Here is a 57,298-nt window from a genome sequence, read left to right on the forward strand (position 1 = left end):
TCAGTTTTCAAAGATTTTCGCGGATAAACCCGCTCCCGCAAAAGCGCGGCTTCTCCTGCAACACGTCACTGGGACAGCGCAAAAAAAACCGGCCCGACACCCTCAGGGTGTGGACCGGCGAAGCACTATCGGTCGCACGCACTACACCTGTTGCGGGCATCGCCCGCGCGAGGCTGGTGCGGCAGCTGGACGACCAGCCAACTGCCGCAGGATGGTTTAACGGCTAGGCGCATCCTGATAGGGAATGTGGGCGTCCTGGTATTCCTTCTCGGCCTCTTCGAAACGCTTCAGCATGGAGGCCGAAGGGGCTTTGTCCAGCAGGCTGAACACCACGATACCGGCGGTGGCGAAGATGAAGCCCGGGATGATTTCGTACAGGCCCAGATGGCCGAGGAAGTTCTTCCACAGGATCACGGTGAAGGCACCGATCAGCATGCCGGCCAGGGCACCGTTGCGGGTCATGCGACGCCACACCAGCGAGAGGATCACCACCGGACCGAAGGCAGCACCGAAGCCAGCCCAGGCGTAGGACACCAGGCCCAGCACGCGGTTTTCCGGGTTGGCAGCCAGGGCGATGGCGATCACCGCGACCAGCAGCACCATGGCACGACCGACCCAGACCAGTTCGGTCTGCGAAGCACCTTTACGTACGAACGCTTTGTAGAAGTCTTCGGTCAGGGCGCTGGAGCACACCAGCAACTGGCAGCTCAGGGTGCTCATCACCGCGGCGAGAATGGCCGACAGCAGAATGCCGGCGATCCACGGGTTGAACAGCAGCTTGGCCAGTTCGATAAACACGCGCTCCGGGTTCTCGGTAACCGGGCCGGCCACCTCCGGGTGCGCCGCGAAGTAGGCGATACCGAAGAAGCCAACTGCCACCGCACCGCCCAGGCAGAGAATCATCCAGGCCATGGAAATGCGACGTGCAGCCGGAATCGATCTCACCGAATCGGCGGCCATGAAGCGCGCGAGAATGTGCGGCTGGCCGAAGTAGCCCAGGCCCCAGGCCATCAGCGAGATCACACCGACAAAGGTGGCGCCTTTGAGCATGTCGAAGTTGGTCGCGTCATTCAGCTCGATGGCGGCGAAGCTCATATCTGCACCACCGGTGGCGATCATCACGATCACCGGGGTGAGAATCAGAGCGAAGATCATCAGCGTCGCTTGCACGGTGTCGGTCCAGCTCACCGCCAGGAAACCACCGATGAAGGTGTAAGCGATGGTTGCCGCCGCACCGGCCCACAACGCCGTGCTGTAGGACATGCCGAAGGTGCTTTCGAACAGCCGCGCACCGGCCACCACGCCCGAGGCGCAGTAGATGGTGAAGAACACCAGGATCACCAGGGCGGAGAAAATACGCAGCACGCGGCTGGTGTCTTCGAAGCGGTTGGTGAAGTAGTCCGGCAGGGTCAGGGCGTTGCCGTTGTGCTCGGTCTGTACACGCAGGCGACCGGCGACGAACAACCAGTTCAGGTACGCACCGACGATCAGGCCGATGGCAATCCAGCCTTCGGACAGGCCGGACATGTACACCGCACCCGGCAAGCCCATCAGCAGCCAGCCGCTCATGTCGGAGGCACCCGCGGACAATGCGGTGACGAAACTGCCGAGACTGCGACCGCCGAGGATGTAATCGGAAAGGTTCTTGGTGCGCATGTAGGCAAATAGCCCAATCAGCACCATGGCTGCGATGTACACCACGAAGGTGACAAGCATTGGAGTGTTAGCTGTCATTGGGGAGCTCCCCTCTCGTTTGTTGTTATTCAGGCAACGGGGATAGACCCGCGCCCTGCTTGGCAAACCACGTCCGCTTATGGCGAACGCTTGATCTCGGCAGCACTGCTCACTGAATACAAGCCGAGCTGCTGGAATACCCAATGCAGCGCCCAACTCAAGTGACCAGCCTTACCGCTGTCGGGGGTTTAACGGCCCCAATACAACAACGGGCGGGTGCCGAGAGGCGCCCGCCCGTTACAACTTATGCCTCGTCCGCCAGCGACAGCAGCGACGCGTTACCGCCCACCGCGGTGGTGTTCACCGAGGTGGTGCGCTCGTTGGCGAAGCGCAGCAAGTAGCTCGGGCCACCGGCTTTCGGCCCGGTGCCGGACAGGCCGCAGCCGCCGAAGGGTTGCACACCGACCACGGCGCCGATCTGGTTGCGGTTGATGTAGAGGTTGCCGACCCGCGCCAGCGCTTCGATGCGCCGTGCGGTTTCCTCGTTGCGGCTGTGCACGCCGAGGGTCAGGCCAAAACCGGTGCCGTTGATTGCCGCCACCACCTGCTCCAGCTCACTGGCCTGGAAGCGCACGATGTGCAGGATCGGCCCGAAGTTTTCCTTCTGCAGCTCGTGGATGCCGCCGATTTCGAACGCCACCGGGGCGACGAAGTGGCCATCCAGGCCGGCTGGCAATACGGCTTCGGCAATCAGCTTGCCCTCGCCTTTGAGCTGAGCGATATGTGCATCGAGACCGGCTTTGGCTTCGGCATCGATCACCGGGCCCACGTCGCTGACGCGCAGGTGAGTCGGGCCGACTTTCAATTCGGCCATGGCGCCCTTGAGCAGGTCCAACACGCGCTCGGCGATATCCGTCTGCACATAGAGCACGCGCAGCGCCGAGCAACGCTGGCCGGCACTGGTGAACGCCGATTGCACGGCATCTTTGACAACTTGCTCAGGCAGCGCGGTGGAGTCGACGATCATCGCGTTCTGCCCGCCGGTTTCGGCGATCAGCGCGGCGATCGGGCCGGCTTTCTCGGCCAGCTGGCGGTTGATGATCCGCGCGGTGTCGGTCGAGCCTGTGAAGCACACACCCGCCACACGGGCGTCGCGGCAGAACACGCCGCCGAGGGTGGCGCCGTCGCCCGGCAGGAAGGCGATCACGTCCGCCGGCAGGCCGGCTTCGAACATCAGCTCCAGGGCACGCGCGGCGATCAGGCTGGTTTGCTCGGCCGGCTTGGCCAGCACGCAGTTACCGGCGACCAGGGCGGCAGCAATCTGACCCAGGTAGATGGCCAGCGGGAAGTTCCACGGGCTGACGCAGACGAAAATGCCGCGGCCTTCATGGAACAGCTCGTTGCGCTCGCCGGTCGGGCCCTGCAGCTCTTCACGGCCCAGGCGCAGACGCGCCTGCTGGGCGTAGTAACGGCAGAAATCCACCGCTTCGCGGACTTCGTCGATACCGTCCTGCATCGACTTGCCGGCTTCCACGGTGCACAGCGCCATCAGCTCGGCACGGTTGCTTTCGAGCAGGTCGGCCAGGCGTTCGAGGATGCTCGCGCGGCTGTCGATCTCGGTGGCATTCCAGCGCGGCCAGGCCGCGTGCAGCACATCCAGGGCTTGTGCGGCCTGGGCGGCGCTGGCGAATTGCACGCTGCCGACCACTTGGCTCAGCGCATAGGGGCAACGCACTTCCTGCGCGGTGCCTGGCAGCGTCTGGCCGTTGATTACCGGCGCGGCTTGCCATTGACGATTGAGGTGCGGCTGGTAGGCGAGCTCAAGCTCAGCCAGGGAGTGCTGGATGTTCATGTTGATGCCTTGGGAGTTTTTCCGCGCGGCACCGAACAGCGCAGGCGGAAGAGGGATTTTGTCATTGCTGAGCGATTTGAACTTACGCAGTTGCGTCACCGGGTGATCGAGAAGGGACTCGACCGGGGTGCTCGGGTCGACCAACTGGTGCACGAACGAGGAGTTCGCGCCGTTTTCCAGCAGGCGGCGCACCAAGTACGGCAGCAAATCCTTGTGCGCGCCGACTGGGGCGTAGATGCGCACATTTTTGCGGTGCGTCTCCAGCACGGTGTCGTACAACGCATCGCCCATGCCATGCAGGCGCTGGAATTCGAAGTCGCGCGGTTGCTGCTGCTCGGCGGCAATCGCCAGGATGCAGCTGACGGTGTGGGCGTTATGGCTGGCGAACTGCGGGTAGATCACCCCACGGGTGAACTCCGACAGCAGGTAGCGCGCACAGGCCAGGTACGAGGTATCGGTGCCTTCCTTGCGGGTGAATACCGGGTAGCCGTCCAGGCCCTGGACCTGGCACTGCTTGATTTCGGTGTCCCAGTAGGCGCCCTTGACCAGGCGCAGCGGCATCTTCTCGCCGAGTTCCTTGCCCAGCAGGGTCAGCCATACCAGTACCGGCAGGCAGCGCTTGGAATAGGCCTGTACCACCAGGCCGAACTCGCCCCAGCCCTTGAGGGCCGGATCGCGCATCAGCTTTTCGTAGAGTTCCAGGGACAGCTCGAGGCGGTCGGCCTCCTCGGCGTCCACCGAGATGCCGACATTCAGCTTGCGTGCGCGCACCGCCAGTTCCAGCACGTTGGCGAACAACTCGCTGAGCACGCGCTCGCGCTGCGCCACTTCATAACGCGGGTGCAGGGCGGACAGCTTGATCGAGATCGACGGCTTCGGACCGGGGCCGACTTGCGGCTCGGCACCGACCGTGTCGATGGCCTTGCGGTAGTCGGCCATGTACTTCTCGGCGTCCTCCTGGGTCAGTGCTGCTTCACCGAGCATGTCGAAGGAATAGGTGTAGCCCTTCTCGCGCTCCGGGCGACCATTCTTCAGCGCTTCGCCGATATTGCGGCCAAGCACGAACTGCTTGCCCATCAGCTTCATGGCCTGGTTCATCGCCGCGCGAATCACCGGCTCACCGGAGCGCTTGATCAGTTTGCCGAGGACATTTTTCGGCCGGCCGTCGGTGGTTTGCGGATCGACCACCTTGCCGGTCATCACCAAGCCCCAGGCGGCGAAGTTGACCAGCACGCTGTCGCTCTTGCCCAGGTGGCGTTCCCACTCGGCGGCGGAGAGCTTGTCGCGGATCAGCGCGTCGGCGGTGGCGGCGTCCGGCACCCGCAGCAACGCCTCGGCCAGGCACATGAGCATCAGCCCTTCCTGGGTGTCGAGGCTGTACTGTCGAAGCAGTGCGTCGAGGGTATCGACGGCATTGTCCCGGCTACGTACGTCTTCAATCAGCGTACGGGCACCGCGGCGGATAGCCTCGATGCCGGTTTCACCCGGGTCGGCGAGCTGCAACAGCTCAGTGAGATAGGCTGCCTCGTCAACGCTGTAGTTGGCGCTGATGACAGGGAAAAATTCGGCGGCCTTGGCGGCAGAGATCCGGTTAAGGAACTCGTCCTGCAAGACGTGACTGGCTTTGAACATCACGCCCATCCTCTTGTGGAGACTGTTTGTTATGAATGCCACTGCTATCGGTCTAGCTCAGATACGCTGGTCTGACCAATGCCTTATGGCTTCGCCGTGAGACGGCAAGAGTTGATGGCGGAATTTAGTGGCAGAGCGATGACAGCTTCTTGCGAAAAGCTCTGGAGTTTTTGCAGAAAGCTATGAGCCGGGGAACTAATAGCGAAAAACCGTTTGAGTTGCCGCCACGTGCATTACTTGACGCCCAGGCGTTTGGCCAGGCGATTGAGGTTGGCGCGGTCCAGGCCCAGCTCACGCGCCACATCCGCCCACTTGCCCTGGTGGCTGGCCAGGGACTGCGCGATCAGCCGGCGCTGGAAGGCCTCTAGCGCCGTGCGCAGATCCTGCCCGAGCGGCAGCTGCGCCGGCACCTCGGCCGGCGCCGGGGCAACCGCCGCCACGGCACCGGGCAGATCCAGTACCGTTTCGTCGATGCTCAGGATGCGCGGGCGCTCGGCGTGTTGCGCCAGGGCCTTGAGCGCGGCGCGGCCAATCAAGTGTTCGAGCTCGCGCACATTGCCCGGCCAGTCATAGCCCAGCAGCACTTTCTGCGCCTCCGCGCTCAGGCGCAGGCTGCGCAAGCCCATGCGCGCGCGATTTTCTTCGAGAAAGTAGCCGGCCAGCAGCAACACATCGCGCCCCCGCTCGCGCAGCGGCGGCACGCACAAGGGATAAACACTCAAGCGATGGTAGAGGTCGGCACGGAAGCGCCCGGCCTTGACCTCTGCCGCCAGGTCACGGTTGGTCGCGGCGATAACCCGCACATCGACCCGGTGCTCGCGGTCCGAACCAACCCGCTGCAACTGGCCGCTTTGCAGCACACGCAGCAGCTTGGCCTGCACCGCCAGCGGTAACTCGCCGACCTCGTCGAGAAACAAGCTGCCGCCGTCGGCCAACTCGAACTTGCCACTGCGCTCGCTGACCGCGCCGGAGAACGCGCCGCGCACATGGCCGAACAGCTCACTTTCCACCAGGGTGTCGGGCAGGGCCGCGCAGTTCAGGCTGATCAACGCCTTGCCCGCCCGTAGCGAGGCCGCATGGATGGCTTCGGCCACCAGCTCCTTGCCAACGCCCGTCTCGCCGGTGATCAGCACGGTCAGATCGCTGTCGGCGACCACGGCGATTTCGCCCTGCAACTTCTTGTGCGCGGCGCCCTGGCCGATCAGCTCACGCGCTCGGTGACGGGTCGCGGCCTCTCTGTACACCGCCGTCAGCTGGCGCTCGTCCTCGACCCGGCGCGCCAGCACATTGATCCGCTCGCTGGCCTTGACCGTCGCCGCAGCCAGGCTGGCGAAGGCATCCAAGGTGGCCAAGTCGACCTGACCGAAGCGCGCGGGATCGAGTGCATCGAGGGTCAGCAGGCCCCACAGCTGATCGTCCAGGTACAGCGGGCAACCGAAGCAGTCGTGTACTTCCAGGTGGCCACGATGGCCTTCCACCAGGCCGTCGTAAGGGTCGGGCAGGCCGCAATCGGTGGCGAAACGGGTCGGCCCACGGCGCTCCAGCAGCGCTTGCAGGCGCGGGTGTTCTGCGGCCTTGAAACGACGCCCGAGGGTGTCGGCGCTCAACCCCTCGACCGCCACCGGGATCAGCACCTCGTCGCTGAGCTTGAGCAACGCCACCGCATCGCACGGAAACAACGCACGGCAGGCCGCCAGCAGACGACGATAGCGCTCTTCGTCACTGAGATCCTTGGACAGATCGGCGACCAGCGGGATCAGGGTTTGCAGCAACGGATTAGTGGTCATTACGACTACCTATGAGTCTTTATGACCAAAAAACACTGTAGTCATAAAAACCAATAAATTAATAAGCAACTGATAAATAAAAGAAAAATAACTGGCACGTTTTCTGATTACTCAACCAGCAATAACGCTAGCACGCCCGTGTTGGCACCACGACGTTTTTCCATCACGACCTCGCAGGAGCCCAGCATGCTGTCGACCCCACACCGCGCCCTTATCAAAGCCACCGTCCCGCTACTGGAAAGCGGAGGCGAAACCCTCACCCGGCACTTCTACCAGCTGATGTTCAGCGAATACCCCGAGGTGCGACCGCTGTTCAACCAGGCCCACCAGGCCAGCGGCGACCAACAACGCGCCCTGGCCAACGGCGTGCTGATGTACGCCCGGCATATCGACCAACTCGAAGCGCTCGGACCGTTGGTGGCGAAAATCGTCAATAAACACGTGTCGTTGCAGATCCTGCCCGAACACTACCCGATCGTCGGCACCTGCCTGCTGCGGGCGATTCGTGAAGTGCTCGGCGCAGCAATCGCCACCGACGCGGTGATAGAAGCCTGGGCCGCGGCGTATGGCCAGTTGGCCGAGATTCTTATCGGCGCCGAGGAGCAGGCCTACGCCGACAATGCCGCCGCACCCGGCGGCTGGCGCGGCGCGCGCTGGTTCCGCGTGGCGGCGAAAGTCGCGGAAAGCCAGGAAATCACCTCGTTCCACCTGGCCCCGGAAGACGGCGGCGCGCTGCTCGACTTCGCCCCCGGCCAATACATCGGCCTGCGCCTGCACCTGGACGGCGAGGAAGTGCGCCGCAACTACTCGCTGTCGGCACTCGGCAATGGCCGCGAGTACCGCATCAGCGTCAAACGCGAGCTGGGCGGTCGCGTGTCCAACCACCTGCACGACCAGGTGCAGGTCGGCGACCGCGTGCAAGTGTTCCCGCCCGCGGGCGACTTCGTTCTCGGGGCATCGCACAAACCGCTGGTGCTGATCACTGCCGGGGTCGGCATTACCCCGGCCCTGACCATGCTCGACAGCGCGCGCCAGAGCGGCCGACCGATCCACTTCATCCACTGCGCGCGCAATGGCGCGGTGCACGCCTTCCGCGACTGGGTCGAGGCGCACACCCAGGCTCACCCACACATCCGCCGCTTCTTTTGCTACAGCGAGGCGCGTGCCGGGGACCGCTGCGATGCCGAGGGCTTGCTCAGCCGCGAGCTGCTGGCCAGCTGGCTGCCGAGCGAGCGTGACCTGGACGCCTACTTTCTCGGCCCGAAACCCTTCATGGCCCAGGTCAAGCAATACCTGCGCGAACTGGGCGTCCCGGAACAGCAGTCACACTACGAGTTCTTCGGCCCGGCCAGCGCCCTGGAGGCCTGAACCGAGCGGACAGGCAAGATGGCACAAGGGGGGCGATCAATCCCCCCTTTTTGCTCAACTAACGGTCGATCACCTGTTCGCGCATCGGTGCCAGGCGCGCCAGCAGGCGGTTTTGCGCCGGCACCGCGACGCCCTGCGCGTCCATCGCGTCTTGCAGGTTTTCCACCAGGGCGTTGAAATCGCTGGGCGTGAGGTGCTGGCCTTTGTGGCTTTCTTCCATGCTGTCGCCGGTATAGGTGCACGGGCCGCCCGCTTCGACGCAGATCTGCTCAACCAGCTTGTCGCGCAGGCGCACGATGTCGATATTCTCAAAGTGCCGGACGATGCGTGCGTCGCGGGCAATATTCAACAGCATGCCTTCGACGATGCGGGTGATGCCCGGCTGCTCGCCAAGGGCCAGGTACAGGCTGTCGTCTTTCGGCGGTTGCTGGGCGCAGGCGGCGAGGCTCAACGCCAGGGCAAGCACGAGCATACGCATGCTTAGAAACTCCCTTGCACGGACAGGTAGGCGCCGTTCTGCTGGTCCAGAGTGGCAATTTCGCCGAGGCGCGCATAGGCCAGTACCACGGCCAGGTGCTTGTTCGGGAAATAGCCAACGAACAGGTCGGCCCAGTCGCTTTCACCGGCGAAGCTGAGGTTGTCCGGTTTCTCGCGGTACTCCACGCCAACCGCCCACTGACGGTCGAGCAGCACCGCCACCGAGCCCTCCTTGAGCAGCGAATGCTTGTCGCGGCGGTCACCGCCAAACCCGAGCAGGCCCAGTTCGTTGGCCCGGCTGTAGCGCAGGCCAGCATTGAGCAGCAGGTTGTAGCCGAAGGCGCCACCGAGGATCAGCCGACTGGCCGTGACATAGCCCTCGGTGTCTTCGTTGCGCTCGGCACCGACCAGGCTGGGGATCAGAAAATCCTTCTGCCGCTTGTGCTGGATGCCCAGTGACACCTGCGGCAGGCGGTCATAGATCAGGTCGCCGAACATACGCACCTTGACCCCGAAAATGTCCTGACTGAGGCTGTTTTCCGGCAGGCTGAGGCCGCGCGCGAGGTTACCCAGGTCGAAACGCTGACGCGCGTAGGACAGCTCCACACGGTTATCGAAGGAGGCCGCAACCCCCGCCACATCCAGGCGGTAGTCGCCAGTTTCGACACGGGTGGCGAACACGTCGGCGCCCCACTCGCCGCGCTCGCCATAACCGGAGAGCACGGCCCAGGGGGTGATGCCGCCACCCGCGGCGCCCTCGATGCTGCTCGCGCCGCCGGTGGCCAGCAGACGGCCTTGATCACCCCAGCTCAGCCCTGAGCAGGCACAGAGCACGGCAAAACTGACGATTTGTGGATAGCGCATAGTTCCCCTACACCATCGAAACAAAGGCGGTTAACGGCAACGCGATCCAGGCCTCGAAGGCCTTGGCGGTCAGCGGCCGGCTGATCAGATAGCCCTGGGCCGTGTCGCACTGCCAGCGTTCGAGCAGGCGCAGGCTGCGCTCGAGTTCGACGCCTTCGGCAACCACCTTGAGTCCCAGGCTGTGGCTCATCTCGATGGTCGAACGCACGATCACCGAATCTTCGCTGGTATCGTCGAGGCAGCAGATAAACGACTGGTCGATCTTCAGTTCTTGCACCGGCATGCGTTTGAGCTGGGTCAACGACGAGTAGCCGGTGCCGAAATCGTCCACCGACAGGCTGATGCCGCAATCGCGCAAACCATGCAGCACGCGCAAGGCCACGTCGGGGTTGAGCATCACCCCGCTTTCGGTGATCTCGAAGATCAGTTGCTCGGCCGGCACCTGGTATTTGCTCAGCAACTGAGCGACCCGCGCCGGCAGTTCGAGGTCGAGCAAATCTTCCGTGGAGATATTCAGCGACAGCTGCACGCGCAAACTGCGGCTGTTCCACTCATGCAACTGGCGTATGGACTCTTCGATGACCCAGGCAGTAAGCACCTGAATGCTGCCGGTGCGCTCGGCCAGCGGAATGAACTCGCCTGGCGAAACCATGCCCAACTGCGGGTGCTGCCAACGCAACAGGGCTTCGGCCTGACGCACCATGCCGGCACGGATGTCCAGCTTCGGCTGGTAATGCAGGAGCAACTCGGCTTTTTCCGGCGCGCGGCGCAGGTCGCGAATCAAGCGGATCTGCCGCTGCTGGGCGGCATCGCGACCGCGTTGATAGACCTGCAAGCGGCCAGGCAATTGCGCGGCATCCTGCATGGCGATACCCGCGCGGCGCAACAGATCGTCCGGGGTTGAGCCATCGACGGGATAAGCGGCGATGCCGATACGGCAATCCAGGGCGATGTCTACGGTGCCGACACGAAACGGCTTGAGCAGCAACTGGTGAATCTTGTCGCCGATGGCCACCGCGCTGTCGCTGTCGGTGTTTTCCAGGAGCAGCAAAAACTCGTCCGCCATCAACCGCGCCAGGCTGTCGCCAGGGCGCAGGGTCGCCAGTAAGCGCCGGCTGAGCTGCTGCATGGCCAAGTCGCCGCCACCGGCCCCACAGCTCTCGCTGACCGCGCGCAAGTTGCCGACCCCCAGGTACAGCAGCGCCATCGGCCGCTCGGCGGTGATCGCACTGCCCAAGCGCTCCAGCGCCAAAGTGCGGTTGGGTAACCCGGTCAATCCATCGTGCAGGGCGTTATGCGCCAACTGCCGTTCGCGCTCGGCAATGCCCTGCTGCATGGCTTTGAAGGCCTTGGCCAGGCTGCCCAGTTCGTCGCTACGGTCGAGTTTCAGCGGCACCTGGTAATCGCCCTGACCGACCCGCTCGGCCACCGCAGCCAGTTGCCGCACTGGCTGCGAGACCGTACGCGCCAGCAGCAGCGCGCCCCCCAAGGAAGCCAACAAGGCCACCAGGGCAATCAGCAGAATATCTTGATCGAGTGGGGCAAACGCCTCCTGCGCTTCGTTCAACGAGCGGTGCAGCAGGGCCTTGACTTGAAAACCCGGTCCGCTGGCGAGCACCAGACGCTGGCCCAGGTAGCGTTCGGCGCCGATCTGCATGACGCGGTCCTGCTCACGCCCATCCTCGCTCATGTCCTGCTGCAACTGCGCCTGGGACACAGTCGGCAAGGTGCTGATCCAGATCGTCGGAGCATCATCCTGCTGGGCCACCAGAGTCAGCTCCAGGTGGGTCAACTCGCGCAACTCGCGGGCAAAACTTGCATCGACCTGAAAACCCATCATGACCCGCGCGATCGGCAAGGGCGCAGTGACGGTCGCCTGCACCAGCAGGTAGATTTTGTCGGCGATTGGCATGAGGAAGGTCTGCACGCCTTCGCGCTGATGCGCAATCACCTGCGAACTCAAGCGCGTGGCGGTCTGCCCGGTAATCTGCGCATCGGTGCTGACGTCGAGACGACCGTCGAGGCCAAACATCATCACCACGCTGGCATTGATCCGCGCACCGTGGTTACCCAGCGCCGAGCGGATGGTCTCGGCATCGCCGCTGGCCACCGCATCCTTGAAGCCAAAGTCGGCGGCAAGCACTTGCGCCGCGTCATGCAGCTGCCGGCTGCGCACCTCCAGCAGTTGCTCGAAGACCCGCGTACCGACTTCCAACTGCTCGTGGGCCTGGCTGCGCACGGCCACATTGGTGGCGGTTTGCACGGCGAAATACAAAGCCCCCACCACCACCGAGAGCAGCAGGATCAGTACCGTGGCGATGCGCGCCTGGAAGCTATTGCGCAGCATCGCGTGTCGCTTTCTTGAACGCATCGCCGAAGGCACTCGGCGCTGCTGCCGCAGGTGCGGCATTGGCGGTTGCCTGCATATCCAGGACAAACCGCTGCTGCGCACCCGATGCCGTCACCTGTAACTCGGCGCCTGGCTGCGGCAGCATCTGCGGCGTTTGCGGGTGCCACAGCGTGACCGCATAACGTCCTGCCGGCAGTTGCTCGACATTCAGCTTGCCCTGCGCGTCGCTCACGGCGAACCAGGGGTCGTCGGTGATGTAGACATAGCCGACCATCCAGTCGTGGATATTGCAGCCGAGCACGACCACGCCGGGCTTATCGAACTGCACCGGCTCGCTCGGCGTGCCTTGATACAGGCGCAGCTCGAAGCGTTTGGCTGGGGAAAAGGAGTACACATGGTGGCGAATGTTGTCGCTGTTGGGGAAAGCCACCGATGTACCGGTGCGCACCGCCAACACGTTCGGCACGAACTGTTGCGCCTGTTGATCCATGATGGCTTTGGCTGGCGCAGCTTCCGCGCCTAACGGCCCGCGTAGCGTCAATACCGCATTGGCCAGCGGCTGCCCTTGGGCGTCGACTAATTCGGCCTGCAAGCTGGCCGCCCAGAGCACCGGGCTGAGGGCACAGAAAACGCCCAGCACAGCGGTGCGCAATGGGTTGAGGAAATGCGTTGTCATGCTGATCACTCGTGCTCGGCCCTGGCCGCGCACTCCAAGAGGAATACATGCCGTCCTGGCAACCTTGTACGTCGGTGCTGAGCAGATTAGCTGGGAGTGCCGAGAAGATCACGTTTTAGCGCTGTATAGGCAAGCGAAACCCGCGGCCCACCCAGTGGGGCTGGCTCAATACAGTCGCAAGATGTTGCCGCGATGGGCTATTCGGCGCCGCGCAGGCGCTTGGGGGTCAACCCCAGGTAGCGGCGCATGGCCGTGGTCAAGGCACTTTGGCTGGAAAAACCGCATTCTTCGGCGATGCGAATCAGCGGTAGAGCGCTCTCGCGCAGCAACCGGGCGGCACGGTCGAGACGGGTTTTCAACAGGTACTGGTGTGGCGTCAGGCCGACGCTGTCCTTGAATTGCGCATGGAAATGGCTGGGGCTGAGGCAGGCGACCTGCGCCAGTTCGGCGACGCTGATACGCCGCGCCAGGTGCTCGCCAATATAGGCATCCAGCCGCTCCAGGTTCAGCGTACCGAGCAGCCGTGGCGCTTGTTCGCCGAACAGGCGCAGGTGCAATGCCCGCAACAACACGCCGCCAAGCGAGCGCGCCAACAGCGGGTCGCTGCCGTAGCGCTCGAGTTCGGCACCGGCGTAGCTGAGCAGGTTCTGGAAATCCGCGTCCAACTGGGGGTAACGCGGAGTCTCGAACAGGTGCGTGAGCAATTCCAGGTCTTCACTGGAGATGCCCTGCTCGTCCAGGTCGACGATCAACATGCGGTTGTCGCCCATGCCGGCGAACTGGTGATCGGCATCGCCCGGCACCAGGCAGGCGCGCATGCGGCACACCTCGCCGCCCCGACCATTGACCTCGAACTCGGCACGACCGGACAACGACAGCACCAATTGATGATGGTCGTGGGTATGTTCGTGGGCTTGGTCGGCCAGACGGATCAGGCGGGCTTTGAGCATGGCAACGGCAACCCTGGTGGGAATGGCGGCACTTTACCCTTTTGTCCGGAAAAACTGCAGCCTGCACGACAAATGGCCTGCAACAGCGCGCATCGTGCATGCAAACGCCTCGCCCAAGCGGCCCGCGCACACGCATGCTGCAACACTGATTAACGCCCTATGTCCCGGCTATTCGATTGAAAAACCCCGCGCATCGCCCCATGTAACACTCAACGAGCCATTACAGGTGCCGCATGAACGATCAACAGGACATTGAAACCGTCGCCGAGCAAACCAGCCAGGGCAGCCACAGCCTGGTGCTGCCCGGCCAACAATTGCCGGACAAGCTGTATGTGATCCCGATTCACAACCGGCCGTTCTTTCCTGCGCAAGTGCTGCCGGTCATCGTCAACGAGGAGCACTGGGCGGAAACCCTGGAATTGGTGAGCAACACCGAGCACCGCTGCCTGGCACTGTTTTACGTCGATCAGCCCGTCACCGATCCGCGCCACTTCGATACGGCCAGCCTGCCGGAGCACGGCACCCTGGTGCGCATACACCATGTCAGCCGCGGTGACGGCAAGCTGCAGTTCGTCGCCCAGGGCCTGGACCGCGTGCGCATCCGTGGCTGGCTCAAGCACCACCGCCCGCCCTATCTGGCTGAAGTGGAATACCCACGCAACGCCAGTGACGGCCGTGACGAGGTCAAGGCCTACGGCATGGCCCTGATCAACGTGATCAAGGAACTGCTGCCGCTCAACCCGCTGTACAGCGAAGAGCTGAAGAACTACCTCAATCGCTTCAGCCCCAACCAGCCGTCGCCGCTCACCGACTTCGCCGCGGCGCTGACTACCGCGCCGGCCAATGTGTTGCAGGAAGTGCTGGACACCGTACCGATCCTCAAGCGCATGGAGAAGGTGCTACCGCTGCTGCGCAAGGAGGTGGAAGTCGCTCGTCTGCAGAACGAGCTGTCCGCCGAGGTCAACCGCAAGGTCGGTGAGCATCAGCGCGATTTCTTCCTCAAGGAACAGCTGAAAATCATCCAGCACGAACTGGGCATCACCAAGGATGACCGTAGCGCCGATGCCGAGCAGTTCCAGCAGCGCCTGACGGGCAAGAACTTGCCCGAGCAGGCACGCAAGCGTATCGACGAAGAACTTAACAAGCTGTCGATCCTCGAAACCGGCTCGCCGGAATACGCGGTCACGCGCAATTACCTGGACTGGGCCACCGCCCTGCCGTGGGGCGTATACGGCAAGGACAAGCTCGACCTGAAACACGCCCGCCGGGTGCTCGACCACCACCACGCCGGTATGGACGACATCAAGGAGCGGATCACCGAATTCCTCGCGGTCGGCGCCTTCAAAGGCGAGATTGCCGGCTCCATCGTGCTGCTGGTCGGCCCCCCTGGCGTCGGCAAAACCAGCATCGGCAAATCCATCGCCGAATCCCTCGGCCGACCGTTCTACCGTTTCAGCGTGGGCGGCATGCGTGACGAAGCGGAGATCAAGGGCCACCGCCGCACCTATATCGGTGCCCTGCCGGGCAAGCTGGTGCAGGCGCTGAAAGAAGTCGAGGTGATGAACCCGGTGATCATGCTCGACGAGATCGACAAACTCGGTGCCAGCTACCAAGGCGACCCGGCCTCGGCATTGCTGGAAACCCTCGACCCGGAGCAGAACGTCGAATTCCTCGACCACTATCTGGACCTGCGCCTGGACCTGTCCAAGGTGCTGTTCATCTGCACCGCCAACACCCTGGACTCGATTCCCGGCCCGCTGCTCGACCGCATGGAAGTGATTCGCCTGTCCGGCTATATCACCGAAGAAAAACAGGCCATTGCCAAGCGCCACCTGTGGCCCAAGCAGCTGGAAAAGGCCGGCGTACCGAAAAATCGCCTGAGCATCAGCGATCCTGCACTGAAAGCGCTGATTGAAGGCTACGCCCGCGAGGCCGGAGTGCGACAACTGGAAAAGCAGCTCGGCAAGCTGGTGCGCAAGGCGGTGGTCAAACTGCTCGACGCCCCCGACAGCCGCATCAAGATCGGCCCGAAAGACCTGGAGGCATACCTCGGCATGCCGGTATTCCGCCGTGAACAGGTGCTCTCCGGCGTCGGGGTCATCACCGGGCTGGCGTGGACCAGCATGGGCGGTGCCACTCTGCCGATCGAGGCGACGCGCATTCATACGCTGAACCGTGGCTTCAAGCTGACCGGGCAGCTGGGCGAGGTGATGAAGGAATCCGCAGAGATCGCCCACAGCTACATCAGCTCGCACCTGAAGCAGTATGGCGGCGAGCCGAGCTTTTTCGACCAGGCGTTTATCCACCTGCACGTGCCGGAAGGCGCCACCCCCAAGGACGGCCCCAGCGCCGGCGTGACCATGGCCAGCGCCCTGCTCTCGGTGGCGCGCAACCAGGCGCCGAAAAAAGGCGTGGCCATGACCGGCGAACTGACCCTCACCGGCCAGGTGCTGCCGATTGGCGGGGTACGCGAGAAAGTCATCGCGGCGCGGCGGCAGAAAATCTTCGAGCTGATCCTGCCGGAGGCCAACCGCGGTTCCTATGAAGAACTGCCGGATTACCTCAAGGACGGCCTGACGGTGCACTTCGCCAAACGCTACAACGATGTGGCCAAGGTATTGTTCGACTGAACCTGCTCGACTCCGCCGGGCGGCTTTAGCCCACCCGGCTGCCGTGCCAATGGGTTACGCCCGGCGCTACACAAACGCTATGCTGGCAGGCCTTTGCCGATCACTGGAGCCATCGATGAGCCCTGCCCACCGCCTCTTACTGCCGCTCGCCCTCGCCCTGCTGAGCGCCTGTGCGCACCAGCCCGGCAGCCTTACGGTGCAGCAGCAAAGCCAGTGCCCGCTGAACCTGCACAGCGGCCAGCAACTGGTGCTGACCCTGCCAAGCAACCCCACCACCGGTTTTCGCTGGGTACTGCGCGACGGTGCCGAAAGCGTGCTCACCAGCCTCGGCCCAGAGGTCTACAGCAACCCGGAGGACGCCGGTCTGATTGGCAGTGCCGGACAATCCACCTGGCGCTTTGCGGTCAAGCAAGCCGGTAGCGGGCATCTGCTGCTGACCTATCAGCGCCCGTGGGAAACCGAGGTGGCGCCGGCAGAAACCTTCGATTGCCAAGTAAAGGCGAAGTAACCGCTCAGCTGTTTACTTAAGCCGCAACCTGCGCCGGCAGCAAACCTCGGCGCCCACCCGCCAACACGCATGCCGCCGCTCAGGTCAGCACCACCGGCTTGCTGGTCAGACCCGCCTGGTACACACACAACCGATTGCGGCCGCTACGCTTGGCTTCGTACAACGCACTGTCGGCGGCATGCAGCAAACCCTCGGCCTCCTCGCCGTCTTGCGGGAACATCGCCAAGCCCAGCGAGATGTTGATCGCACCCAACGCCTGCCCACCGTAATGCACCTGCAAACGCATCACCGCCTGGCGCAAGGCTTCGCAGCGCTCGACGGCATCGTCCAGGCCGATCTCCGGCATGATCAGGGCAAACTCCTCGCCCCCGTAGCGACAGGCCAGGTCGCTGGCGCGCACCTGGCGCTTCATTTCCAGGGCCAAGTGGCGCAGCACCAGGTCGCCGGCCTCATGGCCAAAACTGTCGTTAAAACGCTTGAAGTGATCAACATCCAGCAGCACCACGGCCAGGCTCGATTGGTTGCGCGAGGCACGCAGCAACTCGCGACGCAGGCTTTCATCGAGGAAGCGGCGATTGTGCAGCCCGGTCAACGCGTCGATCACCGATTGCTTGCGCAGACTCTCGCGCAACGACAGATTGGCCACCGCCAGCGACACCTGCTCGGCGAAAGTTTCCGCCAACTCCAGATCGACGCTCGGGGTGCCCCGCAAGGTCAGTACGCCCAGCGGCTCACCTTGCGCCATCAACGGCACACAGAGGTAGCCGGCATGCAGCAGTTCGTTGTGCTGCAAATGCGGACAGATCAACTCCTTGCGCGCGTCCACCACCTGATGGCTTTGCCCACGGCGCAATGCCCAGCATTGATTCGGCTCGAACAACTCCAAGCCCGCCGGCCAATCGCACCAATGCGCCACCTCTTCGAGCACATCATGGGACGGATGATAGAGAAACATGCAGCCCGCATTGCGGGGAAATAGCTGCTCGGCAAAACGCCCGATGATCATGAAGCACTCATCGAAGGCATTCACCGAATGCAACGCACCGGCCATGCGGCTGAGCAGGGATATCTCGCGGTTACGCAACTCCACACGCTGCATGCCATTGGCCAATTGCTCGCTGAGGCTCTGCAGCTGACGACGGCCCTCACGCCCCTCGTGCAACGCGCGGAAGGTGAAGTGAAAGAGCAGCGCAATCACCAACAAATCGAGCACCGCGACCAATATCAGGACGGCTCGGCTAAGCCCTTCGCGCCAGGCGATTTCCTGCTGCGACAGCAGCGAGTTCTGATTGGTCGCCTGTTGAATACTGTCCACCCGCGCGCGGATGCCGTCCATCAACTGCTTGCCCTTACCGCTGCTGATTCGCTCGCTAGCTGCCACCAGGCCCTGGTTGCGGCGAGTTTCGATGCTCGTGGTGAAGTAGTCGCGCTGCTCGTCGATCAGCGGCCGCAAGCTGTGCAGCACGAGCAACTGCTCGTCGTCCAGGCTCTGGCTGAGTGTCTGGTAGAGCCGATCAACATCGCCAAAACCCTGATACAGCGGGGTCAAATAATCCTCACGGCCAGTGATAACGAAGCCGCGCTGGCCGGTTTCGCCGTCCTTCAGCCCCGACAGCAGTTGCTGCAAGTGACGACCGAGTTGCTCTTGGCGGTCATGTTCGATCAAGGCCGCATTGACCCAACGAGCGCCGAAAAACGGCACCAACATGTTCAACACGAGCATCAGGATGGCTATGACAAAACCAACTTTCAGGCCGGTGGCAGTTCTTATCATTAATCGCGATTCCTTGTATGAAGCCCTTCTAGCTTAACAAGCAATTGTAATGTCGCTGCATTTCGCAATAGCGGGCGGCACTCACACGGCGGCGCGAAATGCTCCCGGCCCTGACGTTTAGCGCCTGGGCGTTAGCCACAAGCATGGCCATAGTGCCGCATCGATTCAGCCAAGGAGGCTGCACATGCGTTGGTTGAGCTTGGCATTGTTGGGCGCCGCAGTGTTTCTCTACGGCCGCGCCGCAGACTGGCCGCTGCTGAGCCTGGCCAGCAAGGGGCTGCCGATGTTGGCCTTGCTGTGCTGGCTACGCAGTGCGGCGCCTGGCGTGTACCGGCGCTGGATCGGCATCGGCCTGCTGTGTTCCTTGGCGGGCGACCTGCTGCTGGATTGGCCCGGCGACCTGTTCGTGTTCGGCCTTGGCGCGTTCCTGCTCGCTCATCTGGCGTATCTGCGCGCCTACCTCAGCGATTGCCGGCGGCCGGCCTACGCCTTGCTGTTACTCGCGACGGGCATTGGCGGCGGCATGTTTGCCGTGCTGGCCAGCGGCGGTCTCGGGCCACTGCTGATACCGGTGCTGCTGTACACCCTGGCCATCAGCGCGATGCTCTGGCGCGCGCTGGCCCGCGTTGCTAGCGCGGGGCTCGACGCGCACTCAAGCGGGCTGGCCGCCGGCGGTGCCGCGCTGTTCGTGCTGTCCGATAGCCTGATCGGCATCAACCGTTTTGTGGCGCCCTTCGCGGCGGCGCCTTACGCCATCATCCTCAGTTACTGGCTCGGCCAATGGGCAATTGCCGCGTCGGCGCGACAGCGCCAGAGCAATCACACAACTGTTTCATAAACGCAACAGCAGAGCGTCACTAAATCGGCTATAGCAAGTAGACAGAGTTCGACTTCGGGAGAAGAAGACATGGCTGTCCGCTGGCGTGAAGTTGCAACGATTGCAACGCTGGTTTGTTTGAGTGGCTGTGGCAGCCTGTTACCCAGTGAGCGCGCCGAGGTGCAGTCGCCCTTCAGCGACTACCTGGATGCGGAAATGCGCTATTCCCAGGCCATTCCCGGCGCGACCAGTCGTGCCGAGCTGTTCTCCCTGGGCTTCGACCCGCTGGCCGAAGGCAACGGCAAGATGCTTTCGTTTATCGACGTGCGCCTGATGTTCGTGCAACCGAACATCCCCATCAGCTACCTGCCGGACGGGCTGGTGCAATGCCTGGAAGCCAAGGATCGCTGCATTGGCTATGCCTTCGAGTTCACCAAGACCGACACCCAGCGAGTCGGCAGCTTCTGGGCCGACGTGTTCAATTTTCGCAAGCAGCGTGAATTGCAGGGCTGGGCCTTCCGCGCGGTGTTCGTGTTGGTCGACGACACGCTGGTGCACAAGGTCAGCAACGGCGAGCCGAATATTCGCCGCTTCGAGGTCAAACGCAATCCCTTGGGGCCGCTGCAAGGCGCTGGCGAGTACTTTTCCGACCAATTGAAGTAAGCCGCCGCACCTGGCTGCATGGGCAGGCCGCAAGCCCCCTGGCGCAGCAGGAGCGCTTGCGCGGCATCCGCGCCTTCTGCCCGGCGAGGGAGAAGGTCATAAGGCAGTCGTCGCTACGCGACTTTCACGCTAAAATTGCCGGCTTTTCTCGCCCCCTCTTGGTAACCGTCGTGAGCAAACAACCCGACCGTCTCTTCGCTAAGCCACTGGCCCAGGTGCCGGACTTCGCCTTCAACGAGGACGTGGTGCGGGTGTTCCCGGACATGATCAAGCGCTCGGTGCCCGGCTATCCGACCATTGTCGAGAATATCGGCGTGCTGGCCAGTCAGTTCGCCCAGCCGCACAGCGTGCTGTATGACCTCGGCAGCTCGCTGGGCGCCGTGACCCAGGCCCTGCGCCGGCATGTGCAGATCGAGGATTGCCGGGTGATCGCCGTGGACAACTCCAGTGCCATGGTCGAGCGCTGCCGCGAATACCTGCATGCGCAGGACTCGATGTTTCAGGAGTTGCTGCCGGTCGAGGTGCTTGAGGCCGACATCCTGGCCCTGGACTTCCAGCCGACCTCGCTGGTGGCACTGAACTTCACCCTGCAATTCATCCAGCCCGAGCAGCGCCTGGCCCTGCTCAGGCGTATCCGCCAAGCCCTGCTGCCCGGTGGCGCGCTGATTCTCTCGGAGAAGCTGCGCTTCGAGGACAGCCAGCAACATGAGCTGCTTGGCGAGCTGCATATCGCCTTCAAGCGAGCCAACGGCTACAGCGAGCTGGAAATCGCCCAGAAGCGCAGCGCCATCGAAAAGGTCATGCTGCCGGACAGCCTCGAACAGCACCGCGAGCGCCTGCTCGCCGCGGGGTTCAGCAAGGTGGTGCCGTGGTTCCAGTGCCTTAACTTCGCCTCCTTGATTGCCCTGCCATGATTAGCCGCCTCGACCTCGACGCCCTGCAACAGCAACTGGCGGGCACTGCGCTGCAAGACTGGTCGGCGGGGCTGCCCGGCCAAATCGACGCCAAGCTGGCGACCGGCCATGGCGACCTGCAACGCTGGTATGGCGCGGTACAAGCCCTGCCGACACTCGACGTCGAACGCCTGGAGCTGCGGAAAAACTTCAGCTTCGACGGCGCGTGCGACGATGCCAGCCGCGCCGCCCTGACGACCGCGCTGCAAGGCCTGATCCCGTGGCGCAAAGGGCCGTTCGAGTTGTTTGGCGTGCACGTGGATACCGAGTGGCGCTCCGACTGGAAATGGCAACGCGTCGCACCCTACCTCGACCTGGCGGGCAAACGCGTGCTGGATGTCGGCTGCGGCAACGGCTACTACATGTGGCGCATGCTCGGCGCCGGCGCCGACAGCGTGGTCGGCATCGACCCCAACTGGCTGTTCCTCTGCCAGTTCCTGGCGATGAAGAACTACTTGCCCGAGCTGCCGGCCTGGCACCTGCCTTTGGCCTTTGAGGAGTTACCGAGCAAGCTGCAAGGCTTCGACACGGTGTTCTCTATGGGCGTGCTGTATCACCGCCGCTCGCCCATCGATCATTTGATTGATCTCAAGGATTGCCTGGTCAAGGACGGTGAACTGGTACTGGAAACCCTGGTGGTGGAAGGCGATGCGCAACAGGTGCTGGTGCCCGAAGACCGCTACGCACAAATGCGCAACGTCTGGTTTCTGCCCTCGGTGCCGGCGTTGGAGTTGTGGCTACGCCGCGCCGGCTTCGTCGACGTGCGCTGCGTGGATGTCAGCACCACCTCGGTGGACGAACAACGCTCGACCGAGTGGATGCGCTTTCAGTCGCTGCCCGAGTTCCTCGACCCGGCCGACCACAGCCGCACGATCGAAGGCCTGCCGGCACCCAGCCGCGCCGTATTGATTGCACGCAAGCCATAAACCTTAATACATCACAGCTCCCGTAGGGTGGACATGCGCCAGCTTGTCCACCGGTTAAGGCGGAGAGGCCTGCGGCATGTCCGTCCTACGCACTAACCGCGATTGGCCGCCGCGACTATCAGCTGCTTCATTTCCACCACCGCCTGCTTGAAGCCAACGAACAGCGCGTGGGCGACCAATGCGTGGCCGATGTTCAGCTCGTTGATTCCGGCAATCGCCGCTACCGGCTCGACGTTGTGGTAATGCAGGCCATGGCCGGCATTGACGATCAGGCCATGGGCCAGACCGCAGGCTACGCCGTCGCGAATCCGCGCCAGCTCACGCGCCGCTTCTTCCGGGCTATGGGCGTCGGCATAACGGCCGGTGTGCAGCTCGATGGCGGGGGCGCCGACCCGCTTGGAGGCGGCGATCTGCTGCTCGTCCGGGTCGATAAACAACGACACTTCGCAGCCGATCTGGCTCAAGCGCTGCACGGCGGCACGAATCCGCGCCTCCTGCCCGGCCACATCCAGGCCACCTTCAGTCGTAAGTTCCTGGCGGGTTTCCGGTACCAGGCAGACGTGTTCGGGGCGGATGCTTTCGGCGAAGGCGAGCATCTCTTCGGTGACGCCCATCTCGAAGTTCATCCGCGTTTGCATGACCTCCTTGAGCAGGCGCACGTCACGCTCCTGAATGTGCCGGCGGTCTTCGCGCAGGTGCACGGTGATGCCGTCGGCGCCGGCTTCTTCGGCATCCAGCGCGGCCTTCACCGGGTCGGGATAGCGGGTGCCACGGGCCTGGCGCAGGGTCGCCACATGGTCGATGTTCACACCCAGCAGAATACGATTGGCATCAGTCACGGGTCGGCTCCTTGAGCGTCATAAACAGTTCGCGGCTGACCAGCGGTCGACCGCCTAAATGGGGCGCCAGGGCTTGGCGCATCAGACGTTTGGCAGCCGCCAGGGCGCCCGGCGCAGTCCAATCGGCTTCGGCCATGGCCAGCAACTCGGCACCTTGAAACACGCCAGGTTGTAGCTGACCAACAGGCTCCAGCCCGGCATCGGCACGCAGTCGGTACAAACCGCTCACCGCGATTGGCTGGCCGCGCACGTCCCTGTCGAGGGCAAAACCATAGCCCAGCTCATCCAACAAGCGCCATTCGAATGCGCGCAGCAAGGGCTCCAGCGCACGCCCTTGGGCCAGCGCCAGAACCGTCATGGCATAGTGTTCGAACATCGCCGGGTGCGGGTCTTCCGCCGGCAACAGACGGATCAGCAGTTCATTCAGGTAGAGGCCGCTAAACAGCGCTTCACCGCTGAGCAGGTTGGGGATACCGGCAGCTTCCAGGCGAGCGACGTTCTTCAGGTCGCTGCGCCCGCGAAACTCGACATCCAGCGGCACGAACGGCCGCGCCAAGGTACCCGCCCTGCCCCGTGCACCGCGTAGCACGGCACGCAGGCGCCCTTGGGGCGTGAGGAAATCCACCAATGCACTGCTCTCGCGGTATGCGCGACTGTGCAAAACATAGGCAGGCTGAGCGGTCATGGCGTTAGGCTACTGAATAGGGCGGGCCGGGCGGCGATCCGCCCTACGCATCGAACAGCGGTTAAATGTTGTCGTAGCCCAAGGAACGCAAGGCGCGCTCGTCGTCCGACCAACCGCCTTTGACCTTGACCCACAGGTTGAGCATGACCTTGGAGTCGAACATCACTTCCATGTCCTTGCGCGCCTCCTGGCCGATACGCTTGAGCCGCTCGCCCTTGTCGCCGATGATGATTTTCTTTTGCCCGTCACGCTCGACCAGAATCAGCGCGTGAATATGCAGGATGCGCCCGTCGCGCTTGAACTCCTCGATCTCCACGGCGATCTGGTACGGCAACTCGGCACCCAGCTGGCGCATGATCTTCTCGCGCACCAATTCGGCGGCGAAGAAGCGGCTGGAGCGATCAGTAACCTGGTCTTCCGGGAAGAAGTGCACGCCCTCGGGCAGACGTTCGCCGACCAGCTTTTCCAGGGTGTCGAGGTTATGCCCATGCTGAGCGGAAACCGGGACGATCTCGGCATTCGGCAACTGGGTTGCCAGCCACTCCAGGTGCGACATCAGCTCGGTTTTGTCTTCGATGCGATCGGTTTTGTTGATCGCCAGAATCACTGGGCCCTGCACGTACTGCACACGTTCGAGAACCATCTGGTCCTCGTCGGTCCAGCGGGTACGGTCGACCACAAAAATCACCACATCGACGTCTTTCAGGGCCGACGAGGCATTCTTGTTCATAAAACGATTGAGGGCTTTCTCGTTGTTCTTGTGCAGACCGGGCGTATCCACGTAGATCGCCTGCACCTCACCCTCGGTCTTGATCCCGAGCATGTTGTGCCGAGTGGTCTGCGGCTTGCGCGAGGTGATCGCCAGCTTTTGCCCGAGGATGTGGTTGAGCAGCGTCGACTTGCCCACGTTGGGCCGGCCGACGATGGCGACATAGCCACAGCGTGTTGCAGGTGAATCAGTCATGGCCGTTCTCCACACCCAGCGCAATCAAGGCAGCGGCCGCAGCAACCTGTTCGGCAATGCGGCGGCTGGCCCCTTGGCCCAAGGTTTTGTCATTCAATAAAGTAACCTGACACTCGACGATGAATGTCCGGCAATGCGGATCGCCCTGAATATCCACCACGTCGTAACGCGGCAGATCGCAGGCACGCGACTGCAGAAACTCCTGCAAGCGGGTTTTCGGGTCCTTGTTGGTATCGACCAGGGTCAAGCCATCCAGTTCATTGGTCAACCAGGCCAGCACCCGCTCACGCGCCGCATCCATACCGGCATCCAGGTAAATCGCCCCGATCAGGGCCTCCAAAGCGTCGGCAAGAATCGACTCGCGGCGAAAACCGCCACTCTTCAACTCACCCGAACCGAGACGCAGGTATTCACCCAGGTCGAAACCACGCGCCAGCACCGCCAGGGTCTCGCCCTTGACCAGGCGTGCGCGCAAACGCGACAGCTGACCTTCGCGCGCCTGCGGGAAGCGCTCGAACAGCGCCTCGCCGGCAACGAAGTTGAGGATGGCATCGCCAAGGAACTCCAGACGCTCGTTGTTGCGCCCGGCAAAGCTGCGGTGAGTGAGCGCCAGGACCATCAGGTCCTGGTCTTGGAAGGTATAACCGAGCTGACGCTCGAGACGGACTAACGAAGAACTCACGGCATGCGCACGCGGAATTCTTTATCGAAATGCACCACCAGATCGAGGTTCTCGATCAGCGGCTCACGTTTTTCGTACTTCAGGTGGGCGAGAAACTCATTGTTCTCGATCGTCACCTTGAGTGCATCTTCCAGCTTCAGATCGCGAATACTGTTGACCTGCATGCCCTTGCTGACATGGCTGTAGAAATCGCCAACGGTACGAATATCCGAGGCTTTATCGGTTTCCACCGAGGTAATGATTTTCTCCATCGACATATAGTCGAGGTAATGCGGCAACACTTTGAATGCCGTGCTGGCGAAGAACGCCACGACCGCCAGTACTACCAGCCAGCTCAGTATCGACAAGCCTTTTTGCGAGCGCGCAAATGTCATGTTTGTCCCCAAAGTTCGACGTTGTGTGAAAGCCTGAAAGGCTCAAGACAAGACTATATATAGCGTGCGGCGCCGTATTGAACAGCGCCGCAAAATACTCAGAACGTCAGTGAATCAGGCCGACGCGGGAGAAGTTCGGCAGATTGCGCAGCTTCGGATCTGGCCAGCTCATCCACACGGCAAAGGCTTTGCCGACGATGTTCTTGTCCGGCACCATGCCCAGCAAGGGTTTGGCGATGGCCGGATCGTTCCAGTAACGGCTGTCGTTGGAGTTGTCGCGGTTGTCGCCCATCATGAAGTAATGCCCTTGCGGCACCACCCATTCACGCCCCGGCTCAACCCGATAACGGTTCATTTCCTTGCGGATCTGGTGCTCGGCTTCACCCAGTTGCTCTTCATACAACACCGCACTGCCAAGGCTGCCCGGCTCTTCGCCGATCAACTGCTGGGCAACCGGGCGATCATTGATGAACAGCTGTTTGTCCGTGCTGTAGCGAATGCGGTCGCCGGCCAAGCCAACCACACGCTTGATGTAGTTGATATTCGGGTCGCTCGGGTAGCGGAACACCATGACATCGCCACGCTGCGGATCACCGACTTCGATGACTTTGCTGTCGAGCACCGGCAGGCGAATGCCATAGGCAAACTTGTTGACCAGAATAAAATCGCCCACTTCCAGGGTCGGCTTCATCGAACCCGATGGAATCTGGAACGGCTCGACCAGGAAAGACCGCAACACCAGCACGATCGCCAGCACCGGGAAGAACGATTTACCGTACTCCACCAGCAGCGGTTCCTTGTTCAGCCGATCGACCACCACCTCGTCAGGCTCGCTGACCTGGCCGTGGTAGGTGGCGATGGCCGCACGCCGACGCGGGGCGAGAAAAATCAGGTCGAACAACGCCAGCGCGCCACACACGGCGACGGCGATGACCAGCAACAGCGGGAAATTTAGTGACATAGGACCTAACTATCCAACCTGAGCACAGCAAGGAAGGCTTCTTGTGGAATTTCCACGTTGCCGACCTGCTTCATGCGTTTCTTACCGGCCTTCTGTTTTTCCAACAGTTTGCGCTTACGGCTAACGTCACCGCCGTAGCATTTGGCCAATACGTTCTTTCTGAGTGCCTTGACGGTCGTACGCGCCACAATCTGTCCGCCAATGGCAGCCTGGATCGCCACATCGAACATCTGTCGCGGAATCAGTTCTTTCATCTTTTCGGTCAACGCACGACCTTTGTAGTGCGCGTTGTCACGGTGCACGATCAACGCCAGGGCGTCGACTTTCTCACCGTTGATCAATACATCCAGCTTGACCAGATTAGCCGATTGATAACGATCGAAGTGGTAGTCCAGCGACGCATAACCGCGGCTGGTCGACTTCAGACGATCGAAGAAGTCCAAGACCACTTCGTTCATCGGCAGGTCGTAACTGACCTGCACCTGGGTACCGAGGAACAGCATGTCGTGCTGCACGCCACGCTTTTCGATACACAGGGTAATGACGTTGCCCAGGTGCTCCTGCGGAACCAGGATATTGGCACGCACGATCGGTTCGCGCATGTCTTCGATCGCCGACAAATCCGGCAACTTGGACGGGTTATCGACGTAGATCGTCTCGCCAGTCTTGAACAGCAGCTCGAAAATCACCGTCGGCGCGGTGGTGATCAGGTCGAGGTCGTACTCGCGTTCCAGGCGCTCCTGGATGATCTCCATGTGCAGCATGCCGAGGAACCCGCAACGGAAACCGAAGCCCAGCGCGTCCGAACTTTCCGGGGTGTACTGCAACGAGGAGTCGTTCAGCGTGAGCTTTTGTAGGGCTTCACGGAAGTCTTCGAAGTCGTCGGAGCTGACCGGGAACAGACCGGCGTAGACCTGCGGCTGGATGCGTTTGAAGCCCGGCAGCACGTCGACGTCAGGGGTGGAGCTCAAGGTCAGGGTATCGCCCACTGGCGCACCGTGAATGTCCTTGATGCCGGCAATGATAAAACCCACTTCCCCAGCTTTCAGATCAACCGTGGCGGTGTGTTTGGGATTGAATACGCCAACGCTATCGACCAGATGGATCTTACCGGTGGATTTCACCAGCACCTTGTCACCCTTCTTGATCCGACCGTGGCGTACTCGCACCAGCGAGACGACGCCCAGGTAGTTGTCGAACCAGGAGTCGATGATCAGGGCTTGCAAGGGGTCTTCGATATTGCCGGTCGGTGCGGGAATGGTGTGAACCAGACGTTCCAGCACTTCGTCGACGCCCAGCCCGGTCTTGGCACTGCAGGTCACCGCATCGGTAGCATCGATGCCGATGATTTTTTCGATTTCTTCTTTGACCCGGTCCGGATCAGCCTGGGGCAGGTCGATCTTGTTCAGCACCGGCATGACCTCAAGGCCTTGCTCGATGGCGGTGTAGCAGTTGGCGACCGACTGCGCCTCGACGCCCTGGCCGGCATCGACCACCAGCAGCGCGCCCTCACAAGCCGCCAGCGAGCGGCTGACCTCATAGGTGAAGTCGACATGACCGGGGGTGTCGATGAAGTTCAACTGGTAGGTTTTGCCATCACGCGCCGTGTAATACAGGGTCACGCTATGAGCCTTGATGGTGATCCCGCGCTCGCGCTCCAAGTCCATGGAGTCCAGCACCTGCGCTTCCATTTCACGCTCGGCCAGGCCGCCACACATCTGGATGAACCGGTCAGCCAGGGTGGACTTGCCATGATCGATGTGGGCGATGATGGAGAAATTGCGGATATGACTCAGGTCACTCACAGGACAACACTCGAAAAGGTCGCAGGCGACTGCCCGCCGAAAATAGCCGCGAAGTGTACCCGATTGCCGCCCTGCACGTCACGCCCAGGCGCCAATCGGCAGGCATGAAAAAGGGCGACCGAAATCGCCCTTTTTCAACACTTGCGCGGCTTATTCGGCCAATTTGAAGGTAATGAAGCTGGCACGCCCCTGACGCAGCACGCGCATCGAAACCGAACGATTCTTCGGCAACTCCTGCGCCACCTGAGTGAAGGTTTTCGCCGAGCCGATCGCCTGATTGTTCAAGTGCGTGATCACATCGCCCGGACGCAGACCAATCAGCGCCGCAGGACCGTCCTGCACTTCCGTAATCACCACACCTCCTTTCAGGTCGAGGCCTTTCTTCTGCTCATCCGTCAATTCAACGACCTTGACCCCCAAGCGGTTACTGCTGCGTTCGACACCCGGCACAACGGCGCCCGCCAATGCCTCACCGTCTTCCGGCAAAGCACCAATGGTCAACTGCAGCGTCTTGCGGGCGCCCTCGCGCACCACATCCAGCTCGGCCTTGCTGCCAGGCTTGAGACTGCCCACCAGATGCGGCAGGTCGGCCGACATGATGATGGGCTTGTCGTCGAGACTGAGAATGACATCCCCCACCTGCAGGCCGCCCTTGGCTGCCGGCCCGCCCTCCAACACCTGAGCCACCAGCGCACCGGCGGGCTTCTCCAAACCGAAGGACTCTGCCAGGTCCTTGTTCACTTCCTGAATCACCACACCCAGCCAGCCCCGGCTGACCTTGCCATCCGCCTTGAGCTGATTGGCTACATCCATCGCCACACTCATCGGTATGGCAAAGGAGAGCCCCATAAAACCGCCAGAGCGCGTGAAAATTTGCGAGTTGATGCCGACCACCTCACCCGCCAGGTTGAACAGCGGCCCACCCGAGTTGCCGGGATTGATCGCCACATCGGTCTGGATGAACGGCACATAGCTCTCGTTCGGCAAGCTGCGCCCCTTGGCGCTAACAATCCCGGCCGTCACCGAATGATCGAAACCGAATGGCGAGCCGATGGCCAAGACCCACTCACCGACTTTCAAGTCTTCGGACTTGCCCAGTTTCACGATCGGTAGGTTCTCACCCTCGACCTTGAGCAGAGCCACGTCGCTACGCGGGTCGCTGCCAATCAACTTGGCCTCCAGCTCACTGCGATCAGACAGACGCACGATGATTTCATCGGCATCGGCAATCACGTGATTGTTGGTCAACACATAACCATCGGCGGAGATGATGAAGCCCGAGCCCAACGATTGCGCTTCACGCTGACGACCGCCACCCGGCGCACGCGGCACCTGCGGAATATTGCGCTCGAAGAACTCGCGAAACATTGGCGGCAAACCTTCCAGATCGGGCATCGTCTGGCCACCGCCATTGGCGGCCACGCGATCCGGCACCTTCTGCCGGGTACTGATGTTCACCACGGCCGGCGAGGCGTCCTCGACCAACTCGGTAAAGTCCGGCAAATTCGCTTGAGCGACAGCCGCCTGCCCCAACAACAAGACAGCGAACAACGCGGAAAAAGACAGCTTCAGGCTAGGCATCGACATACAACTCCCCATCCAGAACAAAAAATCAGAACGCCGCAGCGCCTGCCAACAAAGCACGCACAACCACGGGTTGCAAGGCTGGATCGTGGGCCGTACGCAGACTGTGCCAACGCACGCCGCACCAGGCGACCAGCATGCCGAGAAAACCACAGAGGATTACCAACGGTTCGCCCAACGCCAATTGGTTGGCCAGCAATGCAGCCGCGAACAGCCCCAGCAGAGGCACGAGATACACCAGCAGCGAACCCCGCACCAGCAGGTCCTCACGCACACCGATCACCACCGCGTCACCAATGCGCAACTGCAGATCGGACAATGCGCGCACATGACCGCGACGCCCGCTCACACCCAACTTATCCAGCAGGCCTTGGCCGCAACCGGCATTCGCCGAACAACTGGAACAGGTGCTTTTACGCAACGTCTCGACCCACACAGCGCCGGACTCGACAGCCACCACCCGCCCCTGCTCCTCGATCATGGCGCCGCCGGCACCTCGGCCGTGCGCATCGACAGGGCGACCCGCTCAGCGGTACCCAATGGGATTTCCCCGACGACCGTGACCATCACATCACCGTCGTTGGTCGACAATCGCCGGGAAACAGCCACGGTCGGACCGAGCTGGCTGCGTGCATCCTCAACCGAGGCGCCATGCAGCGGCTCAAGGAACACAGAGAAACGCGCCAGCCCATCGTCATACACCAAGCAGGCCACCGATGCCTCGGAAGCCGGGCTACGCCGCTCGGTTACCGTGCTCAGATTAAAACCGGGGGGCAACCAATCGGAACGCCAGTTTTCGGCCACCGACGCTTTCGCCTCAGCCGCACGTACCGGCTGACAGGCAGAACTGGGCTGCAGCAATTCGTTTTCAGGTACCGCGGAAATATCCAACTGAGTGAACTGAAAACGTTCAAGCAGCTGCCCCTTGTCATTCAGCAACAGGGACTTCAGGGGCAATCCAGTCTCGCGATCCAGATGCAACTCAACGCCATAGCGGTGTTGATCACGCGGCACCAGAGCCAGCACTACCGCGGCACGGCCCGCCACGCGCGAATCACCGATAACCCGCAGGTCATACCATTCGACCAACTGCTTGGCATCCAATTCACGCGCTGGCCACGCTTGGCTATCGACGACCTGGTCAGCCAAGGTGCCGCTGACGCATTGAGCACGCCCATCGACACGCACCACTTCCTGCGCAGGCCCATCGAGCTGTAGAAGACGCTCACGCACGGCGCCACCCTCTTCCACCCGATGCCACACACTGTGGGTGGAAAAGCTGCCGTTGCGCTCGTAGACGAAAGTGCCTTGGTAGCTCTGGCTACGCTCAGCTTCGGCCAAGCGCTGCAACCAATCTTGCGCATCGGCAGCGACGGCGGGCAACGCCAGCCAACTGCCGAACAGAAGCGTGGTGAAAGGGATAAAGCGCATGCGCCTCCTTAACGGCTTTCCAAACTGGCGGCACGCGCATAGGGCAGCGCGCTTTCGTTACCGTTCATCGCCGCTTGCTGCGCATGCTGACGCAAGTACGCCGGCAGACGCTGCTCATGCCAACCTGGCTGAGCTTCACCGGCAACAGGCGATGCATTGGGCTGCTCGCCGGCAGTGCTGAAGCCGGCCAGCATCGCCGGGCCTTGCAGTTGCGGCATGGACAGCGACGGCTGAGCAGCCTGTTGCGCCAACTGCGCACCTGCCACTTCATCCTGATTGTACAAGCGTACGCCAGCCAATACGGCAACCGTCACCGAAGCCGCTACGGCAAAGCGACCGACCGCACGCCAGGGGCCACGCACCGGCTTGCTCGCCACGGGCACAGCCTCGTCGGCCAGCGCCGCAGACACCGCTGATGCAATATCCAGACGCGGCTCCAGCAGCTCCTTGTGCATCACGGCACGGGCGATCTGGTAGCGCGACCAGGTGGCACGCAACTCGGCGTCATCGCTCGCACTGAGCACACGCCGCAACTCTAATTCGTCCGCCTCGTTATCCATCACCGCGGACAGCGATTCCTGCAGGGCTTCACGACTCATGGCGGTTCCTCTCTTGGCTGTCGCCGCTGTCTTAGGTTTCCTGCAACAACGGTTGCAAGGATTTGTCGATGGCCTCACGCGCTCGGAAAATACGCGAACGCACGGTGCCAACCGGACACTGCATGACGCTCGCAATGTCCTCGTAACTCAGACCATCGAATTCGCGCAAGGTTAGGGCCGTACGCAAATCTTCTGGCAATTGCTGGATGGCACGATGCACGGTGGCCTCGATTTCATCCCGCAGCAGCGCTCGCTCTGGCGACTCGATGTCCTTGAGGGCGTGATCGCCGTCATAGAACTCCGCATCCTCAGCACTTACGTCGCTGTCTGGCGGTCGCCGTCCACGCGACACCAGATGGTTCTTCGCCGTGTTGATGGCGATACGATACAGCCAGGTATAAAAAGCACTGTCACCGCGAAAATTCCCGAGCGCCCGGTAAGCCTTGACGAAGGCTTCCTGCGCGACGTCTTGAGCCTCATGGGTGTCGTGCACAAACCGCACGATCAACCCGAGAATTTTGTGCTGATACTTCAGCACCAACAGATCAAATGCCCGCTTATCACCGCGCTGTACGCGCTCGACCAGCTGCTGATCCTCTTCCTGGGTTAGCATGAACACTCCTCGTTGAGTTTGGAGGAGTGCAGCGCCAGCCAGTGAATCGGCTTGCCAAGATAGACTCGGGCGTTGCGCAAAAGTTCTCCCCCTCCAAACAAGCTTCCTGCAGAACACTTTTAGCCCTGCACGGAATAACGCAACAAAGGCCTTCACCCTGCTGCGCGAATTGTCTTAGATCGCCCACCGGCCGATAACCGAAAGCCGGAAACGGCCCTCAGAAAACCTCGACGAGCGGACACTGTCCCTCTTTGGGTGACCGTTTATGGAGCCTGAAAGACTAAGAAAGTTCCCAAGCACCACAGTCGGTCATAAGCGCGCTATTGTGCCGTTCACCCCCTCTATATACTAGGGGCCGCTTATTTGCGGATTCTGGACATGAGCCAACACTACCAACACGACGTTCTGGTCATCGGCAGCGGCGCGGCCGGCCTGACATTAGCCCTGACCCTGCCCGCACACCTGCGCATTGCCGTGCTGAGCAAGGGCAATCTGGCCAATGGCTCGACCTATTGGGCCCAAGGCGGCGTCGCGGCGGTACTCGACGACATGGACACCGTCGAATCGCATGTCGCGGACACCCTTAACGCCGGTGGCGGCTTGTGCCGTGAAGACGCCGTACGCTTTACCGTGGAACACAGCCGCGAAGCGATTCAGTGGCTGATCGATCAGGGCGTACCCTTTACCCGCGACGACCAGACCGCCCGCGAAGACGGCGGTTTCGAGTTCCACTTGACCCGCGAGGGTGGCCACAGCCATCGGCGTATCATTCATGCCGCCGACGCCACCGGCGCGGCAATTTTCAACACCCTGCTCGAACAGGCCAGGCTGCGCAGCAATATCGAACTGCTGGAGCAACGCGTGGCAGTCGACCTGATCACCGAGCGCAAGCTGGGCCTGGACGGCCAACGCTGCCTCGGCGCTTACGTGCTCAACCGTGCCAGCGGCGAAGTCGACACCTACCGTGCGCGTTTCGTCATCCTCGCCACCGGTGGTGCGGCCAAGGTTTACCTCTACACCAGCAACCCGGACGGCGCTTGTGGCGACGGCATCGCCATGGCCTGGCGAGCGGGCTGCCGGGTCGGCAACCTGGAGTTCAACCAGTTCCACCCGACCTGCCTGTATCACCCGCAGGCCAAGAGCTTTCTGATCACTGAAGCGCTGCGTGGCGAAGGCGCGCTGCTCAAACTGCCCAACGGCGAACGTTTTATGCCGCGCTTCGACGAGCGCGCCGAACTGGCGCCGCGCGACATCGTCGCCCGCGCCATCGACCATGAGATGAAACGCCTTGGCGTGGACTGCGTGTACCTGGACATCAGCCACAAGCCCGCCGACTTCGTCAAAACGCACTTTCCCACCGTCTACGAGCGCTGCCTGGATTTCGGCATCGACATCACCCGCGCACCGATTCCGGTGGTGCCCGCCGCGCATTACACCTGCGGCGGCGTAGTCGTCGACCAAGCCGGCCACACCGATGTGCCGGGCCTGTATGCCATCGGCGAAACCAGCTTTACCGGCCTGCACGGGGCCAACCGCATGGCCAGCAACTCGCTGCTGGAGTGCTTCGTGTATGCCCGCTCGGCGGCCGCTGATATCGTCAGCAAGCTGGATCAGGTGGCGATGCCCGCCAGCCTGCCCAGTTGGGACGCCAGTCAGGTGACCGACTCGGACGAAGACGTGATCATCGCGCACAACTGGGACGAGTTGCGGCGCTTCATGTGGGACTACGTCGGCATCGTGCGCACCAACAAGCGCTTGCAGCGCGCCGAACACCGCGTACGCCTGCTGCTGGATGAGATCGACGAGTTCTACAGCAACTACAAAGTCAGTCGTGACCTGATCGAATTGCGCAATCTGGCGCAGGTGGCCGAGTTGATGATCCAGTCGGCCATGCAGCGCCGCGAGAGCCGCGGCCTGCACTACACCCTCGACTACCCCGCACAGCTAGCGCAAGCACACGACACTATTCTGCTTCCGCCCACCTACGGCGACTGAACTTCAAGCGCACCCGCAAACGCCGGTGCATATCCCGCGGCATGGCATCGCGCGGGATGCACACCGCGCGTACCCGCCACTCGCCGGCCAGACGAAAGCGCAGCACCACGCCCAACGGCAGCGCCAGACTGTCCGCACGCAGCTGAATCGCCTGCCAGCCGGCGGCGGCATTCCACAACTGCCAGCCATCGGTGCTATAGCGCAAGGCCCTGAAAGCCTGCGGCGAACGCAGCAGGATATGCCGCGGCAGCACCCAGACGGCATGCAACAGGCACAGCCCGACACCCAGCAGAAACGCCCACAGCGCCAGATCGACATGCACCAACGTGAGCAGCGCCAGCGCTTGCGCAGCGGCATACAGCACCAGCAGGCGCCGCGAAGGCTGCCAGTGGCACTCGAACCCGTTACTTGGGTTGGACACGGTCCAGGATCATGCGAACCATGCGTTTCAGGTCGGCATCGTCCGGCTCGGCACGCTGCATGAACCAGCCGAACATATCCTGGTCTTCGCATTCGAGCAGTTTGCGGTAACGCTCGCGGTCGTCGGCATCGAGGGTGGGATAGACCTCTTTGACGAACGGCACCAGCAACACATCCAACTCCAGCATGCCGCGGCGGCTATGCCAGTACAGGCGGTTGAGTTCAATCGAATCGACCATGGGGGAGTTCCTTGATAGCGCCGGACAGTGATAAAGATAAAGCCCGGCAGTATAACGATGAAAGCCGGCGCTGTTGACCTCGGCGACCCGCATCCCGCCGGGCGCCATGCACTGGCACAACGGCACCCGCTGACAAGCCCAAGGCCGCACTCTATGATGGCGCCCCTAACTTTCATCCAGCGAACCCCTATTCCCCATGGCCGATACCGCATTTTTCTGCACCCTCAGCCACGAAGGCGTCCTCGCCGTTCGCGGTCCTGACGCGAGCAAATTCCTTCAGGGCCAACTGACCTGCAACCTCAATTACCTGAACGACAGCCACTCCAGCCTCGGCGCCCGCTGCACCCCGAAAGGCCGCATGCTGTCGAGTTTCCGCATTCTCAGCGTGGCGGATGGTTATCTACTGGCCATGGCCCGCGAGCTGATTGAGCCGCAATTGACGGACTTGCAGAAGTACGCCGTGTTCTCCAAATCCACGCTCGCCGACGACAGCAGCGAATGGCTGCGTTTCGGCCTGAGCGGCGGCGATGGTGCCTTGGTCAACCTCGGCCTGGACCTGCCACACGGCCCCGACAGCGTCGCCCGCACCCACAACCTCGTCGCCGTGCGCCTCAGTGACGGCCGCGCCGAGCTCTGGGCACCTGCCGCCGAAGCCGACACCCTGCACGCCCGGCTGGCCGCACACATGCCGCAAGCCCCGCTGAATCAGTGGCTGCTGGCGCAAGTCCGCGCCGGCATTGGCCACGTACAGTGCAGCACCCGTGAGCTGTTCATCCCACAAATGCTCAATTTGCAGGCGCTCGGCGGAGTCAGTTTCAAGAAAGGCTGCTACACCGGCCAGGAAATCGTCGCGCGCATGCAGTACCTGGGTAAGCTCAAGCGCCGCCTGTATCGCCTGACGCTGGCCGCGGGAGCACTGCCGGAAGCGGCAAGCGAACTATTCTCCCCGGTGCACAAAAGTAGCGTCGGCGAGGTGGTGCTCGCCGCGCAGGGCGACAGCGGCATCGAGTTGCTCGCGGTGCTGCAAGAGGATGCGGCCAACGATGGGCGCATCTACCTCGACGCCACGCAAGAGCGGCCACTGACGTTACTCGATTTACCCTACAGCCTAGATTCCGACCGCGAAATTCAGCGCTAACTACACTCCACGCTGCCCGACTTCGAAGAGAACCGTAATGAGCAAGCTTGCCGATAAAGTCCTACAGGAACTGCTCCAGGCCATCGACAACGATGAGTTGGTACTGCCCACCCTGCCGGAAGTTGCCCTGAAAGTGCGCGAAGCCGCGGAAGACCCGGACATCGGCATCCCGCAGATCAGCAAGGTGATCGGCAACGATGCCGCACTGACCGCGCGGATCATCAAGGTGGTGAACAGCCCGTTGCTGCGCACCAATAAGGAAATCACCGACCTGCAGATGGCCGTCAGTCGCCTGGGCATCAACTACACCTGCAACCTGGCCACCGGCCTGGCGATGGAGCAGATGTTCCAGGCCACCTCCGATGTCGTCGACCGGAAAATGCGCGAAGTGTGGAACAAAAGCACGGAAATAGCCGGCATTTGCCACGTACTGTGCAAACACTACACCCGCCTGATGCCGGACCAGGCGACCCTGGCCGGTCTGGTTCACCAACTGGGCGTACTGCCGATCCTGACCTACGCCGAGGATCACAGCGAGCTGTTGGCCGACTCGATCAGCCTCAACCATGTGATCGAAAAAATTCACCCGATCATCGGCGACAAGATCCTGCGCACCTGGGATTTCCCCGAGCTGATTGCCATGGTGCCCAGCCAATACCTGGACTTCACCCGCAACAGCGCCAAGGTCGATTACGTCGATATCGTCCAGGTCGCCACCCTGCAAAGCTACCTGGGCAGCGAACACCCTTACACCCAGCTGGACTGGAGCCAGATCCCGGCATTCGCCAAGCTCGGCCTCGACCCGAGTGTCGACATGCAGGCCGATGAAGACCTCTCCGCCGCCATGGACGCGGCCATGAGCATGCTGCAGTAACCCCGCGAGCGCATGCGGCTATCTGCCACTAATGGCCTGTACGGTTAGTTGGTTAACTCAAGTTCGACTGGCCGAGGTTCTGCGACAGGGCCGCGGACGCCGAAATGGCTAATTGAACTAACCACACAGGCCACTAGACTGAGGTTCAGCTCGGTTTAGGGAAATACCGCATGCGCGCCCTCCTTCTGCTGTTCAGCTTACTGTTTACCAACCTCGCCGTAGCCGACGAACTGCGCCTGACCAATGGCGAGTGGCCGCCCTACCTCGGCGCGCAACTGCCGCACCAGGGCGTCGCGTCACGCATCGTCGCCGAGGCCTTTGCCCTCGAAGGCATTGCGGTGAGCTGGGAATTCCACCCCTGGGCACGTTCGCTGCAACTGGCAGAAAAGGGCCAGCGCGCGGGCAGCGCCGTGTGGCTGCACAGCACCGAACGCGAACAGCAGTTTTTCATCAGCGACCCGGTCATCGAGAGCGGCTATTACCTGTTCCACCGCAAAGGCGAGGATTTCGACTGGCACAGCGTGGACGACCTCCACGACCTGCGCATCGCCGGTACGCGGGGCTACGACTATGGCGCGGCCTTTCAGCAGGCCGAGGCCGCGGGAGCACTGCAGGTACGCCGCATCACTAGCGACGAGCTGGGCTTTCGCCAACTGCTGGCGGGGCGTATCGACGTGTTTCCGATGGATAAAGTGGTCGGCTTCGACATGTTGCATCAGCACTTCAGCGCGGCCGAACGCGCCCAGCTGAGCTTTCACCCCAAACCGCTGCGCAGCGACAGCCTGCACCTGCTGCTATCGCGCGAAGTAGCCGGCAATGCCGAGCTGATCGACCGGTTCAACCGGGGCCTGCGGCAACTGCGCGCCAGCGGCAAGGTCGCGCAGTACCTGCTCGACGTGCAACAGCCCCTCAGCCTCGCCCCCTGATCAGGCACCCTCGCCAGGAAACGCCACGCGCACCAGCAACCCCTGCGGCAACGCCTGGTGCAGGCTGATCGAGGCCTGATGCGCCCGGCAAATCTCGCCGACGATGGCCAGCCCCAAGCCGGCGCCCGAGCCGTGCGCACTGCGCCGGTAGAACCGCTCGAAAACCCTCTCGCGCTCCTCGGCGGGAATCCCTGGGCCGTCGTCCTGTACTTCCAGCACGCCCGGCGCCAGCACCCGCAGGATCACATTGCCGCCCACCGGGGTATGCGCCAGCGCGTTATCGACCAGGTTGCATAACAGTTCATTGAGCAATGTCGGCTCACCCTGCAGCCACACCGGCTGCTCGGCTTCCAGCGCCAGGGCGACGCCCCGCGCATGGGCCAAGGGCGCCAGCGCCAGGCCCAGTTCGCGCGCCAGCTGGCTGAGATCGAGACGCTGCGCACCGCCTTCGGCGATGGCCCGCGCACCGCTTTCAATGCGCGCCAGCGAGAGCAACTGGTTGGCCAGATGGGTCAGCCGATCGGTGTTCTGCGCCGCGTCTTCCAGGGTGCTGCGCCAGGCGACCGGCTCCTGCGCGCGCAAACCCAACTCGACCCGCGCCTTGAGTGCCGCCAACGGCGTGCGCAGTTCATGGGCGGCATCGGCGATGAATTGCGACTGCCGCTCGAACAGCCCGCGCAAGCGGTCGTTGAACTGATTCAGGGCATTCACCAACGGGCGCAACTCGCGCGGCAGTTCTGCATCCGGCAACGGCCGCAGATCGTCGCTGGCGCGCTCGGCGACGGTGCGCCGTAAGCTTTCCAGCGGCCGCAACGCCGCGCTTACCGCCAGCCACACCAGCAGCAGCGCGCTGAACGACAGCAAGCCCATGCGCCACAGGGTGCCGAACAGCAGCTCGCGGGCCATCCGCTCGCGTGCGCCCTGGGTTTCCGCCACGCGGATTTCAGCGATGCCATTGAGCTGCGGCTCGCTGACCGGCTGCAACAGGCTGACCACGCGCACGCCCTGGTTGCGGTATTCGGCATCGTAGAAATGTGCCAGCGCCGGGTAATCGTTGGTACGCCGAGTGCCACGCGGCGCGGCGGGTAAATCTTCATAACCGGAGACCAGCGCGCCGCTCAAATCCAGCACCTGGTAATAGATGCGCCCGGCACTGTCGTAAGCGAAGGTATCGAGCGCCACATAGGGCACGTTGGCGTTGAGCTTGCCTTCGGCGGTGTACAGGCCGTCGGCGATCGCCCGCGCGGAGGCCAGCAAAGTGCGGTCATACGCGGTATCGGCGGCGCGCCGGGCACTCCAGTACGCACTCAAGCTGCTGACCAGCAGAATCAGCGTGAGCAACAGCGCCAAGCGGCGCAGTAAACGCCCGCGCAAACTGCCCGGATCAGTCACCGACGGCCTCCAACAAATAACCCAGGCCACGGAAGGTGACGATACGCACCGCGCAGCCTTCGAGCTTCTTGCGCAACCGGTGAATGTAGATTTCGATGGCGTCGCTGCTGGCTTCCTCGTCCAGCCCGAACACCTGGGCCGCCAGCTGTTCCTTGCTCATCACCCGCCCCGGACGGGCAATCATCGCCTCCAGCACCGCCTGCTCGCGCGAGGTCAGGCTGAGGCTCTCGTCGCGCACACTGAAGCGCCGGGTGCCCAGGTCGTAGACCAGCTCGCCGCAGCGCTGCTGCTGTTCGCCACCGAGTACGCTACGGCGCAGCAACGCCTTGACCCGCGCCTCCAACTCGCTCAGTTCGAACGGTTTGGCCAGGTAATCGTCGGCGCCCAGATTGAGCCCGTGCACGCGATCCTTGACCTCGCCGCGCGCGGTCAGCATCAGCACCGGCAAGGTCTTGCCGCGCTCGCGCAGCCGCGCCAGCACCTCGAAACCGTTCATCCGTGGCAGGCCGATATCGAGAATCGCCAGGGCGTATTCCTCGCTGCTCAGGGCCAGGTCGGCGGCGACGCCATCGTGCAGCACATCTACGGTCCAACCGGCGCTTTTCAGGGCCTGGGCCACACTTGCCGCCAGTTGCGGATGATCTTCAACCAGCAGAATTCGCACCGCCACCTCCACCAAAAACCGAGTCGAACAGCCGCTGTCGGCGGCCTCGCCGGCGCTGAGTTTACAGGCGCACGACGCTCTGTGAATTGCCCAAATGCCCACGCAAAAACTTTCGCCGCTGAAAGCTTGGCGAAAGCTTGACCGCCTAGCATCGCGTCAGGGTGGCTCGATCCACCCGCCAGAACGGTTCGCGCAGTGGTGCGCCGCCGTGACAAAAACAACAATGGAGACCACAGGATGCTGACTGCATCGTATCGGGCGCTGTCGCCTGTTCACCTGCTTAGCCTAGCCGTTAGCACGGCGCTACTCGCACCCACCGCCCACGCCGCGTTCATCGACGACAGTTCGGCGAGCCTGTCGACCAGCAATATCTACCTGAACCGCGACTTCCGCGAAAACGCCGGGCAGAACAAGCGTGAAGAGTGGGGCCAAGGCTTCCTCCTCGATCTGCAATCGGGCTACACCGACGGCACCGTTGGTTTTGGCCTCGATGCCCTGGGCATGCTCGGGATCAAGCTGGATTCCGGCGGCGGCCGCACCGGCACCGACCTGCTGCCGGTGCAGGACGATGGCGGCACGCCGGACCAGTTCGGCCGCCTGGGCCTGACCGCCAAGGTCAAGGTCTCCGCCACCGAGTTACGTTACGGCTCGCACATTCCCGAACTCCCCGTGGTCAAGGCCAGCGACAGCCGCCTGCTGCCGCAAGTATTCGAAGGCGGCCTGCTGACCTCCAGCGAACTCGACGGCCTGACCTTTACCGGCGGACGCCTGGACAAGGTGATCGACCGCGCGTCGAGCAACTCCGAAGACCTGGTGCTGAACAGCAAGAACCGCCGCTTCACGGCCGGCGTCAGCGCCGATCATCTGGACCTACTGGGTCTCGATTACAGCTTCAACAAGCAGTTGAAGGGCCGCTACTACTTCGCCGAACTGGACGACATCTACCGCCAGCACTTCTTCGGCCTGCTCGCCAGCCAGCCCCTGGGCGCCGGCACCTTGTCCGCCGACCTGCGCCTGTCACTGAGCAGCGACAGCGGCGCGGCGAATGCCGGCAAGATCGATAACCGCGCGCTGAACGGCATGTTCAGTTACGCCCTCAGTGGTCACAAAGTCGGCCTGGGCTACCAGGACATGAGCGGCGACACCGGCTTCGCCTACATTGATGGCAGCGACCCGTTCCTGGTCAACTTCGTGCAGATCAACGACTTCGCCAACGCCGACGAGCGTTCCTGGCAAGCGCGCTACGACTTCGACTTCAGCCAGGTCGGCGTCCCTGGCCTGAGTTTCATGACCCGCTACATCACAGGTAGCGACGCGCAAATCGCTGGCAGCAGCGACACCGGCGGCGAGTGGGAACGTGATATCGAACTCAAATACGTGGTGCAAAGCGGCGCCTTAAAAGATGTCTACGTGCGCCTGCGCAATGCCAGCTTCCGTTCCGACTTCGCCCGCGATGCGGACGAGAACCGCGTCATCGTCGGCTACACACTGCCGATCTGGTAACCCACAATAATCGGGTGTCAACAAACTGCTGCGCTCGGCCATGCCGCGTTGAAATCAGCCTCAAAATGCTCATGTACTATTCGTACACTCCGCTTTTTCGGCCAATTTCGCCTTGCCTGACCTTCGCTCGCTACGTTTGTAAACACCCTCTAGCACCAAGAGGAACAGCCCATGCACACTGTCTTTACTCGCGTCGCCCTGGCCACTGTCTGCCTGGCCTTTGCCGGCCAACTGCTGGCCGCCGAACCGAAACGCCCGGAATGCATTGCCCCGGCCAAACCCGGCGGCGGTTTCGACTTGACCTGCAAGCTGGCGCAAATCGGCTTGAAAGATGAAGGCCTGCTGAAAGCGCCGATGCGCGTCACCTACATGCCCGGCGGCGTCGGGGCGGTGGCGTACAACGCCGTGGTCGCCCAACGCGCCAAGGACCCCGGCACCATCACCGCGTTCTCCAGCGGCTCGTTGCTCAACCTGGCGCAAGGCAAGTTCGGCCGCTACGACGAAACCGCCGTGCGCTGGCTGGCCGGCGTCGGCACCGATTACGGCGCCATCACCGTGCGCGCCGACTCGCCGTATCAGAACCTCGATGACCTGGTGCAAGCGCTGAAAAAAGACCCGTCCAGCATCGTCTTCGGCGCTGGCGCGACCATTGGCGGCCAGGACTGGATGCAGACCGCGCTGATCGCCCGCCTTGCCGGGATCGACCCGAAAAACCTGCGCTACGTGGCCTTCGAAGGCGGCGGCGAAACCCTCACCGCGATGCTCGGCGGGCATGTTCAGGTCACCTCCAGCGGCCTCGGCGAAGTCACCCCGCAGCTGGCGGCGAAGAAGGTGCGCATCCTCGCGGTGCTCTCCGAAGAACGCCTGCCAGGCAAGCTGGCTGACCTGCCCACCGCCAAGGAACAGGGCTACGACATCGTCTGGCCGGTGATCCGTGGCTTCTACATGGGTCCGGAAGTCAGCGACGAGCAGTTCAACTGGTGGAAGCAGCAGTTCGACACCCTGCTCGCCAGCGAGGACTTCGCCAAACTGCGCGAACAGCGCGACCTGCTGCCGCTGGCGATGACCGGCGACGAACTGCAAGCCTACGTGTTCAAACAGGTCGAAGAGTACAAAACGCTGGCTGGCGAATTCGGCCTGATGCAGTAACGCCATGCCGCTTTTGTAGGGTGGGTTAGGCGCATGACCACAGGCTAATTGCCGACACCGAGTCAGTTGCGCCGTAACCCACCAGATGGGGCAGACCGGCCAGCGCTTGGTGGGTTACGCGGCGCGCCTGCTCTGCGCCGCTAACCCAGCCTACAAAGCCGCGCCTACAACGCGTAGTGGGACATAGCCAATTCTTTCCCTTCGAGGAATTCATCATGTACGTCCGCCTGTTCTCCGCGATCTGGCTGCTTTTCTGCGCCTGGCTCGCCATCCTTGCCTGGGGCTTCCAGGCGCCCTTCGCCTATGACCCGGTTGGCCCGCGCGCCTACCCGCTGCTGCTGCTCGGCCTGATGGCCGCCGGCTCCTTGTGGCTGCTGTACAAGCCCGGCATTGGGGGGCAGCAGCTGCACATGCCCAGCGCCTTGCGCTCGACACTCTGCGTGTTGGCGCTGCTGACCTACGCCCTGCTGTTCGAACCGCTGGGGTTTGTCATCAGTACCGCCCTGGCGGCCTTCGCCCTCGGCGTGTTGTTCACCGGCCGGCTCGTGCCCTGCGCCATCAGCGGTGTGCTGATGGGCGTGTTGCTCTATGGCTTGTTCGATTACCTGCTGGACGTGCCGCTGCCGCTGGGCCTGTTCGAAGCGTTCGTGGAGAGCTGAAATGGAAACTCTGAATTTTTTGGCGCAAGGCTTTGACGTCGCCACCCGCCCGATCAACCTGCTGGTCGCCACCTTCGGCGCCTTCGTCGGCACCATCGTCGGCCTGCTGCCGGGCCTGGGCCCGATCAACGGCGTGGCCATTCTCCTGCCGCTGGCCTTTGCCCTGGGCCTACCGCCAGAAACCGCACTGATCCTGCTGGCGGCGGTGTACCTCGGGTGCGAATACGGCGGCCGCATCTCGGCGATTCTGCTCAACGTGCCAGGCGATGCCGCAGCCATCATGACCACCCTCGACGGCTACCCGCTGGCGCGCCAGGGTAAAGCCGGGATCGCCCTGTCGCTGTCGGCTGTCAGCTCGTTTATCGGCAGCATGATCGCCACCTGCGGCGTGGTGCTGTTCGCGCCATTGCTGGCGAAATGGGCGGTGGCCTTTGGCCCGGCGGAATACTTCGTGCTGATGGTGTTCGCCATCGCCTGCCTCGGCGGCATGGTCGGCGACAAACCGGTGAAAACCCTGATGGCCGCCCTGATCGGCCTGGCCCTGGCCACCGTTGGCGTGGATTCCACCACCGGCGTGTACCGCTTCACCTTCGACAGCGTCAGCCTGTCCGACGGCATCCAGTTTGTCATCGTGGTGATTGGCTTCTTCAGCGTCAGTGAAGTGCTGCTGATGCTGGAAAAAACCCACAGCGGGCAAAAAGCGGTGAAAGCCAGCGGCCGCGTGTTGTTCAACTTCCAGGAGTTCTGCTTCACCTTCTGGACCACTATCCGCAGCTCGGTCGTCGGTTTCGTCATCGGCACCCTGCCAGGTGCGGGGGCGACCATCGCCAGCGCCATGACCTACATGAGCGAAAAGCGCATGGCCGGCGCCAAAGGCAAGTTCGGTGAAGGCGACCTGCGCGGCCTGGCCGCTCCGGAAGCAGCCAACAATGCCTCGGCCTGCGGCTCGCTGATCCCCATGCTGACCCTCGGCGTACCGGGCTCCGGCACCACCGCGGTGATGATCGGCGCCCTCACCCTGTACAACATCACCCCCGGCCCGCTGTTGTTCGAACAGCAACCGGACGTGGTCTGGGGCCTGATCGCCTCGCTGTTTATCGGCAACGTCATCCTGCTGGTGATGAACATCCCGCTGGTCGGCTTGTTCGCCCGCATGCTCAGCGTACCCAACTGGGTGCTGGTGCCGGCAATCACCATCGTCAGCATGGTCGGCGTGTATGCGGTGCACAGCACCACCTTCGACCTGGTGCTGATGATCGGCCTCGGTGTGTTCGGCTACATCCTGCGCAAGCTGGATTTCCCGCTGTCGGCACTGATTCTCGGCTTCGTCCTCGGCGAGTTGATGGAAGACAACCTGCGCCGCGCGCTGTCGATTTCCGCTGGCGACATCGGCATCCTCTGGGCCAGCCCGATCAGCCTGTGCCTGTGGGCGCTGGTGGTGCTCATGCTGGCACTGCCCGGCATCCGCTGGTGGCGTGCACGCGGCAAGGTACAACTGGCCGATGCCTAAGCCGTTGTCGCGTCTGGCCCACTGGCGACGCTGGTGGGCCACGCCGTTGATCGGCTTGGTCGGCGGTTACCTGGCCAGCCTGATCGGCTGGCCGTTGCCGTGGATCATCGGCTCGCTGCTGGCGGTGATCGCCGCGCGTTGCAGCGGCTGGCTGGTCAGCGAAGTGCCGGGGGGGCGGCAAACCGGGCAATGGATCGTATCCAGTGCGATTGGCCTGCACTTCACCAGCGAGGTGATGGGTGAGCTGAGCAGTCACTTCGGGGTCATCCTCGCCGGTGCTTTCGCCACCCTGCTGTTGAGCCTGATCGGCATTGCCGTGCTGCTGCGCGGCGGAACCGACCGTGCCACCGCGTTCTTTTCCAGCATGCCAGGCGGCGCCAGCGAGATGGTCAATCTGGCGCAACGGCATAACGCCCAGGCCGCGCGCGTGGCCGCGGCGCACAGCCTGCGACTGTTACTGGTGGTGCTGGCGATTCCTGCGCTGTTTACCTGGAGCCTACCGCCCATCGAGCCGCCTTCACCGGCACCGGTGAGCTGGCCCTGGCTGGCGCTTCTGCTGCCGGCTGGTGCGCTGTTGGCGGTGCTCTGGGGCAAACTCAAACAACCCAACCCGTGGATGCTCGGACCGCTCACGGTGTGCGCCGTGGCCAGCGTGACCTTCGACCTGCACCTGGGTTTGCCGGATGGCCTCGGCCAAGCCGGCCAGTGGCTGATTGGCTGCGCCCTGGGCTGCCACTTCGACCGGGCGTTTTTCCGCAGCGCGCCGGGCTTTCTCGCCCGCGTGCTGCTGTTCACCCTGCTCGCCATGGGCTGCGCCGCGCTGCTGGCCAAGGGCCTCGGTTGGCTGGCCGCAGAGGACCAGACCTCGCTGATGCTGGGCATGATGCCCGGCGGCATCACCGAACTGTGCCTGACCGCCGAAGCCTTGCAGCTCTCGGTCGCGCTGGTCACCGCCCTGCAAGTGCTGCGGCTGTTTCTGGTGATGTTTCTCGCCGAACCGCTGTTCCGCCTCTGGCAACGCACGTAGCGGCTTAAGCCGAGGCTGGGCGTCAGCCGCCACGCCTGTTACGGCCACTTTTAGCCCGCCTTGCGCGGGCTCTTTTTTAGCGGATATTTCAATCCCGCCGCAACGCCCAGGCGCTGGCGTACTCTCTGCCATTCACCTGCCGAGGCACCACCGATGACCCGCCCCTACCTGAAAGGCCTGCTGCTGGTGCTTGTCGCCAGCCTGCTGCTCAGCGCTTGCAGCCGCATTGGTCTGGCCTATCGCAACCTCGATTGGCTGGTGCCCTGGCGCCTCAACGATTACCTGAACCTGAACAGCGAGCAACAAGCCTGGCTCAAGCCACGCATCCAAAGCCACCTGACCTGGCATTGCAGCCGCGAACTGCCGCTCACCCTCGACTGGCTGCAACGCACCCAGGATCTGCTCGCCCAGCCGCAACCCAGCAGCCACCAACTGGCCGCCCAATTCGCCGAGTTCGACGTTGCGCTCAAGCGCATCGCCATCGAAATCACGCCCACCGCCAGCGAACTGCTGCAAAACCTTGAGCCGCAGCAGGTCGCCGAGCTGTATACCGCCCTCGACGAAGACAACCTGGAAGACCGCCAAGACTTTCTCGAACCGCCGCTGGCCACTCAGATCAGCGAACGCGCCGAGCGCATGGCCGAACGCCTGCGCCCCTGGCTCGGGCGATTGAGCCCGGCGCAACAGGCGCGCATCGCCCAGTGGTCGACTGACCTGGGCGAGCAAAACCGCCTGTGGCTGGACAATCGCCTACGTTGGCAAGTGGCGTTTCGGGCGGCGCTGGACGCGCGCGGCAGCGCGGACTTCCCCGCCAGCCTGACGCGCTTGCTGCAACAACGCGAAGCCTTCTACAGCGCCGAATACCGCGCGGCCTATCCACACGCCCGACAAGCCCTGGCCGAGTTGTTCAGCGACCTGCTGAGCAGCGCCGACAGCAGCCAGCGCGAACGCCTGAGCCATCGCCTGCGCGACCTGCGCCGCGACCTCAGCGAACAGCGTTGCGCGGCCGAAGCGGTCTAAAGCGCCGGCAAGGCCCAGTCGATTGGCGGCAAGGCGTGCTGCGCCAAGAACTTGTTGGTGCGGCTGAAGTGGCCATTACCAATAAAACCGCGGTGCGCCGACAGCGGTGACGGGTGCGGCGAGCGCAGAATCAGGTGCTTGGTTGGGTCAATCAGGCGCTCCTTGCTCTGCGCATGGCTGCCCCACAGCAGGAACACCAGACGCGGCTGATGCTGACTGACCACCTCGATCACCTTGTCGGTAAAGGTCTGCCAGCCGATCTTGGCATGGGAGCCGGCGATGCCATGCTCCACCGTCAATGAGGTGTTAAGCAGCAGCACGCCCTGCTCCGCCCAATGCTGCAGGTTGCCGTGGCCGGGAATGTCGATATTCAGGTCGCGTTTGAGCTCTTTATAGATATTCACCAGTGACGGCGGGGTTTTCACCCCAGGCTGCACCGAGAAACACAGACCATGGGCCTGACCCGGGCCGTGGTAAGGGTCCTGGCCGATCACCACCACCTTGACCTGAGCCAACGGGGTGGAATTGAGCGCATTGAAAATCAGCGAACCGGGCGGATAAATCTGCTTACCTGCGGCCTTCTCGCTGCGCAAGAAATCCCCCAGCTCACGCATATAGGGCTTCTCGAACTCTGCATGCAGAGCAGCCTTCCAGCCGGCTTCGAGTTTGACGTTATCTGCGGCGCTCATGCCTGAATCCTGCATATCTCAACGGAAGCGGCACGCTAAGGAAGGTGCCGGGGCAAGTCAAGGCGAGCGGTTACATACACGGCCAGCGCCAGGCGTTACGTGGGGCTATTGTATTTGCCGCAAAGGATGGCATGAGACGCGGGGGTTCCGATTTGCGGCTAGCGACCCATTGCAATCGGTGGTAACGGCAACAGCCCACCAAAAGCAGACGTGACAGGCCAGGTGCGTAGGCGCTGCGGCCGTTGGCGGTGGTGCTAGGTTATGCTGGCGGCTAGACCCGCACGCTAAAGGAGAAGGGCTATGAGTGATGATGCCAAGGAAAATCCGGTTGTAACTGTCGGGCACATCGCGGCAAAAGCTGCTCTGGGTATAGTTCCTGGTGGTGGCTTTTTATCTGCAGGCTACGAGATGCTGCACCTGCTGTCTAAGGAAGTTGCTGAGCAGATTGAGCGTCGCAACGAAAAGCGTTATCAAGAGTTCATAAGTTCACTTTTTGAAGGTGACGTCGACCCTGCTGTTACGGAAGGGCTGACAGTTAATGACTATCAAGCGCTATTGGCTGCGTGCCTTACTGATATTGAGAGCGAAAAATCCAAGGTGTATGGCGCTGCAGCCCGTGCAATTGGAAGAAAAGAAATTCCTGAAAACTATAAACGGTTCTTCATTCTAAGCATAAGCCAACTATCTCTTGATCAGTTGAACCTTATCAGGCGAGCTTATATAGCAAATACCTTTTCGTTGAAACCACCCCAGGGGGCGGGAAGTGTTCGTCAACAAGACATTCTGCGGGTTTTAGGTGGTGTAGCTGCGATCAACTACAACTCCTTGGAGTCGCATGGAGTGGTCTCCGAAAGCCTGCTCACTGAGTTCGGCTCAATGATTGTCAGAGCTTGTTTCGACGAATCTAATCTAACGCCGCAATCAATTTCAGCAAAAGAGTGGCGCCAGGAGCGCTTGGAGATTGTTTTTTGTGGTGATTCTATTGGAGCTGTTAACAGTCTCACTGATGCAGCCTGGGAACACTCATTCCGAAGTGTCAACTTTTCAATCAGCATCTTGGATCGACCGAGAATGTATGTGCCCTATCACTCTTTATTTTTGGTGATCGCTGAAGATGCGACTGGCATAGATGCGTATAAGGCTGAAATTGGTACATTAGTAAAGAATCGTAGAGTAATCGTTCTCGACTACGGGGATAACGCTGAGTTGGCATCAGAGCTTTTCCCGAACCATAAGAGGATAGGGGTTAAGAGCCTCGATGGGATGTTAGTGATGGACGTGGCGTTCGAAGCCTTGCTTGAGAATGAGCAATCAGGTGCTTAACGCATATGTGCCAATATCCCGCAGGATATACTCATCGTGTGAAGTTGGACCCCAGTCGAAAGCCCGCCCACTACGTCGGGCTTTTTCTTTGAGGTGTGATATTTTTCCTGCTCAATCACTCGGCAGGAGCAGTACATGACAATCACTGTAAAAAGGTTAGTAGGGCATGAAATACCTGAAGGCCTTCGTCATCCGTTAGTGGCTGAATTGTGGGCTGTCTCAATAAACGGCGAGGTGTATCAGTACTGCTCAACCGAGGCTGAAGCATTCGGGCTCCAAGCAGCACTGGAGGAGGCAGAGGAAGCCCGGCGGCCCAAATTCAGTGGGCCTGGCATGTAAGCTCAAAGACCCGGCCTGCGGGCCGGGTTTTTAATTTCAATCAGCTAGAAACGTCGTCGAGCAGACCGTCGTTAAATTGGATTTGCATCAGGTCATACCCTCGTCTTTTGGTACGGTAAAACGTGAGCCCCCTAGAAGATCAGATCTGCATCCTCGGGAAATATCGAAGTTCGCCAGCCGTTAATACTGACTGCTTGGGTCACAGCGGACGTTTGGAGCAGAAAAAATAAATCTGCGCCCTCTGACCGACCAGTTTTGAACTTACCCCTGATGCAACGCCCGGTAATGACTCGGCGCCATGCCCACCACTTTGCGGAACAGCCGCGAGAAGTAGTACACGTCTTCATAACCCAACTGCTCGGCCACCTGGCGGATGCTTTGTTCGCCCTCGTCGAGCAGGCGGCAGGCGTGGGCCATTTTCAGTTGGATAAAGTCCTGGATCGGTGCATGCCCGGTGAGCGCGCGGTAGGTCTTGGCGAAGTGAAAACGCGATAGCTTGAACTGCGCGGCCAACTCGTCGAGGTTCAGCGAATCGTGCAAGTGCGCACGCATCACCGCCTGCACCGCATCCACGTCCAGCACCCGCCCGGACTTCAGGGTGGTGCGCGCCGGCAGCACCGCCAGGGAGGTCAGCAGGGCCTGCAATTGGTGCGCGGCGTGGATGAAATGTGCCAGGTTCAAGCCCTGCTTGCGCAGCCCGAGCAAAGCATCGAACTCCGCCAGCAAGCGCGGCTGTACGCCGATGCGCCACAGCGGTCCCTTGCCCAAAGGCTTGAGAAAGTCCGCCACCAACTCGCCATCGAAGTGCACCCAGTACAGGGTCCAGGGCTTGCCGGGATCGGCGCCGTAGGTATGCGCCTGGCCTTTGGGTAACAGCAGTAGATCGCCACCGCCGATATTCAATCGTCCATCCCCGGTTTCCAACCAGCCTTGCCCGGCACGGCAATAGATCAGCAGATGATCATCCGGTAGCGGCCGGCTCATGCGATGCCCGCTGGCCTCCGGGTAAAACCCCAAGGCCAGCGGGTAGCAGCCCTGCGTCAACGGATGGCGGGCCAGCATCCGCCGCAAGCGGGGCGGCGTGATAAAGCGCACGCCGTTGGCCGGCAGCGGCCAGTTGGAGGTATCGACATAAGCGTTCATAAACACTCCGCTAGAGCCTGTGTTTATCTACAAGGCCGGCAATTTTGTAGGGCGAACATGCCGAAGGCTTGTCCGCCATCTGCGACAAAGCTTCGCTCTGTCCACCCTACAAAAGCGCGCCTCATCGCCCGGATGCAGTCCGGGAGAATAGGCCAACAGATGCTATCCGCCATAGCCATTCAATCCCAAGATAGTCCATCCACCACCCAAGATCGTCAATCCACAAAGCGCTCGCGGGCAGCTATAACACTGCGAAACAACAACGGACCCCACCCCGCGGTCCACGTGGAGAACACAATGGCCAAGGCAATCCCACAGTTGATCGACGGTGAATGGCGCGAAAGCCGCACCCGCGAATTTATCGAAGTCACCGACCCGGCGACCCAGGAGGTTCTGGCCCTGGCGCCCAAAGCCACCGCCGAGGAAATCGAGGCGGCGATTGCCAGCGCCAAGAGCGCTTTTCTCACCTGGCGCGAGGTACCGGTATCGGAGCGGGCGCGGGTGATGCTGCGTTACCAGCACCTGCTCAAAGAACACCATGACGAGCTGGCGGAAATCCTCGCCGGGGAAACCGGCAAGACCCTGGCCGACGCCAAGGGCGATGTCTGGCGCGGTATCGAGGTGGTCGAGCAGGCCTGCAATATCGCCAGCCTGATGATGGGCGAGACCATGGAGAACGTGGCCCGCGACATCGATACCGCCAGCTGGATTCAGCCGCTGGGCGTGTGCGTCGGCGTCACCCCGTTCAACTTCCCGGCGATGATCCCGTTGTGGATGTTTCCCCTGGCCATCGCCGCCGGCAACACCTTTATTCTCAAGCCATCCGAACAGGACCCGCTGACCCCCAATCGCCTGGCCGAGCTGTTTATCGAAGCCGGCGCGCCCAAGGGCGTGTTGCAGGTGCTGCACGGTGCCCGCGAGGTGGTCGACAGCCTGCTCACCCACCCGGATATCCGCGCCATCTCCTTCGTCGGCTCGGTGCCGGTGGGCCAGCACATCTACCGCACCGGCACCGCCCACCTGAAACGCGTGCAGGCCTTCGCCGGGGCGAAGAACCATATGGTGATCATGCCCGACGCCAACAAGCAGCAGGTGCTGAGCAACCTGGTCGGCGCCAGCTGCGGCGCAGCCGGGCAGCGCTGCATGGCGATCAGCGTGGCGGTGTTCGTCGGCGAATCGAAGCAGTGGATCGAGGAGCTGCGGGCGCAGATGGCCGACCTGCAACCCGGCTACTGGACCGATGGCCACGCCGCCTTCGGCCCGCTGATCAGCCAGCAGGCCAAGCAGCGCGTGCTACGCCTGATCGCCGAGGGCAAGGCGGAAGGCGCCGAATGCCTGCTGGACGGCTCGCACTGCGCGGTCGCGGGCTACCCGAACGGCAACTGGCTGGGCGCCACCCTGTTTCGCGGTGTGACCAGCAAGATGAGCCTGTACCGCGAGGAAATCTTCGGCCCGGTGCTGGTGTGCATGGAAGTCGACACCCTGGAGCAGGCCATCGAACTGGTCAACGCCAGCCCCTACGGCAACGGCACCTCGATCTTCACCCGCTCCGGCGGCGCGGCGCGGCATTATCAGCACGCGGTGGAAGTCGGCCAGGTCGGTATCAACGTACCGGTGCCGGTGCCGCTGCCGTTTTTCTCCTTCACCGGCTGGAAGGGTTCGTTCTACGGCGACCTGCACGCCTACGGCAAACAGGGCGTGCGCTTCTTCACCGAAACCAAGACGGTCACCAGCCGCTGGTTCGACGAGGACTCTGTAGCCGGAGCGAATATGACTATTCAGTTGAAATGAGAACGGTGTCAGCCGGTCTTAGACCAAAAGACGACCACACGAAAAACGCTAGCGGCGTAAAAAGTTCTCCGAGTTCCAACAACAAGAACAAGGAGAACTGCCATGCAACGATTGACTGCCGCCCTCGCCCTCTGGGCTGGGCTTACTGCCTGTGCACAGGCGGCTGAGCCGATTACCCTCGGCCTCAACTACCCGCGCACCGGCCCGTATAAGGAAGAAGGATTGGCACAGATGCGCGGAGCCTTGCTGGCCATCGACGAGCTCAACGCCCAGGGCGGCGTACTCGGGCGGGCGCTGCGCCTGTCCAGCAAGGACACCGCTTCGCGTCCGGCCAAGGCGGTGAAGAACGTCGACAAGCTGGCCAACGAAGGCGCGGCCATGCTGTTTGGCGGATCAAGCAGCGCGGTGGCCATCGCTTCCGGCAAGCGCGCAGCCGAACATGGGCTGCTGTATTTCGGCACCCTCACCTACTCCAACGACACCACCGGCAAGGACGGCCACCGCTATATGTTCCGCGAGTGCAACAACGCCTGGATGAGCGCGCGGGTACTCGGCCAATACCTGAGCAAGAACCTGCCGAACAAGCGCTACTTCTATGTCACCTCCGACTACACCTGGGGCCACACCACGGAAAGCTCGTTGCGCCAGACCACCGGCAGCGAAGACGCCGGCCAGCATCCGGGACTCAAGGTGACCTTCCCCGGCGCGCGCCTGGCCGATTATCAGGATGCCCTGACCCAGGCCGCGTCCAGCAACGCCGAAGTGCTGGCCCTGGTGCTGTTCGGCGAAGACCTGGTGCGTGCCATGCGCATCGCCAAGGACCTGGGCCTGACCAAGCGCATGCAGATCGTTGCGCCCAACCTGACCCAGAGCATGGTCGAGCAAGGCGGCCCCGGCTTGATGGAGGGGGTGATCGGCACCGAGCCCTGGACCTGGCGCGTACCGGCGCTGGAGAAATCCGTGCGCGGCGAAGCCTTCGTCAAAACCTTCAGCCAACGCTACGCGATGTACCCGTCCAGCTCCGCCGCGTCGGCCTACAGCATCGTCTATCAATGGGCCGATGCCGCCAAACGCGCGGACAGCCTGGACAGCGAAGCGCTGATCAAGGCCCTGGAAGGTCACCAGTATCAGCTGCTCAAAGACCCACAAACCTGGCGCGCCTTCGACCACCAGAACCTGCAGACGGTGTATGCCGTCAAAGTCAAAGCACGCGCCGAGGTGCTGAAAGACCCGCTCAAGCAAGACTACTTTGAAATCGTCGATCGCCTCGACGCCACCCAAGCGGCTCCCAGCCTCGCCGAATGGCAGGCCGAACGACGCGCCGCCGGGCAACCCCTGACCCTGCAATGAGGACTTATGGACTTCGAACTCAGCGATGAACAACGCCTGCTGGTAGACAGCGCCCGCCAGTTTGCCAGCCGCGAACTGGCCCCGCATGCGGCGGATTGGGACCGCGACCACCACTTCCCGGTGGACGTGATCAAGCGCGCCGCCGAGCAGGGTTACCTGGCGCTGTATATCCAGGAAGACGACGGCGGCCTGGGCCTCTCGCGGCTATCCGCCTCGCTGATTTTCGAACAGTTGTCGGCCGGCTGCATCGCCACCACGGCGTTTCTGACCATCCACAATATGGCCTCGTGGATGCTCGCCTCCTTCGCCGATCAGGCGCTGAAGGATGCCTGGCTGCCGCGCCTGGTCAGCGGCGAACTGCTGGCCTCCTACTGCCTCACCGAGCCGGACGCCGGCTCCGACGCCGCCCACCTGCGCACCCGCGCCAAGCGCAGCGGCGACGACTACGTGCTGGACGGCAGCAAGTGCTTTATCTCCGGCGCGGGCTCCACCGATGTACTGATCGTCATGGCGCGCACCGGCGAAGACAGCGGCGCCAAGGGCGTCTCCTGCTTCCTGGTGCCGGCCGACGCCCCCGGGGTGAAGTACGGGCGCAACGAATTGAAGATGGGCTGGCGCGCCCAGCCGACTCGCACCATCACCTTCGAGGGCGTGCGCATTCCGGCGGGCAACCGTATCGGCCCGGAAGGCCAGGGCTTCGTCTACGCGATGAAGGGGCTGGATGGCGGACGGATCAATATCGCCAGCTGCTCGCTGGGCGCGGCACAAGCGGCGCTGGAACAATCGCTGCGCTACGTCGAGGAGCGCAAGCAGTTCGGCAAGCCGCTGAGCGACTTCCAATCCCTGCAATTCAAGCTCGCCGACATGCTCACCGACCTGACGGCGAGCCGGCAGATGGTGCGCCTGGCCGCGCACAAGCTGGATCACGGTCACAGCGAAGCCAGCCTGTATTGCGCCATGGCCAAGCGCTTCGCCACCGACCACTGTTTCAACCTGTGCAACGAGGCGCTGCAACTGCATGGCGGCTACGGTTACCTCAACGACTACCCACTGGAGCGCTGGGTGCGCGACAGCCGCGTGCATCAGATTCTCGAAGGCACCAACGAGATCATGCGGGTAATCATCGCTCGCCGCCTGCTCGACCAGGGCGGCATGCTCGATCGGTTGTTATGAAGGTAGGGCGGGCATGGCGCATGCCTTGTCCGCCGAGAGCAAGGTGGACAAGCGGCGCATGTCCACCCTACGCGGTTGTTGTAGTCGCGAATCATTGAACCTGTAGGGCCGCAGCAAGCTGGCTCCTGCACACGTCCAGAAATGAGGATACACATGAGCAACGCCATCGAACCCTACAACCCCGGCGTGTTTGACCTGACCCACAAGCTCACCGTGGAAAAGCACGGCCACACCGCGCTGATCACCATCAACCACCCGCCGGCCAACACCTGGGACCGCGAGTCGCTGATCGGCCTCAAGCAGCTGATCGAGCACCTCAACCGCGACGACGACATCTACGCCCTGGTGGTGACCGGCCAGGGCGGCAAGTTCTTCAGCGCCGGTGCCGATCTCAAGCTGTTTGCCGATGGCGACAAGGCCCGCGCCCGCGAGATGGCGCAGCGCTTCGGCGAAGCCTTCGAGGCACTGCGCGATTTTCGTGGCGTATCGATTGCCGCGATCAACGGCTACGCCATGGGCGGCGGCCTGGAGTGTGCGCTGGCCTGCGACATCCGCATCGCCGAACGCCAGGCCCACATGGCCCTGCCGGAAGCCACCGTGGGCCTGTTGCCCTGCGCCGGCGGCACCCAGGCCCTGCCCTGGTTGATCGGCGAAGGCTGGGCCAAACGCATGATCCTCTGCGGCGAACGGGTCGATGCCGACACCGCGCTGCGCATCGGCTTGGTCGAGCAAGTGGTCGACAGCGGCGAAGCGCGTGGTCATGCCCTGCTGCTGGCGGCGAAAGTCGCGCGGCAGAGCCCGGTGGCGGTGCGCACCATCAAGCCGCTGCTCCAGGGCGCCCGCGAGCGCAACCCGAACGCCTGGCTACCGGCAGAACGCGAGCGCTTCGTCGACCTGTTCGACGCCGACGACACCCGCGAAGGGGTCAACGCCTTCCTCGAGAAACGCGACCCGCAGTGGCGCAATAAATAATCCGTAGGGTGGATCGGGGCGCGTAGCTGTCGCCTTTCACATCCACCATAACCGCATGCGGTGGATGGATAAAACGCCATCCACCCTACGGCCAACGCAACGAGAACCGTAGGGTGGATGTCGCTCTTTACATCCACCATGACCACGCACAGTGGATGCAGCCAGTGCCTCCACACCATGATGGAAGCGAAGATGAACGTCCATTTCGAAGAACGCCCCAGCCTGCATGGCTTCCGCATCGGCATCGCCAGCCTGGATGCCGAGAAGAGCCTGAACGCCCTGTCGTTGCCGATGATCGAAGCGCTGGACGGCAAGCTCGCCGCCTGGGCGGACGATCCCAGCATCGCCTGCGTGCTGCTGCGCGGTAACGGCGCCAAGGCTTTCTGCGCCGGTGGCGACGTGGTGCAGCTGGTGCAACAGTGTCGCGAACACCCCGGCGAAATTCCGCCCTTGGCGCGGCGCTTCTTTGCCGACGAATACCGTCTCGACCATCGCATCCACAGCTACCCGAAACCCTTCATTTGCTGGGCCCACGGCCATGTGCTGGGCGGCGGCATGGGCCTGATGCAGGGCGCGGGTATCCGCATCGTCACCCCAGGCAGCCGCCTGGGCATGCCGGAAGTGAATATCGGCCTGTACCCGGATGTTGGCGGCAGCTGGTTTCTCGCCCGCCTGCCGGGCAAGCTCGGCCTGTTCCTCGGCATGACCGCCAGCAGCATCAACGCCCGCGATGCCCTGGACCTGGACCTGGCCGACCGCTTCCTGCTCGACAGCCAGCAAGAAGCGTTGCTTGAAGGCCTGGTGCAGGTGAACTGGCAAGAGCAAGCCCAACTGCAAGTGCACAGCCTGCTCAAGGCCCTGGAACACGAAGCCTTTGCCGAATTGCCGGAGGCCCAATGGCTGCCGCGCCGCGAGCGCATCGACGCGCTGCTCGACCACGCCGATCTGCCTAGCGCCTGGCGCGCCCTGACGGCGCTGCAAACCGACCATGACCTGCTGCTAGCCCGCGCGGCCAAGACCCTGGCTGGCGGTTGCCCGCTGACCGCGCACCTGGTCTGGCAACAGATCGCCCGTGCCAAACACCTGTCGTTGGCGCAAGTGTTCCAGATGGAATATGCCATCAGCCTGAACTGCTGCCGTCACCCGGAATTCCCCGAAGGGGTGCGCTCGCGGCTGATCGACAAGGACCACGCGCCACGCTGGCACTGGCCGGATGTGGCGAACATTCCACAGCAGGTAATAGACGCGCACTTCGCCCCAGCCTGGGACGGCGCACATCCACTGGCGGATTTGTAAGTACGTAGGGTGGATGACGCCTTTTTCATCCACCAATAAGACCGCAGCTGGTGGATGGATGAAACGTCATCCACCCTACACGGCTACACGAGAGTTATTCAGCGCGACAGGAGCATAACAATGACAACAATCGCCTTTATCGGTCTCGGCCATATGGGCCTGCCCATGGCGCGCAACCTGCTCAAGGCCGGCTTCAGCCTCAAGGTCTTCGACCTGATGCAGCCTGCGGTCGACGAACTGGCCAAGGACGGCGCCCAGGCGGCCAGCA

52 protein-coding genes (1 of these 52 cut by a window edge) are annotated in these 57,298 nt (G+C 62.4%); 25 read left to right on the forward strand and 27 right to left on the reverse strand.

Annotated features, from left to right (window positions below; all coding sequences use genetic code 11):
- A partial coding sequence (locus tag B3M58_RS07030) for a hypothetical protein (protein ID WP_296217892.1) occupies nt 1-227 on the forward strand: 227 nt, incomplete at its 5' end.
- Here B3M58_RS07030 and putP read toward each other — a convergent pair.
- The 3 genes from putP to norR all read right to left on the reverse strand — a co-directional run bounded on the left by putP (nt 217) and on the right by norR (nt 6,945).
- A complete protein-coding gene (gene putP, locus B3M58_RS07035; RefSeq protein ID WP_296217895.1) occupies nt 217-1,734 on the reverse strand; it encodes a sodium/proline symporter PutP in 1,518 nt (505 codons plus the stop codon). The genes B3M58_RS07030 and putP overlap by 11 nt on opposite strands.
- Before the next feature lie 244 nt (nt 1,735-1,978).
- On the reverse strand, nt 1,979-5,158 hold the full coding sequence (gene putA / locus B3M58_RS07040; protein ID WP_296217896.1) for a bifunctional proline dehydrogenase/L-glutamate gamma-semialdehyde dehydrogenase PutA: 3,180 nt from the start codon (nt 5,156-5,158) through the stop codon (nt 1,979-1,981).
- A 233-nt stretch (nt 5,159-5,391) separates the two neighbouring features.
- Nucleotides 5,392-6,945 carry a nitric oxide reductase transcriptional regulator NorR gene (gene norR, locus B3M58_RS07045; protein ID WP_296217899.1) on the reverse strand — a complete coding sequence of 518 codons (1,554 nt, stop codon included), beginning with the start codon at nt 6,943-6,945 and terminating at the stop codon, nt 5,392-5,394.
- Nucleotides 6,946-7,131: 186 nt separating this feature from the next.
- Here norR and hmpA point away from each other — a divergent pair, with 186 nt between their 5' ends.
- Nucleotides 7,132-8,313 (forward strand): NO-inducible flavohemoprotein, encoded by a 1,182-nt coding sequence (gene hmpA, locus B3M58_RS07050; RefSeq protein ID WP_296217900.1) that lies wholly within the window; start codon nt 7,132-7,134, stop codon nt 8,311-8,313.
- 58 nt (nt 8,314-8,371) lie between these two features.
- On the opposite strand, the gene B3M58_RS07055 is transcribed toward hmpA, so the two are convergent.
- The 5 genes from B3M58_RS07055 to B3M58_RS07075 form a co-directional block, all read right to left on the reverse strand.
- Nucleotides 8,372-8,791, reverse strand: coding sequence for a group I truncated hemoglobin (locus B3M58_RS07055; protein WP_296217902.1), 420 nt, complete (start codon nt 8,789-8,791; stop codon nt 8,372-8,374).
- 2 nt (nt 8,792-8,793) lie between these two features.
- Entirely contained in the window at nt 8,794-9,654 is an 861-nt protein-coding gene (locus tag B3M58_RS07060; protein WP_296217904.1) for a DUF3034 family protein, read from the reverse strand.
- Nucleotides 9,655-9,661: 7 nt separating this feature from the next.
- Nucleotides 9,662-12,001 carry a putative bifunctional diguanylate cyclase/phosphodiesterase gene (locus tag B3M58_RS07065; protein ID WP_296217906.1) on the reverse strand — a complete coding sequence of 780 codons (2,340 nt, stop codon included), beginning with the start codon at nt 11,999-12,001 and terminating at the stop codon, nt 9,662-9,664.
- Nucleotides 11,988-12,680, reverse strand: a complete 693-nt coding sequence (locus B3M58_RS07070; RefSeq protein ID WP_296217908.1) for a methylamine utilization protein — start codon at nt 12,678-12,680, stop codon at nt 11,988-11,990. Before B3M58_RS07070 ends, B3M58_RS07065 begins: the two co-directional genes overlap by 14 nt.
- Nucleotides 12,681-12,877: 197 nt before the next feature.
- Nucleotides 12,878-13,630 (reverse strand): AraC family transcriptional regulator, encoded by a 753-nt coding sequence (locus tag B3M58_RS07075; RefSeq protein WP_296217909.1) that lies wholly within the window; start codon nt 13,628-13,630, stop codon nt 12,878-12,880.
- Nucleotides 13,631-13,863: 233 nt separating this feature from the next.
- Here B3M58_RS07075 and lon point away from each other — a divergent pair, with 233 nt between their 5' ends.
- On the forward strand, nt 13,864-16,260 hold the full coding sequence (lon, locus tag B3M58_RS07080; RefSeq protein WP_296217911.1) for an endopeptidase La: 2,397 nt from the start codon (nt 13,864-13,866) through the stop codon (nt 16,258-16,260).
- A 115-nt stretch (nt 16,261-16,375) separates the two neighbouring features.
- Nucleotides 16,376-16,768: a protease inhibitor I42 family protein gene (locus B3M58_RS07085; protein ID WP_296217913.1), complete on the forward strand. Its 393-nt coding sequence runs from the start codon at nt 16,376-16,378 to the stop codon at nt 16,766-16,768.
- Between the two features lie 79 nt (nt 16,769-16,847).
- Here the strand turns inward: B3M58_RS07085 and B3M58_RS07090 are convergent, their stop codons facing one another.
- Nucleotides 16,848-18,542: a sensor domain-containing diguanylate cyclase gene (locus B3M58_RS07090; RefSeq protein WP_296217914.1), complete on the reverse strand. Its 1,695-nt coding sequence runs from the start codon at nt 18,540-18,542 to the stop codon at nt 16,848-16,850.
- Nucleotides 18,543-18,726: 184 nt separating this feature from the next.
- Here B3M58_RS07090 and B3M58_RS07095 point away from each other — a divergent pair, with 184 nt between their 5' ends.
- The 4 genes from B3M58_RS07095 to cmoB all read left to right on the forward strand — a co-directional run bounded on the left by B3M58_RS07095 (nt 18,727) and on the right by cmoB (nt 21,901).
- A complete protein-coding gene (locus B3M58_RS07095) occupies nt 18,727-19,380 on the forward strand; it encodes a lysoplasmalogenase (protein WP_296217916.1) in 654 nt (217 codons plus the stop codon).
- A gap of 69 nt (nt 19,381-19,449) precedes the next feature.
- On the forward strand, nt 19,450-20,022 hold the full coding sequence (locus tag B3M58_RS07100; protein ID WP_296217917.1) for a hypothetical protein: 573 nt from the start codon (nt 19,450-19,452) through the stop codon (nt 20,020-20,022).
- Nucleotides 20,023-20,192: 170 nt separating this feature from the next.
- Nucleotides 20,193-20,936 carry a carboxy-S-adenosyl-L-methionine synthase CmoA gene (gene cmoA, locus B3M58_RS07105; protein WP_296217918.1) on the forward strand — a complete coding sequence of 248 codons (744 nt, stop codon included), beginning with the start codon at nt 20,193-20,195 and terminating at the stop codon, nt 20,934-20,936.
- Nucleotides 20,933-21,901 (forward strand): tRNA 5-methoxyuridine(34)/uridine 5-oxyacetic acid(34) synthase CmoB, encoded by a 969-nt coding sequence (gene cmoB, locus B3M58_RS07110; RefSeq protein WP_296217919.1) that lies wholly within the window; start codon nt 20,933-20,935, stop codon nt 21,899-21,901. The genes cmoA and cmoB overlap by 4 nt, the downstream gene beginning before the upstream one ends.
- 92 nt (nt 21,902-21,993) lie before the next feature.
- Here the strand turns inward: cmoB and pdxJ are convergent, their stop codons facing one another.
- The 12 genes from pdxJ to rpoE form a co-directional block, all read right to left on the reverse strand.
- A complete protein-coding gene (gene pdxJ / locus B3M58_RS07115) occupies nt 21,994-22,740 on the reverse strand; it encodes a pyridoxine 5'-phosphate synthase (protein ID WP_296217921.1) in 747 nt (248 codons plus the stop codon).
- Nucleotides 22,733-23,425 (reverse strand): DNA repair protein RecO, encoded by a 693-nt coding sequence (recO, locus tag B3M58_RS07120; RefSeq protein WP_296217923.1) that lies wholly within the window; start codon nt 23,423-23,425, stop codon nt 22,733-22,735. The genes pdxJ and recO overlap by 8 nt, the downstream gene beginning before the upstream one ends.
- Before the next feature lie 61 nt (nt 23,426-23,486).
- Nucleotides 23,487-24,389: a GTPase Era gene (era, locus tag B3M58_RS07125; RefSeq protein WP_296217924.1), complete on the reverse strand. Its 903-nt coding sequence runs from the start codon at nt 24,387-24,389 to the stop codon at nt 23,487-23,489.
- Complete coding sequence (gene rnc, locus B3M58_RS07130; protein WP_296217926.1) at nt 24,382-25,071, reverse strand: ribonuclease III; 690 nt, start codon at nt 25,069-25,071, stop codon at nt 24,382-24,384. Before rnc ends, era begins: the two co-directional genes overlap by 8 nt.
- Nucleotides 25,068-25,445 (reverse strand): DUF4845 domain-containing protein, encoded by a 378-nt coding sequence (locus B3M58_RS07135; protein WP_296217928.1) that lies wholly within the window; start codon nt 25,443-25,445, stop codon nt 25,068-25,070. The genes rnc and B3M58_RS07135 overlap by 4 nt, the downstream gene beginning before the upstream one ends.
- Nucleotides 25,446-25,551: 106 nt before the next feature.
- Nucleotides 25,552-26,406 (reverse strand): signal peptidase I, encoded by an 855-nt coding sequence (lepB, locus tag B3M58_RS07140; RefSeq protein ID WP_296217929.1) that lies wholly within the window; start codon nt 26,404-26,406, stop codon nt 25,552-25,554.
- A 5-nt stretch (nt 26,407-26,411) separates the two neighbouring features.
- Nucleotides 26,412-28,211 (reverse strand): translation elongation factor 4, encoded by a 1,800-nt coding sequence (lepA, locus tag B3M58_RS07145; RefSeq protein WP_296217931.1) that lies wholly within the window; start codon nt 28,209-28,211, stop codon nt 26,412-26,414.
- A gap of 150 nt (nt 28,212-28,361) precedes the next feature.
- Nucleotides 28,362-29,798 carry a DegQ family serine endoprotease gene (locus B3M58_RS07150; RefSeq protein WP_414704060.1) on the reverse strand — a complete coding sequence of 479 codons (1,437 nt, stop codon included), beginning with the start codon at nt 29,796-29,798 and terminating at the stop codon, nt 28,362-28,364.
- Nucleotides 29,799-29,823: 25 nt separating this feature from the next.
- Nucleotides 29,824-30,276: a SoxR reducing system RseC family protein gene (locus tag B3M58_RS07155; protein ID WP_296217934.1), complete on the reverse strand. Its 453-nt coding sequence runs from the start codon at nt 30,274-30,276 to the stop codon at nt 29,824-29,826.
- Complete coding sequence (locus tag B3M58_RS07160; RefSeq protein WP_296217935.1) at nt 30,273-31,226, reverse strand: MucB/RseB C-terminal domain-containing protein; 954 nt, start codon at nt 31,224-31,226, stop codon at nt 30,273-30,275. The genes B3M58_RS07155 and B3M58_RS07160 overlap by 4 nt, the downstream gene beginning before the upstream one ends.
- A gap of 8 nt (nt 31,227-31,234) precedes the next feature.
- Nucleotides 31,235-31,825, reverse strand: a complete 591-nt coding sequence (locus B3M58_RS07165) for a sigma-E factor negative regulatory protein (RefSeq protein WP_296217936.1) — start codon at nt 31,823-31,825, stop codon at nt 31,235-31,237.
- A gap of 31 nt (nt 31,826-31,856) precedes the next feature.
- Nucleotides 31,857-32,438 (reverse strand): RNA polymerase sigma factor RpoE, encoded by a 582-nt coding sequence (gene rpoE / locus B3M58_RS07170; protein ID WP_296217937.1) that lies wholly within the window; start codon nt 32,436-32,438, stop codon nt 31,857-31,859.
- Between the two features lie 378 nt (nt 32,439-32,816).
- Between rpoE and nadB the strand changes: the two genes are divergently transcribed.
- Entirely contained in the window at nt 32,817-34,433 is a 1,617-nt protein-coding gene (nadB, locus tag B3M58_RS07175; protein ID WP_296217938.1) for an L-aspartate oxidase, read from the forward strand.
- On the opposite strand, the gene B3M58_RS07180 is transcribed toward nadB, so the two are convergent.
- Together B3M58_RS07180 and B3M58_RS07185 are read right to left on the reverse strand one after the other, a co-directional pair.
- Nucleotides 34,402-34,854 (reverse strand): protein YgfX, encoded by a 453-nt coding sequence (locus B3M58_RS07180; protein WP_296217939.1) that lies wholly within the window; start codon nt 34,852-34,854, stop codon nt 34,402-34,404. The two genes, nadB and B3M58_RS07180, sit on opposite strands and share 32 nt — an antisense overlap.
- Entirely contained in the window at nt 34,838-35,092 is a 255-nt protein-coding gene (locus B3M58_RS07185; protein WP_296217940.1) for a succinate dehydrogenase assembly factor 2, read from the reverse strand. The genes B3M58_RS07180 and B3M58_RS07185 overlap by 17 nt, the downstream gene beginning before the upstream one ends.
- Nucleotides 35,093-35,288: 196 nt before the next feature.
- Here B3M58_RS07185 and B3M58_RS07190 point away from each other — a divergent pair, with 196 nt between their 5' ends.
- The 3 genes from B3M58_RS07190 (at nt 35,289) to B3M58_RS07200 (ending at nt 38,030) form a co-directional block, all read left to right on the forward strand.
- A complete protein-coding gene (locus B3M58_RS07190; protein ID WP_296217942.1) occupies nt 35,289-36,230 on the forward strand; it encodes a YgfZ/GcvT domain-containing protein in 942 nt (313 codons plus the stop codon).
- A gap of 37 nt (nt 36,231-36,267) precedes the next feature.
- Nucleotides 36,268-37,104, forward strand: a complete 837-nt coding sequence (locus B3M58_RS07195) for an HDOD domain-containing protein (protein WP_296217943.1) — start codon at nt 36,268-36,270, stop codon at nt 37,102-37,104.
- A 170-nt stretch (nt 37,105-37,274) separates the two neighbouring features.
- On the forward strand, nt 37,275-38,030 hold the full coding sequence (locus B3M58_RS07200; protein ID WP_296217945.1) for a substrate-binding periplasmic protein: 756 nt from the start codon (nt 37,275-37,277) through the stop codon (nt 38,028-38,030).
- On the opposite strand, the gene B3M58_RS07205 is transcribed toward B3M58_RS07200, so the two are convergent.
- Together B3M58_RS07205 and B3M58_RS07210 are read right to left on the reverse strand one after the other, a co-directional pair.
- Nucleotides 38,031-39,422: a sensor histidine kinase gene (locus B3M58_RS07205; protein WP_296217947.1), complete on the reverse strand. Its 1,392-nt coding sequence runs from the start codon at nt 39,420-39,422 to the stop codon at nt 38,031-38,033. It lies immediately after the preceding gene.
- The gene (locus tag B3M58_RS07210) at nt 39,415-40,086 is read right to left on the reverse strand and encodes a response regulator (protein WP_296217948.1); all 672 of its coding nucleotides are present in this window, start codon (nt 40,084-40,086) and stop codon (nt 39,415-39,417) included. Before B3M58_RS07210 ends, B3M58_RS07205 begins: the two co-directional genes overlap by 8 nt.
- Nucleotides 40,087-40,323: 237 nt before the next feature.
- On the opposite strand from B3M58_RS07210, the gene B3M58_RS07215 reads away from it, so the two are divergent.
- The 6 genes from B3M58_RS07215 to B3M58_RS07240 all read left to right on the forward strand — a co-directional run bounded on the left by B3M58_RS07215 (nt 40,324) and on the right by B3M58_RS07240 (nt 46,954).
- A complete protein-coding gene (locus tag B3M58_RS07215) occupies nt 40,324-41,589 on the forward strand; it encodes an OprD family porin (RefSeq protein WP_296217949.1) in 1,266 nt (421 codons plus the stop codon).
- A gap of 171 nt (nt 41,590-41,760) precedes the next feature.
- Nucleotides 41,761-42,738 carry a Bug family tripartite tricarboxylate transporter substrate binding protein gene (locus B3M58_RS07220; RefSeq protein ID WP_296217951.1) on the forward strand — a complete coding sequence of 326 codons (978 nt, stop codon included), beginning with the start codon at nt 41,761-41,763 and terminating at the stop codon, nt 42,736-42,738.
- 215 nt (nt 42,739-42,953) lie between these two features.
- A complete protein-coding gene (locus B3M58_RS07225; RefSeq protein ID WP_296217952.1) occupies nt 42,954-43,397 on the forward strand; it encodes a tripartite tricarboxylate transporter TctB family protein in 444 nt (147 codons plus the stop codon).
- Between the two features lies 1 nt (nt 43,398).
- Nucleotides 43,399-44,907, forward strand: coding sequence for a tripartite tricarboxylate transporter permease (locus B3M58_RS07230; protein WP_296217953.1), 1,509 nt, complete (start codon nt 43,399-43,401; stop codon nt 44,905-44,907).
- Nucleotides 44,900-45,934, forward strand: a complete 1,035-nt coding sequence (locus B3M58_RS07235) for an AbrB family transcriptional regulator (RefSeq protein ID WP_296217955.1) — start codon at nt 44,900-44,902, stop codon at nt 45,932-45,934. Before B3M58_RS07230 ends, B3M58_RS07235 begins: the two co-directional genes overlap by 8 nt.
- A gap of 153 nt (nt 45,935-46,087) precedes the next feature.
- A complete protein-coding gene (locus B3M58_RS07240) occupies nt 46,088-46,954 on the forward strand; it encodes a DUF6279 family lipoprotein (RefSeq protein ID WP_296217956.1) in 867 nt (288 codons plus the stop codon).
- Here the strand turns inward: B3M58_RS07240 and ung are convergent.
- A complete protein-coding gene (gene ung / locus B3M58_RS07245; RefSeq protein ID WP_296217957.1) occupies nt 46,951-47,643 on the reverse strand; it encodes a uracil-DNA glycosylase in 693 nt (230 codons plus the stop codon). The genes B3M58_RS07240 and ung overlap by 4 nt on opposite strands.
- 300 nt (nt 47,644-47,943) lie before the next feature.
- On the opposite strand from ung, the gene B3M58_RS07250 reads away from it, so the two are divergent.
- Nucleotides 47,944-48,966, forward strand: a complete 1,023-nt coding sequence (locus tag B3M58_RS07250) for a hypothetical protein (protein ID WP_296217959.1) — start codon at nt 47,944-47,946, stop codon at nt 48,964-48,966.
- 600 nt (nt 48,967-49,566) lie between these two features.
- On the opposite strand, the gene B3M58_RS07255 is transcribed toward B3M58_RS07250, so the two are convergent.
- Nucleotides 49,567-50,448 (reverse strand): AraC family transcriptional regulator, encoded by an 882-nt coding sequence (locus B3M58_RS07255; protein ID WP_296217960.1) that lies wholly within the window; start codon nt 50,446-50,448, stop codon nt 49,567-49,569.
- Between the two features lie 297 nt (nt 50,449-50,745).
- Between B3M58_RS07255 and B3M58_RS07260 the strand changes: the two genes are divergently transcribed.
- The 6 genes from B3M58_RS07260 to mmsB form a co-directional block, all read left to right on the forward strand.
- A complete protein-coding gene (locus B3M58_RS07260; RefSeq protein WP_296217962.1) occupies nt 50,746-52,239 on the forward strand; it encodes a CoA-acylating methylmalonate-semialdehyde dehydrogenase in 1,494 nt (497 codons plus the stop codon).
- Between the two features lie 102 nt (nt 52,240-52,341).
- Nucleotides 52,342-53,589, forward strand: a complete 1,248-nt coding sequence (locus B3M58_RS07265) for a substrate-binding protein (protein WP_296217963.1) — start codon at nt 52,342-52,344, stop codon at nt 53,587-53,589.
- Nucleotides 53,590-53,595: 6 nt separating this feature from the next.
- Complete coding sequence (locus B3M58_RS07270; protein ID WP_296217964.1) at nt 53,596-54,762, forward strand: isobutyryl-CoA dehydrogenase; 1,167 nt, start codon at nt 53,596-53,598, stop codon at nt 54,760-54,762.
- A 153-nt stretch (nt 54,763-54,915) separates the two neighbouring features.
- On the forward strand, nt 54,916-55,734 hold the full coding sequence (locus tag B3M58_RS07275) for an enoyl-CoA hydratase (protein ID WP_296217965.1): 819 nt from the start codon (nt 54,916-54,918) through the stop codon (nt 55,732-55,734).
- 192 nt (nt 55,735-55,926) lie between these two features.
- Nucleotides 55,927-57,030, forward strand: a complete 1,104-nt coding sequence (locus B3M58_RS07280; protein ID WP_296217966.1) for an enoyl-CoA hydratase/isomerase family protein — start codon at nt 55,927-55,929, stop codon at nt 57,028-57,030.
- Nucleotides 57,031-57,150: 120 nt separating this feature from the next.
- Nucleotides 57,151-57,298 carry the beginning of a 3-hydroxyisobutyrate dehydrogenase gene (gene mmsB, locus B3M58_RS07285; RefSeq protein WP_296217967.1) on the forward strand. It continues 737 nt past the right edge of the window, so 148 of the gene's 885 nt are visible here — the first part of the coding sequence; its start codon is at nt 57,151-57,153; the stop codon falls past the right edge of the window.

The sequence above is a fragment of the Pseudomonas sp. UBA2684 genome (assembly GCA_002354655.1).
Classification (GTDB): Bacteria; Pseudomonadota; Gammaproteobacteria; order Pseudomonadales; family Pseudomonadaceae; genus Aquipseudomonas.

What these genes read in the sequence shown, in the direction of transcription:
- putP (WP_296217895.1), bottom strand. Translation starts at nt 1,734, where the DNA reads ATGACAGCTAACACTCCAATGCTTGTCACCTTCGTGGTGTACATCGCA.
- putA (WP_296217896.1), bottom strand. Translation starts at nt 5,158, where the DNA reads ATGTTCAAAGCCAGTCACGTCTTGCAGGACGAGTTCCTTAACCGGATC.
- norR (WP_296217899.1), bottom strand. Translation starts at nt 6,945, where the DNA reads ATGACCACTAATCCGTTGCTGCAAACCCTGATCCCGCTGGTCGCCGAT.
- hmpA (WP_296217900.1), top strand. Translation starts at nt 7,132, where the DNA reads ATGCTGTCGACCCCACACCGCGCCCTTATCAAAGCCACCGTCCCGCTA.
- B3M58_RS07055 (WP_296217902.1), bottom strand. Translation starts at nt 8,791, where the DNA reads ATGCGTATGCTCGTGCTTGCCCTGGCGTTGAGCCTCGCCGCCTGCGCC.
- B3M58_RS07060 (WP_296217904.1), bottom strand. Translation starts at nt 9,654, where the DNA reads ATGCGCTATCCACAAATCGTCAGTTTTGCCGTGCTCTGTGCCTGCTCA.
- B3M58_RS07065 (WP_296217906.1), bottom strand. Translation starts at nt 12,001, where the DNA reads ATGCTGCGCAATAGCTTCCAGGCGCGCATCGCCACGGTACTGATCCTG.
- B3M58_RS07070 (WP_296217908.1), bottom strand. Translation starts at nt 12,680, where the DNA reads ATGACAACGCATTTCCTCAACCCATTGCGCACCGCTGTGCTGGGCGTT.
- B3M58_RS07075 (WP_296217909.1), bottom strand. Translation starts at nt 13,630, where the DNA reads ATGCTCAAAGCCCGCCTGATCCGTCTGGCCGACCAAGCCCACGAACAT.
- lon (WP_296217911.1), top strand. Translation starts at nt 13,864, where the DNA reads ATGAACGATCAACAGGACATTGAAACCGTCGCCGAGCAAACCAGCCAG.
- B3M58_RS07085 (WP_296217913.1), top strand. Translation starts at nt 16,376, where the DNA reads ATGAGCCCTGCCCACCGCCTCTTACTGCCGCTCGCCCTCGCCCTGCTG.
- B3M58_RS07090 (WP_296217914.1), bottom strand. Translation starts at nt 18,542, where the DNA reads ATGATAAGAACTGCCACCGGCCTGAAAGTTGGTTTTGTCATAGCCATC.
- B3M58_RS07095 (WP_296217916.1), top strand. Translation starts at nt 18,727, where the DNA reads ATGCGTTGGTTGAGCTTGGCATTGTTGGGCGCCGCAGTGTTTCTCTAC.
- B3M58_RS07100 (WP_296217917.1), top strand. Translation starts at nt 19,450, where the DNA reads ATGGCTGTCCGCTGGCGTGAAGTTGCAACGATTGCAACGCTGGTTTGT.
- cmoB (WP_296217919.1), top strand. Translation starts at nt 20,933, where the DNA reads ATGATTAGCCGCCTCGACCTCGACGCCCTGCAACAGCAACTGGCGGGC.
- recO (WP_296217923.1), bottom strand. Translation starts at nt 23,425, where the DNA reads ATGACCGCTCAGCCTGCCTATGTTTTGCACAGTCGCGCATACCGCGAG.
- era (WP_296217924.1), bottom strand. Translation starts at nt 24,389, where the DNA reads ATGACTGATTCACCTGCAACACGCTGTGGCTATGTCGCCATCGTCGGC.
- B3M58_RS07135 (WP_296217928.1), bottom strand. Translation starts at nt 25,445, where the DNA reads ATGACATTTGCGCGCTCGCAAAAAGGCTTGTCGATACTGAGCTGGCTG.
- lepB (WP_296217929.1), bottom strand. Translation starts at nt 26,406, where the DNA reads ATGTCACTAAATTTCCCGCTGTTGCTGGTCATCGCCGTCGCCGTGTGT.
- B3M58_RS07150 (WP_414704060.1), bottom strand. Translation starts at nt 29,798, where the DNA reads ATGTCGATGCCTAGCCTGAAGCTGTCTTTTTCCGCGTTGTTCGCTGTC.
- B3M58_RS07155 (WP_296217934.1), bottom strand. Translation starts at nt 30,276, where the DNA reads ATGATCGAGGAGCAGGGGCGGGTGGTGGCTGTCGAGTCCGGCGCTGTG.
- B3M58_RS07160 (WP_296217935.1), bottom strand. Translation starts at nt 31,226, where the DNA reads ATGCGCTTTATCCCTTTCACCACGCTTCTGTTCGGCAGTTGGCTGGCG.
- B3M58_RS07165 (WP_296217936.1), bottom strand. Translation starts at nt 31,825, where the DNA reads ATGAGTCGTGAAGCCCTGCAGGAATCGCTGTCCGCGGTGATGGATAAC.
- rpoE (WP_296217937.1), bottom strand. Translation starts at nt 32,438, where the DNA reads ATGCTAACCCAGGAAGAGGATCAGCAGCTGGTCGAGCGCGTACAGCGC.
- nadB (WP_296217938.1), top strand. Translation starts at nt 32,817, where the DNA reads ATGAGCCAACACTACCAACACGACGTTCTGGTCATCGGCAGCGGCGCG.
- B3M58_RS07185 (WP_296217940.1), bottom strand. Translation starts at nt 35,092, where the DNA reads ATGGTCGATTCGATTGAACTCAACCGCCTGTACTGGCATAGCCGCCGC.
- B3M58_RS07190 (WP_296217942.1), top strand. Translation starts at nt 35,289, where the DNA reads ATGGCCGATACCGCATTTTTCTGCACCCTCAGCCACGAAGGCGTCCTC.
- B3M58_RS07195 (WP_296217943.1), top strand. Translation starts at nt 36,268, where the DNA reads ATGAGCAAGCTTGCCGATAAAGTCCTACAGGAACTGCTCCAGGCCATC.
- B3M58_RS07200 (WP_296217945.1), top strand. Translation starts at nt 37,275, where the DNA reads ATGCGCGCCCTCCTTCTGCTGTTCAGCTTACTGTTTACCAACCTCGCC.
- B3M58_RS07215 (WP_296217949.1), top strand. Translation starts at nt 40,324, where the DNA reads ATGCTGACTGCATCGTATCGGGCGCTGTCGCCTGTTCACCTGCTTAGC.
- B3M58_RS07220 (WP_296217951.1), top strand. Translation starts at nt 41,761, where the DNA reads ATGCACACTGTCTTTACTCGCGTCGCCCTGGCCACTGTCTGCCTGGCC.
- B3M58_RS07225 (WP_296217952.1), top strand. Translation starts at nt 42,954, where the DNA reads ATGTACGTCCGCCTGTTCTCCGCGATCTGGCTGCTTTTCTGCGCCTGG.
- B3M58_RS07230 (WP_296217953.1), top strand. Translation starts at nt 43,399, where the DNA reads ATGGAAACTCTGAATTTTTTGGCGCAAGGCTTTGACGTCGCCACCCGC.
- B3M58_RS07235 (WP_296217955.1), top strand. Translation starts at nt 44,900, where the DNA reads ATGCCTAAGCCGTTGTCGCGTCTGGCCCACTGGCGACGCTGGTGGGCC.
- B3M58_RS07240 (WP_296217956.1), top strand. Translation starts at nt 46,088, where the DNA reads ATGACCCGCCCCTACCTGAAAGGCCTGCTGCTGGTGCTTGTCGCCAGC.
- ung (WP_296217957.1), bottom strand. Translation starts at nt 47,643, where the DNA reads ATGAGCGCCGCAGATAACGTCAAACTCGAAGCCGGCTGGAAGGCTGCT.
- B3M58_RS07250 (WP_296217959.1), top strand. Translation starts at nt 47,944, where the DNA reads ATGAGTGATGATGCCAAGGAAAATCCGGTTGTAACTGTCGGGCACATC.
- B3M58_RS07255 (WP_296217960.1), bottom strand. Translation starts at nt 50,448, where the DNA reads ATGAACGCTTATGTCGATACCTCCAACTGGCCGCTGCCGGCCAACGGC.
- B3M58_RS07260 (WP_296217962.1), top strand. Translation starts at nt 50,746, where the DNA reads ATGGCCAAGGCAATCCCACAGTTGATCGACGGTGAATGGCGCGAAAGC.
- B3M58_RS07265 (WP_296217963.1), top strand. Translation starts at nt 52,342, where the DNA reads ATGCAACGATTGACTGCCGCCCTCGCCCTCTGGGCTGGGCTTACTGCC.
- B3M58_RS07270 (WP_296217964.1), top strand. Translation starts at nt 53,596, where the DNA reads ATGGACTTCGAACTCAGCGATGAACAACGCCTGCTGGTAGACAGCGCC.
- B3M58_RS07275 (WP_296217965.1), top strand. Translation starts at nt 54,916, where the DNA reads ATGAGCAACGCCATCGAACCCTACAACCCCGGCGTGTTTGACCTGACC.
- B3M58_RS07280 (WP_296217966.1), top strand. Translation starts at nt 55,927, where the DNA reads ATGAACGTCCATTTCGAAGAACGCCCCAGCCTGCATGGCTTCCGCATC.